The 51025-nt window shown below is 59.9% G+C and carries 75 protein-coding genes and 2 tRNA genes (2 of these 77 cut by a window edge); 15 read left to right on the forward strand and 62 right to left on the reverse strand.

Translation table 11 applies throughout. The features are described 5' to 3' along the window. The 6 genes from astA to HB376_RS01965 all read right to left on the reverse strand — a co-directional run. Positions 1-622, reverse strand: partial view of an arginine N-succinyltransferase gene (gene astA / locus HB376_RS01940; protein WP_213761721.1) — the 5' portion only. It extends 416 nt beyond the left edge of the window; only the first 622 of its 1038 coding nucleotides appear in the window; it begins with the start codon at positions 620-622; the stop codon falls past the left edge of the window. Beyond that, complete coding sequence (aruF, locus tag HB376_RS01945) at positions 619-1674, reverse strand: arginine/ornithine succinyltransferase subunit alpha (protein WP_213761722.1); 1056 nt, start codon at positions 1672-1674, stop codon at positions 619-621. The genes astA and aruF overlap by 4 nt, the downstream gene beginning before the upstream one ends. A 55-nt stretch (positions 1675-1729) precedes the next feature. Then, positions 1730-2941: an aspartate aminotransferase family protein gene (locus HB376_RS01950; RefSeq protein WP_213761723.1), complete on the reverse strand. Its 1212-nt coding sequence runs from the start codon at positions 2939-2941 to the stop codon at positions 1730-1732. A gap of 232 nt (positions 2942-3173) precedes the next feature. Beyond that, positions 3174-3917, reverse strand: a complete 744-nt coding sequence (locus HB376_RS01955; RefSeq protein ID WP_346730425.1) for an ATP-binding cassette domain-containing protein — start codon at positions 3915-3917, stop codon at positions 3174-3176. 216 nt (positions 3918-4133) lie between these two features. Then, positions 4134-4562 (reverse strand): hypothetical protein, encoded by a 429-nt coding sequence (locus tag HB376_RS01960; protein ID WP_255631105.1) that lies wholly within the window; start codon positions 4560-4562, stop codon positions 4134-4136. Between the two features lie 32 nt (positions 4563-4594). Next, the gene (locus HB376_RS01965) at positions 4595-5806 is read right to left on the reverse strand and encodes an EAL domain-containing protein (RefSeq protein ID WP_346730417.1); all 1212 of its coding nucleotides are present in this window, start codon (positions 5804-5806) and stop codon (positions 4595-4597) included. A gap of 455 nt (positions 5807-6261) precedes the next feature. On the opposite strand from HB376_RS01965, the gene HB376_RS01970 reads away from it, so the two are divergent. The 4 genes from HB376_RS01970 to rpsU all read left to right on the forward strand — a co-directional run bounded on the left by HB376_RS01970 (position 6262) and on the right by rpsU (position 8304). Beyond that, positions 6262-6807 (forward strand): GNAT family N-acetyltransferase, encoded by a 546-nt coding sequence (locus HB376_RS01970; protein WP_213761724.1) that lies wholly within the window; start codon positions 6262-6264, stop codon positions 6805-6807. 117 nt (positions 6808-6924) lie between these two features. Then, a complete protein-coding gene (locus HB376_RS01975) occupies positions 6925-7527 on the forward strand; it encodes a YigZ family protein (protein WP_213761725.1) in 603 nt (200 codons plus the stop codon). Further along, positions 7524-7871 (forward strand): 2Fe-2S iron-sulfur cluster-binding protein, encoded by a 348-nt coding sequence (locus HB376_RS01980; protein ID WP_213761726.1) that lies wholly within the window; start codon positions 7524-7526, stop codon positions 7869-7871. Before HB376_RS01975 ends, HB376_RS01980 begins: the two co-directional genes overlap by 4 nt. Before the next feature lie 220 nt (positions 7872-8091). Beyond that, positions 8092-8304, forward strand: a complete 213-nt coding sequence (rpsU, locus tag HB376_RS01985; RefSeq protein WP_006999077.1) for a 30S ribosomal protein S21 — start codon at positions 8092-8094, stop codon at positions 8302-8304. Positions 8305-8857: 553 nt separating this feature from the next. Here the strand turns inward: rpsU and HB376_RS01990 are convergent. Beyond that, positions 8858-8934, reverse strand: a tRNA-Met gene (locus tag HB376_RS01990). 78 nt (positions 8935-9012) lie between these two features. Further along, positions 9013-10545 (reverse strand): oligopeptide:H+ symporter, encoded by a 1533-nt coding sequence (locus HB376_RS01995; protein WP_213761727.1) that lies wholly within the window; start codon positions 10543-10545, stop codon positions 9013-9015. Positions 10546-10951: 406 nt separating this feature from the next. Between HB376_RS01995 and HB376_RS02000 the strand changes: the two genes are divergently transcribed. Continuing rightward, the gene (locus tag HB376_RS02000; RefSeq protein WP_213761728.1) at positions 10952-11683 is read left to right on the forward strand and encodes an SDR family oxidoreductase; all 732 of its coding nucleotides are present in this window, start codon (positions 10952-10954) and stop codon (positions 11681-11683) included. On the opposite strand, the gene HB376_RS02005 is transcribed toward HB376_RS02000, so the two are convergent. The 16 genes from HB376_RS02005 to HB376_RS02075 form a co-directional block, all read right to left on the reverse strand. Continuing rightward, positions 11623-12381, reverse strand: a complete 759-nt coding sequence (locus tag HB376_RS02005; protein WP_346730418.1) for a ribonuclease HI family protein — start codon at positions 12379-12381, stop codon at positions 11623-11625. The genes HB376_RS02000 and HB376_RS02005 overlap by 61 nt on opposite strands. Before the next feature lie 99 nt (positions 12382-12480). Then, positions 12481-13707: a c-type cytochrome biogenesis protein CcmI gene (gene ccmI / locus HB376_RS02010; RefSeq protein ID WP_213761729.1), complete on the reverse strand. Its 1227-nt coding sequence runs from the start codon at positions 13705-13707 to the stop codon at positions 12481-12483. Further along, positions 13704-14297: a cytochrome c-type biogenesis protein gene (locus HB376_RS02015; protein WP_346730419.1), complete on the reverse strand. Its 594-nt coding sequence runs from the start codon at positions 14295-14297 to the stop codon at positions 13704-13706. Before HB376_RS02015 ends, ccmI begins: the two co-directional genes overlap by 4 nt. Beyond that, complete coding sequence (locus HB376_RS02020; protein WP_213761730.1) at positions 14290-14829, reverse strand: DsbE family thiol:disulfide interchange protein; 540 nt, start codon at positions 14827-14829, stop codon at positions 14290-14292. The genes HB376_RS02015 and HB376_RS02020 overlap by 8 nt, the downstream gene beginning before the upstream one ends. Further along, positions 14826-16883, reverse strand: coding sequence for a heme lyase CcmF/NrfE family subunit (locus HB376_RS02025; protein ID WP_213761731.1), 2058 nt, complete (start codon positions 16881-16883; stop codon positions 14826-14828). The genes HB376_RS02020 and HB376_RS02025 overlap by 4 nt, the downstream gene beginning before the upstream one ends. Beyond that, complete coding sequence (gene ccmE, locus HB376_RS02030; protein WP_346730420.1) at positions 16880-17350, reverse strand: cytochrome c maturation protein CcmE; 471 nt, start codon at positions 17348-17350, stop codon at positions 16880-16882. The genes HB376_RS02025 and ccmE overlap by 4 nt, the downstream gene beginning before the upstream one ends. Beyond that, positions 17347-17538, reverse strand: a complete 192-nt coding sequence (locus HB376_RS40715; protein WP_255631106.1) for a heme exporter protein CcmD — start codon at positions 17536-17538, stop codon at positions 17347-17349. The genes ccmE and HB376_RS40715 overlap by 4 nt, the downstream gene beginning before the upstream one ends. Continuing rightward, entirely contained in the window at positions 17535-18254 is a 720-nt protein-coding gene (ccmC, locus tag HB376_RS02035) for a heme ABC transporter permease CcmC (RefSeq protein ID WP_213761733.1), read from the reverse strand. The genes HB376_RS40715 and ccmC overlap by 4 nt, the downstream gene beginning before the upstream one ends. Before the next feature lie 13 nt (positions 18255-18267). Further along, a complete protein-coding gene (gene ccmB, locus HB376_RS02040; RefSeq protein ID WP_213761734.1) occupies positions 18268-18936 on the reverse strand; it encodes a heme exporter protein CcmB in 669 nt (222 codons plus the stop codon). After that, on the reverse strand, positions 18924-19619 hold the full coding sequence (gene ccmA, locus HB376_RS02045; RefSeq protein ID WP_213761735.1) for a cytochrome c biogenesis heme-transporting ATPase CcmA: 696 nt from the start codon (positions 19617-19619) through the stop codon (positions 18924-18926). The genes ccmB and ccmA overlap by 13 nt, the downstream gene beginning before the upstream one ends. 10 nt (positions 19620-19629) lie before the next feature. Next, a complete protein-coding gene (locus tag HB376_RS02050; protein ID WP_213761736.1) occupies positions 19630-20244 on the reverse strand; it encodes a NapC/NirT family cytochrome c in 615 nt (204 codons plus the stop codon). Positions 20245-20253: 9 nt separating this feature from the next. Continuing rightward, positions 20254-20751 (reverse strand): nitrate reductase cytochrome c-type subunit, encoded by a 498-nt coding sequence (locus HB376_RS02055; RefSeq protein WP_213761737.1) that lies wholly within the window; start codon positions 20749-20751, stop codon positions 20254-20256. 10 nt (positions 20752-20761) lie between these two features. Further along, positions 20762-23266 (reverse strand): periplasmic nitrate reductase subunit alpha, encoded by a 2505-nt coding sequence (gene napA / locus HB376_RS02060; protein ID WP_213761738.1) that lies wholly within the window; start codon positions 23264-23266, stop codon positions 20762-20764. Further along, the gene (locus HB376_RS02065; protein ID WP_213761739.1) at positions 23238-23573 is read right to left on the reverse strand and encodes a chaperone NapD; all 336 of its coding nucleotides are present in this window, start codon (positions 23571-23573) and stop codon (positions 23238-23240) included. Before HB376_RS02065 ends, napA begins: the two co-directional genes overlap by 29 nt. A 53-nt stretch (positions 23574-23626) precedes the next feature. Next, complete coding sequence (locus HB376_RS02070) at positions 23627-23785, reverse strand: periplasmic nitrate reductase, NapE protein (RefSeq protein WP_031359061.1); 159 nt, start codon at positions 23783-23785, stop codon at positions 23627-23629. Between the two features lie 409 nt (positions 23786-24194). Continuing rightward, positions 24195-24899 (reverse strand): glutathione S-transferase N-terminal domain-containing protein, encoded by a 705-nt coding sequence (locus tag HB376_RS02075; protein WP_213761740.1) that lies wholly within the window; start codon positions 24897-24899, stop codon positions 24195-24197. A 250-nt stretch (positions 24900-25149) separates the two neighbouring features. Between HB376_RS02075 and HB376_RS02080 the strand changes: the two genes are divergently transcribed. Further along, entirely contained in the window at positions 25150-27324 is a 2175-nt protein-coding gene (locus HB376_RS02080) for a malate synthase G (RefSeq protein ID WP_213761741.1), read from the forward strand. Positions 27325-27430: 106 nt separating this feature from the next. Beyond that, positions 27431-27520 (forward strand) — tRNA-Ser (locus HB376_RS02085). A 68-nt stretch (positions 27521-27588) separates the two neighbouring features. Here the strand turns inward: HB376_RS02085 and HB376_RS02090 are convergent. From HB376_RS02090 to HB376_RS02120, 7 genes are all read right to left on the reverse strand, one after another. Continuing rightward, complete coding sequence (locus tag HB376_RS02090; protein WP_213761742.1) at positions 27589-28764, reverse strand: tyrosine-type recombinase/integrase; 1176 nt, start codon at positions 28762-28764, stop codon at positions 27589-27591. A gap of 219 nt (positions 28765-28983) precedes the next feature. After that, the gene (locus tag HB376_RS02095) at positions 28984-29295 is read right to left on the reverse strand and encodes a hypothetical protein (RefSeq protein WP_213761743.1); all 312 of its coding nucleotides are present in this window, start codon (positions 29293-29295) and stop codon (positions 28984-28986) included. After that, complete coding sequence (locus HB376_RS02100; RefSeq protein ID WP_213761744.1) at positions 29292-29585, reverse strand: hypothetical protein; 294 nt, start codon at positions 29583-29585, stop codon at positions 29292-29294. Before HB376_RS02100 ends, HB376_RS02095 begins: the two co-directional genes overlap by 4 nt. Next, on the reverse strand, positions 29582-30208 hold the full coding sequence (locus HB376_RS02105; protein ID WP_213761745.1) for a hypothetical protein: 627 nt from the start codon (positions 30206-30208) through the stop codon (positions 29582-29584). The genes HB376_RS02100 and HB376_RS02105 overlap by 4 nt, the downstream gene beginning before the upstream one ends. Then, on the reverse strand, positions 30205-30414 hold the full coding sequence (locus tag HB376_RS02110) for a hypothetical protein (protein ID WP_213761746.1): 210 nt from the start codon (positions 30412-30414) through the stop codon (positions 30205-30207). Before HB376_RS02110 ends, HB376_RS02105 begins: the two co-directional genes overlap by 4 nt. Then, on the reverse strand, positions 30411-30770 hold the full coding sequence (locus tag HB376_RS02115) for a hypothetical protein (RefSeq protein ID WP_213761747.1): 360 nt from the start codon (positions 30768-30770) through the stop codon (positions 30411-30413). Before HB376_RS02115 ends, HB376_RS02110 begins: the two co-directional genes overlap by 4 nt. After that, entirely contained in the window at positions 30767-31174 is a 408-nt protein-coding gene (locus tag HB376_RS02120) for an ASCH domain-containing protein (RefSeq protein WP_213761748.1), read from the reverse strand. The genes HB376_RS02115 and HB376_RS02120 overlap by 4 nt, the downstream gene beginning before the upstream one ends. A 31-nt stretch (positions 31175-31205) precedes the next feature. Between HB376_RS02120 and HB376_RS02125 the strand changes: the two genes are divergently transcribed. Further along, on the forward strand, positions 31206-31721 hold the full coding sequence (locus HB376_RS02125) for a hypothetical protein (protein ID WP_213761749.1): 516 nt from the start codon (positions 31206-31208) through the stop codon (positions 31719-31721). 8 nt (positions 31722-31729) lie between these two features. Here the strand turns inward: HB376_RS02125 and HB376_RS02130 are convergent, their stop codons facing one another. The 15 genes from HB376_RS02130 to HB376_RS02200 all read right to left on the reverse strand — a co-directional run bounded on the left by HB376_RS02130 (position 31730) and on the right by HB376_RS02200 (position 40217). Next, positions 31730-32734, reverse strand: a complete 1005-nt coding sequence (locus HB376_RS02130) for a phage Gp37/Gp68 family protein (RefSeq protein ID WP_213761750.1) — start codon at positions 32732-32734, stop codon at positions 31730-31732. Between the two features lie 226 nt (positions 32735-32960). Next, positions 32961-33734, reverse strand: coding sequence for a hypothetical protein (locus HB376_RS02135; protein WP_213761751.1), 774 nt, complete (start codon positions 33732-33734; stop codon positions 32961-32963). Further along, positions 33731-34072 carry a DUF4031 domain-containing protein gene (locus tag HB376_RS02140; protein WP_213761752.1) on the reverse strand — a complete coding sequence of 114 codons (342 nt, stop codon included), beginning with the start codon at positions 34070-34072 and terminating at the stop codon, positions 33731-33733. Before HB376_RS02140 ends, HB376_RS02135 begins: the two co-directional genes overlap by 4 nt. Then, positions 34069-34305, reverse strand: coding sequence for a hypothetical protein (locus HB376_RS02145; RefSeq protein ID WP_213761753.1), 237 nt, complete (start codon positions 34303-34305; stop codon positions 34069-34071). Before HB376_RS02145 ends, HB376_RS02140 begins: the two co-directional genes overlap by 4 nt. Further along, a complete protein-coding gene (locus HB376_RS02150; RefSeq protein WP_213761754.1) occupies positions 34305-34736 on the reverse strand; it encodes a hypothetical protein in 432 nt (143 codons plus the stop codon). Before HB376_RS02150 ends, HB376_RS02145 begins: the two co-directional genes overlap by 1 nt. Then, positions 34733-34972, reverse strand: coding sequence for a hypothetical protein (locus HB376_RS02155; protein WP_213761755.1), 240 nt, complete (start codon positions 34970-34972; stop codon positions 34733-34735). Before HB376_RS02155 ends, HB376_RS02150 begins: the two co-directional genes overlap by 4 nt. After that, positions 34969-35187 (reverse strand): hypothetical protein, encoded by a 219-nt coding sequence (locus HB376_RS02160; protein ID WP_213761756.1) that lies wholly within the window; start codon positions 35185-35187, stop codon positions 34969-34971. Before HB376_RS02160 ends, HB376_RS02155 begins: the two co-directional genes overlap by 4 nt. Beyond that, a complete protein-coding gene (locus HB376_RS02165) occupies positions 35184-35945 on the reverse strand; it encodes a hypothetical protein (RefSeq protein WP_213761757.1) in 762 nt (253 codons plus the stop codon). The genes HB376_RS02160 and HB376_RS02165 overlap by 4 nt, the downstream gene beginning before the upstream one ends. Continuing rightward, on the reverse strand, positions 35945-37126 hold the full coding sequence (locus tag HB376_RS02170) for an RNA-directed DNA polymerase (RefSeq protein ID WP_213761758.1): 1182 nt from the start codon (positions 37124-37126) through the stop codon (positions 35945-35947). Before HB376_RS02170 ends, HB376_RS02165 begins: the two co-directional genes overlap by 1 nt. Before the next feature lie 198 nt (positions 37127-37324). Continuing rightward, a complete protein-coding gene (locus tag HB376_RS02175; RefSeq protein ID WP_213761759.1) occupies positions 37325-37705 on the reverse strand; it encodes a four helix bundle protein in 381 nt (126 codons plus the stop codon). Positions 37706-37719: 14 nt separating this feature from the next. After that, positions 37720-38226 (reverse strand): hypothetical protein, encoded by a 507-nt coding sequence (locus HB376_RS02180; RefSeq protein ID WP_213761760.1) that lies wholly within the window; start codon positions 38224-38226, stop codon positions 37720-37722. Positions 38227-38279: 53 nt separating this feature from the next. Then, positions 38280-38777: a hypothetical protein gene (locus HB376_RS02185; protein ID WP_213761761.1), complete on the reverse strand. Its 498-nt coding sequence runs from the start codon at positions 38775-38777 to the stop codon at positions 38280-38282. Positions 38778-38863: 86 nt separating this feature from the next. After that, positions 38864-39532: a hypothetical protein gene (locus HB376_RS02190; RefSeq protein ID WP_213761762.1), complete on the reverse strand. Its 669-nt coding sequence runs from the start codon at positions 39530-39532 to the stop codon at positions 38864-38866. A gap of 90 nt (positions 39533-39622) precedes the next feature. Next, on the reverse strand, positions 39623-39826 hold the full coding sequence (locus tag HB376_RS02195) for a hypothetical protein (RefSeq protein ID WP_213761763.1): 204 nt from the start codon (positions 39824-39826) through the stop codon (positions 39623-39625). 1 nt (position 39827) lies between these two features. Then, on the reverse strand, positions 39828-40217 hold the full coding sequence (locus HB376_RS02200; protein WP_213761764.1) for a hypothetical protein: 390 nt from the start codon (positions 40215-40217) through the stop codon (positions 39828-39830). Here HB376_RS02200 and HB376_RS02205 point away from each other — a divergent pair. After that, complete coding sequence (locus HB376_RS02205) at positions 40216-40449, forward strand: hypothetical protein (RefSeq protein WP_213761765.1); 234 nt, start codon at positions 40216-40218, stop codon at positions 40447-40449. The genes HB376_RS02200 and HB376_RS02205 overlap by 2 nt on opposite strands. A 95-nt stretch (positions 40450-40544) precedes the next feature. Here the strand turns inward: HB376_RS02205 and HB376_RS02210 are convergent, their stop codons facing one another. From HB376_RS02210 to HB376_RS02270, 13 genes are all read right to left on the reverse strand, one after another. After that, entirely contained in the window at positions 40545-41060 is a 516-nt protein-coding gene (locus HB376_RS02210) for a hypothetical protein (protein WP_213761766.1), read from the reverse strand. A 154-nt stretch (positions 41061-41214) separates the two neighbouring features. Beyond that, positions 41215-43323: a ParB N-terminal domain-containing protein gene (locus HB376_RS02215; protein ID WP_213761767.1), complete on the reverse strand. Its 2109-nt coding sequence runs from the start codon at positions 43321-43323 to the stop codon at positions 41215-41217. Between the two features lie 34 nt (positions 43324-43357). Further along, the gene (locus HB376_RS02220) at positions 43358-44035 is read right to left on the reverse strand and encodes a hypothetical protein (RefSeq protein ID WP_213761768.1); all 678 of its coding nucleotides are present in this window, start codon (positions 44033-44035) and stop codon (positions 43358-43360) included. 17 nt (positions 44036-44052) lie between these two features. Next, on the reverse strand, positions 44053-44478 hold the full coding sequence (locus HB376_RS02225) for a hypothetical protein (RefSeq protein WP_213761769.1): 426 nt from the start codon (positions 44476-44478) through the stop codon (positions 44053-44055). A gap of 55 nt (positions 44479-44533) precedes the next feature. Continuing rightward, on the reverse strand, positions 44534-45115 hold the full coding sequence (locus HB376_RS02230) for a hypothetical protein (RefSeq protein WP_213761770.1): 582 nt from the start codon (positions 45113-45115) through the stop codon (positions 44534-44536). Next, on the reverse strand, positions 45112-45288 hold the full coding sequence (locus HB376_RS02235; RefSeq protein ID WP_213761771.1) for a hypothetical protein: 177 nt from the start codon (positions 45286-45288) through the stop codon (positions 45112-45114). Before HB376_RS02235 ends, HB376_RS02230 begins: the two co-directional genes overlap by 4 nt. 5 nt (positions 45289-45293) lie before the next feature. Beyond that, the gene (locus tag HB376_RS02240; protein ID WP_213761772.1) at positions 45294-45548 is read right to left on the reverse strand and encodes a hypothetical protein; all 255 of its coding nucleotides are present in this window, start codon (positions 45546-45548) and stop codon (positions 45294-45296) included. A 3-nt stretch (positions 45549-45551) separates the two neighbouring features. After that, on the reverse strand, positions 45552-45812 hold the full coding sequence (locus tag HB376_RS02245) for a hypothetical protein (RefSeq protein WP_213761773.1): 261 nt from the start codon (positions 45810-45812) through the stop codon (positions 45552-45554). 1 nt (position 45813) lies between these two features. Continuing rightward, positions 45814-46311, reverse strand: a complete 498-nt coding sequence (locus HB376_RS41665; RefSeq protein WP_346730421.1) for a hypothetical protein — start codon at positions 46309-46311, stop codon at positions 45814-45816. 51 nt (positions 46312-46362) lie between these two features. After that, the gene (locus HB376_RS02255) at positions 46363-46686 is read right to left on the reverse strand and encodes a hypothetical protein (protein WP_213761774.1); all 324 of its coding nucleotides are present in this window, start codon (positions 46684-46686) and stop codon (positions 46363-46365) included. A gap of 1 nt (position 46687) precedes the next feature. Then, on the reverse strand, positions 46688-46828 hold the full coding sequence (locus HB376_RS02260; RefSeq protein WP_213761775.1) for a hypothetical protein: 141 nt from the start codon (positions 46826-46828) through the stop codon (positions 46688-46690). 8 nt (positions 46829-46836) lie between these two features. Then, the gene (locus tag HB376_RS02265) at positions 46837-47073 is read right to left on the reverse strand and encodes a hypothetical protein (RefSeq protein ID WP_213761910.1); all 237 of its coding nucleotides are present in this window, start codon (positions 47071-47073) and stop codon (positions 46837-46839) included. 136 nt (positions 47074-47209) lie between these two features. Further along, positions 47210-47596, reverse strand: coding sequence for an Arc family DNA-binding protein (locus HB376_RS02270; RefSeq protein WP_213761776.1), 387 nt, complete (start codon positions 47594-47596; stop codon positions 47210-47212). Positions 47597-47727: 131 nt separating this feature from the next. Between HB376_RS02270 and HB376_RS02275 the strand changes: the two genes are divergently transcribed. Together HB376_RS02275 and HB376_RS02280 are read left to right on the forward strand one after the other, a co-directional pair. Further along, positions 47728-47910 (forward strand): Arc family DNA-binding protein, encoded by a 183-nt coding sequence (locus tag HB376_RS02275; protein WP_213761777.1) that lies wholly within the window; start codon positions 47728-47730, stop codon positions 47908-47910. A 128-nt stretch (positions 47911-48038) separates the two neighbouring features. Then, positions 48039-48329 carry a hypothetical protein gene (locus HB376_RS02280; RefSeq protein WP_213761778.1) on the forward strand — a complete coding sequence of 97 codons (291 nt, stop codon included), beginning with the start codon at positions 48039-48041 and terminating at the stop codon, positions 48327-48329. Between the two features lie 5 nt (positions 48330-48334). Here HB376_RS02280 and HB376_RS02285 read toward each other — a convergent pair whose 3' ends face one another. Further along, complete coding sequence (locus HB376_RS02285) at positions 48335-48802, reverse strand: helix-turn-helix domain-containing protein (RefSeq protein ID WP_213761779.1); 468 nt, start codon at positions 48800-48802, stop codon at positions 48335-48337. Between the two features lie 139 nt (positions 48803-48941). Between HB376_RS02285 and HB376_RS02290 the strand changes: the two genes are divergently transcribed. Then, positions 48942-49196 (forward strand): hypothetical protein, encoded by a 255-nt coding sequence (locus HB376_RS02290; RefSeq protein ID WP_213761780.1) that lies wholly within the window; start codon positions 48942-48944, stop codon positions 49194-49196. Positions 49197-49363: 167 nt separating this feature from the next. On the opposite strand, the gene HB376_RS02295 is transcribed toward HB376_RS02290, so the two are convergent. Next, the gene (locus tag HB376_RS02295) at positions 49364-49681 is read right to left on the reverse strand and encodes a hypothetical protein (RefSeq protein WP_213761781.1); all 318 of its coding nucleotides are present in this window, start codon (positions 49679-49681) and stop codon (positions 49364-49366) included. Positions 49682-49775: 94 nt separating this feature from the next. On the opposite strand from HB376_RS02295, the gene HB376_RS02300 reads away from it, so the two are divergent. From HB376_RS02300 to HB376_RS02310, 3 genes are all read left to right on the forward strand, one after another. Then, positions 49776-50060 (forward strand): hypothetical protein, encoded by a 285-nt coding sequence (locus HB376_RS02300; RefSeq protein WP_213761782.1) that lies wholly within the window; start codon positions 49776-49778, stop codon positions 50058-50060. 75 nt (positions 50061-50135) lie between these two features. After that, positions 50136-50561, forward strand: coding sequence for a hypothetical protein (locus tag HB376_RS02305; RefSeq protein ID WP_213761783.1), 426 nt, complete (start codon positions 50136-50138; stop codon positions 50559-50561). Next, on the forward strand, positions 50558-50746 hold the full coding sequence (locus HB376_RS02310) for a hypothetical protein (RefSeq protein ID WP_213761784.1): 189 nt from the start codon (positions 50558-50560) through the stop codon (positions 50744-50746). The genes HB376_RS02305 and HB376_RS02310 overlap by 4 nt, the downstream gene beginning before the upstream one ends. Position 50747: 1 nt before the next feature. Here the strand turns inward: HB376_RS02310 and HB376_RS02315 are convergent, their stop codons facing one another. Next, positions 50748-51025, reverse strand: partial view of a DUF4145 domain-containing protein gene (locus HB376_RS02315; RefSeq protein WP_213761785.1) — the 3' end only. It continues 301 nt past the right edge of the window; the window shows 278 of its 579 coding nt (coding positions 302-579); its start codon lies off the right edge, out of view; its stop codon occupies positions 50748-50750.

Raw genomic sequence — 51025 nt, forward strand, 5'->3', positions numbered from 1 at the left:
GCATCAACTCGGCGAGGAACGACTTCTTGCCGTGCGAGCTGAGATAGTCGGCGGCGTTGAAATCGATCTGGTAGAAATGCGATCCAACCGCCTGCCAGAACGGCGACGCGCCGCTTTCATCGAAGTGGCCGCGCAGTTCAGCGCACAGACGCTCCGGGAAGCGCTCGCGAAATTGCGCAATAAACATGAAACGCGAACGCGATAGCAAACCACCCACGCCTGCCGTGCGATATCGCGGACTCAGGAATAGCGAGCAGACTTCCGCGTAACCGGTGAGATCGTGCGAGATGTTGAGCAGCGACATCTTGGTCCACACACCCAGATCGCGGCTGGCATGCACGACCGTCGACACACGATAGTTATAAAACGGCTGCTCCAGCCCGACTTCCGTTTCAATACCGCAGACGCCGGCAATATCGCCGGTAGCCGTGTCTTCCATCGCGAACAGGTAACCTGCTTCGAAGGCTTCAGCTTCATCGGCGAGCGTACGTCGTGCACGTTCAACGCGCGCGGTCAGCGCGTCGCGATCCGGCTTGAACGTGGTGAGTCCCGGTCCGGTCTCGTGCGCGAGCGCGACGAGCGCGTCGACATCTCCAGGCTGCACGCAGCGGACAACGATCATTGCAATTCTCCCGAAGCCTGATGAAGCGGCACACAGCGCACCGTATCGGAATCTTTCACGCTTAAAACCTTGCACAGTTCCGCAGACAGCGGCGCACCGGTCGCGCGCGAGGACGGCAGATTGACTAAAGCGCAACGAAACGCGTGCGCGCCGCCGGCTGCAATCAGGTACGGCGTGCCCGACGTGCCCGCATCATCTTGTGCGGTCCGCACGGCGCGAACTTCGTTCGCCAGCACGGACGCGCTGCGTTCCACCGCGACGGTCAGAACCGGGCCGGCATCGAAGATATCGACGAAACGGTCCGGCTCGAATCCTTCTTCAAGGTGGATGTCATACGCGAGCAATGCGCCGTCGTCCGGCTCCCCCAACACTCTTTGCGCTTCGGGCGGCAACAGCGGCACGTAGAGTGGATAACTCGGCATCACTTCCGCGATAAACGTACGGCTGCGGCCGCCCGACTCCAGTTCGACCTGCTCAAAATCGCGGCCAAAGAACTTGCGCCCGACCGCCTCCCAGAACGGCGATACACCGGCTTCATCTGTCACGCCGAGCATCAGCGAGAATACGTCGTCGGAGAAACGCTTGCGGTTCGCGGCCACGTACATCATGCGAGCGCGAGAGAGCAGATGCGCGGCGGCATCGTGCGTGGCTTCGCGCACCGATGGGTCAACATAGAAACCCGTCAGACGGCTCTTGCCCGTGAGTTCATGCGACATGGTGAGCGCGTGGATCTTGCGGTTCACCTTGAGTTCGCGCGAAGCGTGGATCAACGCGTCATTGCGGAACGCATAGAACGGTTCCGAATAGCCCGCCGATGCCACGATGCTCGACGTACCGAGCAACGCGCCGGTCGTGGTCTCTTCGAGCACGAACAGATAAAACTCCTCGCCCGGAAACTCGACTTCCGCGCGAAACGAATCTTCAGAAAGCGCAACGCGCGTTTCCAGAACGCGGCGGTCGCGCGGCAACGAATGCAGCACCGGATGCGCGGCATTCGCCATCCGTTCGAGCGCGTCGAGATCGGCGAGTCTTGCGGGGCGGACGATTAACATCGGCGGTTCCGTTGTTTGAGAGAATAGGCTGAAGCCCGGACCGAAGTCCGCACGTTCAATGCGCCACGTCGGCGATAGCCTTTTCGATGCGCGCGAAGCCCTCGTCGAGATCGGCTATGGGCATGATCAGCGACGGCGCGAAACGCAGCACGTTCGGCCCGGCGATCAGCATGATCACGCCGTGTTTCGCAGCAGCGTTGAGCACGTCCTTCGCGCGGTCCTTGTAGGCATCGGCGAGTTCGGCGCCGATCAAGAGACCCTTGCCACGAATCTCTTTGAACACGGAGAAACACTCATCGATGCGCTTCAGATGCGCCTTGATCGCAGCGCTGCGTTGCTGCACGCCTTCGAGCACGGCAGGGTCGCTGATCAATTCGACCACCTTGTCCGCGATAGCCGCGCCGAGCGGATTGCCGCCGTACGTCGTACCGTGCACGCCGACCTTGAAATGCGCGGCGATCTTGTCCGTGGTCAGCATTGCGCCGATCGGGAAACCGTTGCCGAGCGCCTTCGCGGTCGTCAGGATGTCCGGCGTCACGCCATAGCCCATGTACGCGTAGAACGAGCCGGTACGGCCCACGCCCGTTTGTACCTCATCAAAAATCAGCAGTGCGCCGTGCTGGTCGCAGGCTTCGCGAAGACCCTGGAGGAACGCGGGATCGGCGGGCAGCACGCCGCCTTCGCCCTGCACCGGCTCGACGATCACCGCGCAGGTTTGCGGACCAATCGCGGCGCGGGCGGCAGCCAGGTCGTTATAGGGAAGATGCGTGATGCCTTGCGGCGTCGGGCCGAAGCCCTCGGCGTATTTCGGCTGGCCGCCCACGCTGACGGTGAACAGCGTCCGGCCGTGGAACGACTGCGTGAACGAGATGATTTCAACTTTCTGCGGACCGGTGTTGTCGATAGCGTAACGGCGCGCGAGTTTCAGCGCGGCTTCGTTCGCTTCGGCGCCGGAGTTGGCGAAAAACGCACGGTCGGCGAAGGTGAGATTGGTCAGGCGAGTGGCAAGACGCAGCACCGGTTCATTGGTGTAGCCATTACCGATGTGCCAGAGCTTCTGGCCTTGATCGTGGAGCACTTTCAGCAGTTCGGGATGCGCGTGACCCAGCGCCGTCACCGCAATACCGCCAGCGAAATCGATATAGTCACGGCCTTCCGTGTCCCATATACGCGAACCAAGTCCGCGATCCGGCACGAAATTCGCCGGAGAGAAAAGAGGCACCATCACTTCGTCGAACGTACCGCGCGTTACATTGAGATCCGTCATGAACCGCTCCTTTGCTTGTTCGGTATTCAGCTTACACATCGTTTCCAGATGGTAGGCGCGCGCGGGCGTCGCGTCTTGCGGGAACGCGACAAGGTTTCATGGTATTCGAGGGGATTGACGCTTGTAAGTCAGCCGAAAGACATAGGTGTGCGGCCGGCCGCGCCACATTGAACGCGGAGCGATCGCACCGATCGCCCCACCAAATCCCGCCGCCGCGCCAACGCGTTCAGCGCTACTTGAGACTGCCCGACAGGAATTGCTTCAGCCGTTCGCTCCTCGGCGTGCTCAGCACTTCAGCCGGCGCACCCTCTTCTTCCGTGCGGCCCTGATGCAGAAACATCACATGATTCGATACATTGCGCGCAAAGCCCATCTCATGCGTCACGACGATCATCGTACGGCCTTCTTCAGCCAGTTTCTGCATCACTTTCAGCACTTCGCCCACCAGCTCGGGATCGAGCGCCGATGTGGGTTCATCGAAGAGCATCACGTCGGGATGCATGGCAAGCGCCCGGGCAATAGCCACCCGCTGCTGCTGCCCGCCCGACAAATGCGACGGATATTGCTTCTCCACCTTGGGCGCCAGCCCGACCTTCTCCAGGCATTCGCGCGCCCGTTCGCTCGCTTCCTTCTTCGATAACCCCAGCACGTGCATGGGCGCTTCCATGACGTTTTCAATCGACGTCATATGCGCCCACAAGTTGAAATGCTGGAACACCATCGCGAGCTTCGTGCGCACGCGCTGCAACTGCTTGTGGTCCGCGACTTCGAGATTGCCCATGCGGTCGGGTTTCGTGCGCACCGGTTCGCCGTCGACGATGATCTCGCCCGCGTTCGGCCGTTCGAGGAAGTTGATGCAGCGCAGAAAAGTACTTTTGCCCGAGCCGCTCGAACCGATGATGCTGATCACATCGCCGGCGTTGGCTGCGAGCGACACGCCCTTGAGCACCTCGTTTTCGCCGAAACGTTTGTGGATATCGCGGGCGACGAGTTTGACCGCGGTGTTTTGCGCGACGGCCGATGCAGCATTTTGTGCGAATGAGTCCAACGCATTCTCCCCGGAAGATGGGTCTGACGGGTCTCGTGGTCTGATACCCCGCCCTATGTCGATCATGGCTGCGGATTCTACCGAAAGCCGCCGGCGGACAGGCATAGGGACAAACGCCCTCGCCTGACGGCCGGTGGTCATGGGTCAGTCCTTCGCGGCAGGCGCTGGCGTCACGGCGCGTACTTGCTGCGCCACGCGGCCATTGGCCATCGCGATCTCGGGGCTGGTTTGCAGCATCGGCAGATATTGGGCGTCGAAAGCGGCGTTGCGGTCCTTCGCGCCGAACATGGCCGTGACCGCGTGCGCCATGTCGATACGGCCATCGGGCGTGGCGTCTGTGTCGTCCAGTACGTCGTCAAGCGCAGCAATCAGCGTGGACAACGGGCCAAGCCATTTGTAAGCGCTGCCGTTGATCACGATCTGCAGGAATTCACCGGGCGACACCGCGCCGAATTCGGCTTCGTGGCGGGTGCGCAATTCGTCGAGGATGCTACGGTGCAGCGCCAGCAGCGGATGGCGCACGTCCTTGAGAAACGTGGTCGCGGCCGGGTCGGTCATCCTGATGATGGTCATGGTCATTGCCCGAAGTGGAAAATGAGGCAAGCCTACACCGTCGCCAGACCACGCCCTACATAGCGAATAAAATCCGGCGCGGTCAGCGGCGCGGAAAAAAGCCAGCCTTGGCCAAATTGGGCGCCGCGCGTACGCAGATAAGACGCCTGCTCCTCGCGCTCGATCCCCTCGGCGACCACCTGGACATGCAGCGTCAGCGCCATGTCGATAATGTGCGACGCCACGCTGCTGGACGCCGCGTCCTGACCGACGGTATCGACGAAAGACTTGTCGATCTTCAGCGCGTCCACCTGAAAATTCTGCAGATGCGAGAGGCTGGAATAACCCGTCCCGAAGTCGTCGATATACACCGGATGCCCGGCGTCGCGGAACGCCTGAATCACTTCCTTGGCGGCTTCGGCGTCGAGAAAACAGCGCTCGGTCGCCTCGATCCTGATCTGCCGCGGCGCGATGTTCGCGGCCGCAAGCGCGGGCGTCAGGCGCTCCAGGAACCGCCGCGAAGTCAGGTCCGGCGCGCTCAGGTTGATCGACACGTAGAGCTCTTTGTAGCGCTGCAGGAACTCGCCGAGTTCGAGCAGGACCGTATCGAATACCTGGTCCGTGATGGCCTGGATCAGGCCGCGATGTTCCGCGAGCGGAATGAAGTGATCGGGGCGCACGATGCGATTCTGGTGCTTCCAGCGCACCAGCGCTTCAGCGCCAATACACCGCCGCGTCGCGAGATCGACGATCGGCTGGTACGCCACGATGAACTGATGCCGGCGCACGGCGTCACTAAGCTGGCCGAGCGGCGAGAGACGGCGCACCATGAAGAGGCCGAGCCACGCGGAGAGCGTCAGGCCGCCCGCGACGCCTGCGAGCAGCCAGGTCCAGGGCAGCGCGCGCAGGCGTTCAGTGAAAGTCGCGTCCGATGTGTTCGCCGCGTTTGCGGGGCTTGCTACCTCGTAACCGCGGCGGAACGCATTGGGATTCGGCGGCATCGCCGTTGCAGCGAATACGGGCACCGGGAACGGGGCAAACACCCGCGAAGATGTCACCACCGACGGCTTGGCGATCAGGCGGATCGCGCCAGTGTCGACCAGGCGCACAACGTAATTCTCGAGCGCAGCGGCTTCCCGGGCTGCAGCGACGCGTTCATCCACGCCGGGCGCAAACAGGACGCACAACACCCCCGGCAGCAACGCCGCTATCAGCACGATGCCAGCCAGGAACGCTACGCGCCCGCTGTGTTTGAACGTGTTCATCGTGCGCTTTTCATGTAGCGACGCCTTTGCGCTGAATACGCGCTGCATAATTGTTTCTAATGGGGCACCTGATGACATGTGTGTCATGCGCGTTTTTCGTCAAGGCTGGGTGGCTCGCGCCGTTATCACCGTGAGTCATGGTCCGGGGTGTTCATGCCGCAAGTCGTGTCCGCTTGGCTTGCGGCCGTATTCCTGTTTCCTTGCATCGTCCCGGCAAACGGCCCAGTTTAGCGGCGTGGTACACCGGGCTTCAATGCTTCGCGGCCCACGAAATGCCTGCTTTGGTGGGCTGGCGCACGCCGGCTCGATGCTTTTGCGGCACGAGTGCGCAGACGTCTGGCAGTTGGCGGATAAGTCCTATAGTCGTGAGAAAATAGGATCTCCGGATGATGACCTCGCTCACCGGCCGATTACCACGATCAACACAATCAACACCCAGACCACGGAGGCACTCGATGGCATTGCACGAAGCCAGCGCTCTCACGATCCGCGACGCGAACGCCGCCGATTTCGACACAATCGCCCGCATTTACGCCCACTACGTGCTGCATGCCCTGGCGACCTTCGAGGAAACGCCACCGGCTGCCGATGAAATGCGCGCCCGGCACGCATCAATCATTGGTGCGGGCCTGCCTTATCTCGTGGCTGAAATGGACGGCGCGGTGGTGGGTTACACGTATGCGACGGCGTATCGGCCCAGATCGGCATATAGGCACACGATTGAGGATTCGGTTTATATCGCCGATGGCTTCGGTGGGCGTGGCCTCGGTCTCGCCCTGCTGACGGCGCTGATCGAACGTTGCGACGCGGGGCCGTGGCGCCAACTCATCGCGGTGATCGGCAACAGCGGCAACGCCGGGTCGATCGCGTTGCATGCGCGCCTTGGATTCGAGCACGTCGGCGTGTTGCGCAAGGTGGGCTACAAACACGGCCAATGGGTCGATACGGTGCTTATGCAGCGGCCCCTCGGCGAAGACAAGGCTTTGATTCCGCAGACATAAATAAGCCACGCCGGTCGGTGCACCCGGTTCATCGCCGGATAGTTCGCCGCGGTGCCGCTTTCACCCTACCATTGCATTGCGACCTTCCGGTCGCCTCTCTTACACCCTGAGCTTTAGTTGCCCACTTACACTCTCGCCGCCGCTGTCAGTGCCGAAATCGACATTCGCAAAAGCCGCTTTATCGCGCTGGCGATTCCTGTCGCCGATCGCGCCGCCGCGATGCTCGAACTCGATGCGCTGCGCGTCCAGCATCCCGGCGCCACGCATGTCTGCTGGGCGCTGCTGGCGGGTGGTGAATCCGGCATGTCGGACGATGGCGAGCCTTCCGGCACAGCCGGCCGGCCAATACTCGAAGTGCTGCGCCACCATGAAGTGGATGGCGTGCTGGCCGCCGTCGTGCGCTACTACGGCGGTATCAAGCTCGGCGCGGGCGGCCTGGTCCGCGCGTACACGGACGCAATTGCAACCGCGATGCAACTGGCCGAACGCATAGAACGCGTGGCGCTCGGCCTGCTGCAAGTGGAGGTGGATTACGCCGATGAAGCGCGCGTGCGGCGCTGGGTCGAACAGGAGGGCCATGCGCTCGATGAACCCGGCTACGGCATGACCGTATGCCTGTCGATCCAGATGCCGCTCGCCGTGCGCGACCAGGCCGCCGATGTTATCCGCGACCTGACCCACGGTCGCGCGGTCATTACCAAAGTGCCATCAGCATCATGAGCACCGCCGGCCACCCAGGCTCTTTCACGATTACGCTGCGGCCGTCGGGTCGAAGCTTTGCGTCGACCGGGGAGACCACGATCCTGGAGGCCGCCGAGCTCGCCGGGCTACGCCTGTCGAGTTCGTGCCGCAACGGCACGTGCCGCGCGTGCCTGTGCCATGTGGTCAATGGCAGTGTGCGTTATCGGATCGACTGGCCGGGTCTGAGTGCGGACGAAAAAGCCAGTGGCTGGATTCTGCCGTGCGTGGCGCTGCCCACGTCCGATCTGATTATCGATCAAGTGGATTTTCTGGACATTCCAAATCTCGCCGATACAAAACCACGTCGCGGCCGGGGCTTCTGAGCGCTTGAATCGGGCTCGGCGCGTGTGTGCGCAAACCGCCGACGGCCCAAAGCTTGAACCCGGGTAATCCGGGATTGTTGTCTTTTATCAAAGACATACGATGACATTCCCGAGCGGCGAAGCGCGTCCCATTGTTCAGCCGCCCGTAATCGATGCGCCGAAAAGTGTACAATTGCGTTTCGCCCGATTTTCTGGCAGGGCCAGACCAACTGAGATATCAATGACTAAAGTATTGTTGAAAGAGAACGAGCCTTTCGACGTCGCCATGCGCCGCTTCCGCCGCACCGTCGAACGTACCGGCCTGATTCAGGAACTGAAGTCGCGTATGGCTTATGAAAAGCCGACCACCGAGCGCAAGCGCAAGAAAGCTGCTGCTGTTGCTCGCCTGCGCAAGCAGATCCGTCGCGCACAGCTGCCCAAGAAATTCTATTGATGTTGTTGCACGTCTGAACGGCGGCTTGCAGGTCGATCAAATTCGATCGAAGCGCCGAGTAACCGGGGACTTGTTCGATAGGTCCCGGGGTATATGCCGGATCAATGCCGGACTTCGACACGGCCCAAGCGCCCAGGCCCGGCGGCCAATGTGTGGCTCGATCCGCGCGAATCAACCTCGTGAAGCACTTCGCCCATAGAGGTGAACCCGGGCGAGGCTAAGGCTGCAGCCGCATCAAGCACCGTTCGTTGAAAGCGCACTCGCTGAATCGATCATGACGGCTTGCCCGCATGAATAGATCGCGTGGAAATATAAAACGCGCTCCGTGCTTCGCTGCGCTACTTCCGTTGAACGGTGAATCAGTCTCAAGGCGTCGAGCACTGCGTCGACCTTGCCCACGCATCCAGAATTCAAAAGCCTGCACAATTCCTATTGTGTGGGCTTTTTGCGCTTGACGATCACTTTACCACTCGTCATCGAAGCGCTTTCCAACCATGCAGCAAGCCGTAAACGCATAAAGCCCGGATAGACCGGGCTTTATGCGTTGAATCTCTGGTTGCGGGGGTAGGATTTGAACCTACGACCTTCGGGTTATGAGCCCGACGAGCTGCCAGACTGCTCCACCCCGCGAAAAAGATTATAGCGCCAAGGGTATGTCAGGTCAAACCGAATCGAAGAATATTGCTATCGAATACCAATGCGTTGAAGTTACTGCAGCGATGCCGGCTTCGGCCGAGGGTACGGATCAGTTCCACGGCGTACCGCTTCCACACAACGCCGATGTTCTCGCGACAAGCGATTCAACAGTGGCAGCAGAATGATTGCCACCGCCGCCCCACCCGCCGCGAGCCAGCCGAGTCCGAAAAAGAGCTTCGTATAAAGCGGCAGCGATTGCAGCGAACTCAGGTCATTGGAAGGCATGCGCGCGAAGTTGGCGACCACGCTGCCCAAATACTGCGACACCCCCGTTGCGACGTAATAGGCTCCCATCATGAAGCCGCTCATGCGTGCGGGTACATAGTGGGCGATCATCGCGAGGCCCAGCCCGGACACCAGCAGTTCGCCAAGCGAATAGAGCCCGTAGCCGCCAACCATGAACCACGACGACACACGGCCATCGACGGCATAACGGCCGCTGAACGCGAACACGAAAAAGCCCAGCGCGACCACCATGAAACCGACCGCGTACTTTGCGGCGATGGGGATATCGTGACCGCTATTCGCGAGCCGCGTATAGGCGATCGCGAGGAACGGACTTAGCAGCATGATCCAGAGCGGATTCAACGCCTGGAATTGCGCCGCGCTCCATGAGAACAAGGTCACGTTGAAGAGCGTGAACGACGCGTCCACGTTGCGCAGCGCGAACAAGGTCAGCGAGGTGGACATCTGCTGATAAAAAATAAAGAACAGGATGACCTGCAGCGTGAGGATCAACGCAGCGAGCAGACCGGCGCGTTCGCTTCGATCGCATTTCAAAAGCATCCAGCCGAAGATCACGAGCACGGCAACGCCTGCTGCGTATACGCAGATCGCCGCCACGTGTTCGTTCTGCAGCACGAATACCGTCGCGAGGCCCAAGGCCACGCTACCCACCGCGACCGCTGCAAAGCGGCCCCACATCATGGGTTCATCGTCAGGAGCAGAACCGATGTGCCCAACCGTACGCCGCATCAGCATGAAGTTGATCAAGCCGAGCACCATGCCCGCGAAACACACGGCGAAGGCGGTGTGCCAACCCCAGTGATCCTTGATCCACGGCGTTGCGAGCATCGAAATGGTCGAGCCGATATTGACGGCCATGTAGTAGATGGTGAACGCGCTGTCGAGGCGCGCGTCATCGCCTTCGTAAATGCGCCGCACGAGATTCGCCGCGTTCGCCTTGAAGAGGCCGTTGCCGACCACGATCACACCCAGCGCCGCGTACAGGTACCCCAATGACTCGACCGGAATGGAAAGCATCAGATAACCCGATGCCAAAACGCACGCGCCGAAGATCATCGTGCGCCGCGCACCCAGCACCTTGTCGCCAATCCAGCCGCCAATTGCCGGCGCCGAGAACACGAGCGCGGTGAACGCGCCCCATGTGAGGTTCGCGTGGGAATCGGCGAAACCGAGCTTGTCGATCATGAACAGCACGAGTAACGCAGCCATGCCGTAATAACCGAAACGTTCCCACATCTCGATGAGGAAAACAGTCGTGAACGAGCGCGTCTGAGACGCGCCGGACGGATGTGGAGTCATGGGTAAATCTCAATAGGGTTGGACGGCGCCCCCTGCCCCTGAACCGTTCGCGACACACACGCCTGACAGGCGATATGAAAAAACGCGGTTGATTCATTAATACAGGAGTCCGATACATGGGAAGTCGCGATTATCCCAACACTTTATAGAAATGTGTGGCAAAGGCTTGCATATACAGCGTTCAGTTTTTTGAGACTGACGCAGCGGTTGAAAATCGGATGACACGATGGAGGTGTTTTCGATGTTACTGGTTGATTAGCGTCAATTGTTCTTCGAATTGAACAAGTTTCTTGTATCTTCAATTATTTCGTATAACGATCTATTTGGTCGGTAAATTGCTGGTTCGCGGCCTTTTGTAAACTCGTGGTAACTTTGCGTCTTCAATCCACTATCAGGTTGCGTCGACATGAACACTATCAAGGCGATTCTCACCGGTCACACACGCGGTCTCGGTGCGGCGCTGGCCGGCCTCATGCTGTCACGCGGCATCGCGGTACTCGGGGTATCGCGCACGCGCAGCAACACGTCCGCTTCACCCCTCTTGCAGGAGGTCGAACTCGATCTCGCGAATCCCGCCGCGCTCGGCGAATGGCTTGGGACTGAAACGCTCGCCCGGTTTGTCGATGGCGCGCATACCGTCCTGCTGATCAACAATGCCGGCATGTTGCAGCCGGTGGGGGCAATTGAGGCGCAAGACGTGAGCGCGATCGGGCGATCGGTGAGCCTGAATGTTGCCGCGCCATTGATGTTGTCGGCGGCAGTGGCAGCAGCAAGCCCGGCGGCTTTTGATCGACGTATCGTGCATATATCGAGCGGCGCGGCCCGCAATGCGTATCCCGGCTGGAGCATCTATTGCGCGACGAAGGCAGCGCTCGATCATCACGCGCGCGCCGTCGCGCTGGATAACAACCGGGCGTTGAGAATGTGCAGCGTGGCACCGGGTGTGGTCGATACCGACATGCAAGCCGAGATCCGCGGCACCGGTCTGGAGCACTTTCCGCTGCGAGAAAAATTCGAGGAACTCAAACGCAGCGGCCAGCTTTCGACCCCGGCCGACGCTGCGCGAAAAGTCCTCGACTACGCGTTGAGCGATACGTTCGGCGACACGCCTGTGGTGGACGTACGCGATCTGTCGTGAGTATCTGCACGGGTGTACGCATGAGTATCGCTGCGAACTGCGTGCTGCGAGAGCGCGTCGGCGGCGGCGTTGCGGGCGCGGGGAATCCACTGAAGGCGGACATCGGCGAGTTGCGCGATCAGACCGCGCGCCTGCACCGCGTAGGTGCTTAGCGCGGGCGCACTGCTGGCTTCGTCGCGAAGCACGTCTTCAATGACGACCTGACTGTCGCCATGAATCACAAGCCTGGCCGGCGCCGGCTTTCGTGATACCGCGGCTTCGAGCACCGCGATCAGTGCAAGATATTCTGCCTCGCAACTGTCGCCGTGACCGGCCCGCGCGCTGATTTTCACGACGTCGCCGTCCGGGCCCTCCAGCACACCGCCAATGCCGATCTTGCCAGGATTCGGATGCGCCGAACCGTCGAACCACGCGTGCCAGGCGAGGGCATCACGGACAGCGGGTCGCACTTTTTTGGCCGCGCGCGCGGCTGCACGTTCTTGCTCACGATCGTGTCGCGCCTGTTCTGTCGCGGCCTTTTCCCGACGGCGTGCGCTCACGAGCTCCGCAAGTGTCTGCGTGCCGGCAGATTTTTCCAGCGTCTGCGCCAAGGCGGCGTGAGCGGAGAGCGAAGTGAGCTTCGACAAGCGCACGCTCGTCGCGCGCTCCTTCTTGTAGGCAATTAGCAATAGCTCTTCGAACTCGAACATGCCCGGCATTAAGGTAATCGAATGAGGTGACCAAATGCCGAGCTTAACAAGTTTTTGCAGCGGGTCGAAAATCGGAGCGCTGGCAAAGTGGCGGTTGATATGAAGCGCCTATGGCGATGGCGCCGCGATCACCACGCTGGCGTGTCGATTCTCCAATCCCTTGGCGTCGCCTCGTCCGGTCAAGTAGTTCTCTCCCGATGCAGAAACAATCCGCGCTTCCACCACAACCTGCGGGTGCGCCGACAATGTGTCGGTTGCGTTGATGGCAAGCGAGTCATCGAGAACGATCGTGATGGGAAGTTCACCCGCAGCCAGCCGACGCTCGCCGAGCAATATGTTCGTCGGCACCACCGCGCTCGCCGTGTTCGTCGGCGCCGAAGCCGGTGCGTCGCTCGAGCGAGCCGTCACGATGACCGCTGCATCGGGCGCGACGTGCGCGCCATCGGCCAGTCGAATATCCACGGTAACCGCGCTCAAGCCCACCGCCTCATCAACATTCTTACGCACCCGGACGGCCTCGGGCGAATCCGGCTTTAACGTCGCGATCAGCCTTCGCCAATACACGATCGCGCTGGCATAACTCCGCGCGTCGAACGCCGCCGATGCCGCCAACGCAAGCGCTTTCGGATCGGCGGAATCGATGGCGAGCGCCGCCGCGATCTCCTCCGATGCTCGCCCGGCGAGCCGGCCATCGTCCGCGCTGGCGATGGCATCGGCGAAATCGGCCCGCAGCGGTGCGTCGCCCGGTTCGAGCGCCACCGCCTTCGCATAGGCCGCGACCGCGTCCGTCGGCCGCTCAAGCACGGTGTACGAGCGCGCGAGCGTGGCCCAGGCGGCGGCATCGCGAGGATCTGGCGCATGATCGCGCAGACGAAACGCGAGCCGCGAAACCATCATCTCCACCGACATCGACGACATGTCGTGCGAGAGGCCCAGCGAGTCGTCCAGCGACGTGTCCAGCTTGAGCGCGGCCGGTTCACCGAGCTTCAGATACAGCAGGCACGCGGCGCTCGGGAACAGCGCAATCAGCACGGCACAGGTTGCGGCGCGTGTAGCCGTACCCGACGTGGAACTGCGTGCGAGCGAAGGCGAACCAGCGGTATCGGCGAGTACGCGCTGTTCTATATCGTTGCGCACGCTTGCATGCTGGTCTGGCGATAACGCGCCCGAGCGCAGATCCGCGTCGGCATCGGCCAATTCCAGCCGATACAGCGACACGCTCAGCTCGCGAGCCCTCGGTGCATTGGTTGCATTTTCCCGCTGCATCAACGGCACGACCGCGCACAGGATAGCCGCTATCAACATCACGGCGGCGATGATCCAGAAGGTAATCATAGCCGGTCACCCAGCAGATGTCTGGCGCGTTGCTGCTGCAGGTCAGTGAGCGGCGGCGGGGTCATCTTCCGGCGTTGCAAAACGATGCCTGCGAACACTCCGAGACCAAGCGTAAGGAGGACGAACGGGCCGATCCAGAGAACCCACGTCAGCGTTTTGAACGGCGGATCGTAGAGAACAAAATCTCCGTAACGCGTCACCATGTAGTCGCGAATCTGCGCATCGGTTGCGCCCTGCTGGACTTGCTCGTGAATGATCATGCGCAGGTCGGCGGCGAGATCGGCGGTGGAATCCGCGATGGTTTCGTTCTGGCATACGAGACAGCGAAAGCTCGATTCAAGGTCGCGGACGCGGGCGGCAAGTTCCGGGGCGGCGCTCGCAGTCAAGGTGATTCCTGCGCTCGTCCCGGCATCGGCTTGCGTTCGAACGTTACTGTTGCTTTGAACCTGTGCGTCAACGTCAGCGGGGAAGTGGGCGGCTCCCTGAGTGCTGACATCGGCGTCGGCGATCATCACGACGCCGGAGTTGGCGGCTGCGCTTGCCACGCCAATCACCAACACGCAGCACAACCCGACCACGATGCTATTCATCGCTGCCCTCGCCTTGAAGGCTTCGCACAAGCGGCAGGATTTGCGTGTCGAGTGCGGCTTGCGTCAGTGGTCCCGAGCGTTTGAAGCGGATCACACCATGCCGGTCGACCACAAACGTTTCAGGCACGCCATACACGCCATAGTCAATTCCTGTCTGTCCCGAGCGGTCCATCATCGATGCTATATACGGGTTGCCCGCCTGCCTGAGCCACTGTCGCGCGGCGTCCGGATCATCCTTGTAATCGAGCCCATAGATCGGCACGATATTCTTGCCGGCGAGCGCGACGAGTGCCGCATGTTCATCGCGGCACGACTCGCACCATGAGGCCCACACGTTCATCACCCATACCTGCCCGCGCAACGCTTCGGGAGACAGTTGCCGGTCGGCGGCATCGAGACGCGGCAGGTCGAACGTGGGCGCTTCCTTGCCGATGAATGTTGACGGCAAGCGTCTCGGATCGTTCGATAGCGACGCCGCCAACACCGCGCTCAGGCACGCGAAGAGAATCAGCGGGAGCAGGAAGCGTTTCACGATTTCGTCTCCTTTACGTTCGCGATGTTCGCTACATTCGTTACTTTAGCCGCCGCGATAGCCGCCTGAGTTCGAATCCGCACATGCGGCGCACCCGCCACAGCCTGCCGCCGCTCACGCACGGCCAGCCGATACCGCCGATCGCTTGCCGCCAGCACACCGCCGAACGCCATCAACAAACACCCCGCCCAGATCCAGTCGACGAAGGGTTTGATCTGCACGCGCACGGTCCACGCGGTGTCGCTGTTATCGGCTGCATCGCCGAGTGCGACGTAGAGATCGCGGAACACGCCGCGGTCGACGGCGGCTTCGGTCATCGTCGTTTTCTGCACGACGAAGAAGCGTTTCTCCGGATGCATCACCGCGATCACGCGGCCTTCGCGGCTCGCCACTATGTTCGCCCGCAGTGCGCGATAGTTCGGGCCGTCGACCGGTTTCGTGCCATCGAAGCGAAAGGTGTAGCCGCCGGCCTCGATCGATTGCCCGATATCGAGCCGTGCATCGCCGGCTGTTTCATAGCCTTTGACCAGTGTCACCCCAGCGATAAAAACGCCGATGCCGAAGTGCGCAATCAGCATGCCGTAGAACCCGCGCGGCACATGAAAGAATCGCAGGATCCAGAATCCTCGTTGTTCCGCGATACGTCCGGCCAGCGCAGTGAGCACGGACGTTGCGCACCACACGGCCAGCAGCATGCCCAGCGCAACCATCGGTTTCCATCCGCCTGCGAGCCATGGCAACGCAATCGCCGACGCCACGCTGACCAACGCCGCCCAGCACAAACGCACGAGAATATCGGGCAGGCGCGCGGACTTCCACCTCGCAATTGGTCCGATGCCCATGAGGAATATGGCGGGTGTCATCAACGGCACGAATACCGCGTCGAAATACGGCGCACCGACGGAAATCTTTCCGAGCCCGAGCACATCGAGCACGAGCGGATACAACGTGCCGAGGAACACTGAAGCGGCCGCGACCATCAGCAAGACGTTGTTCGACAACAGCAACGATTCACGCGATATCGCGGCAAATCCTGGGCCCAGTCCGATCTTTGGCGCTCGCCATGCGAACAATATCAACGCGCCGCCGGTCACTATCGACAGGAACATGAGGATGAAAATGCCGCGCGTGGGATCGGAGGCGAATGCGTGCACCGACGTAATGACGCCCGAACGCACAAGGAACGTGCCGAGCAAGCTCAGCGAAAACGCGCAGATGGCGAGCAACACGGTCCACGCGCGAAAACTGCCGCGTTTGTCAGTGACGGCAAGCGAGTGCATCAGCGCCGTACCGACGAGCCACGGCATGAACGACGCGTTCTCCACGGGGTCCCAGAACCACCATCCGCCCCATCCGAGTTCGTAGTACGCCCAGCCGCTGCCGAGCATGATGCCCAGCGTGAGGAAGGTCCACGCGGCCGTGGTCCACGGTCGCGACCAGCGCGCCCAGGCGGCATCGAGTTCGCCCGACAACAGCGCCGAGACGGCAAACGAGAACGCTACCGCGAAGCCGACATACCCCATGTAAAGAATGGGTGGATGCGAGACCATGCCCGGGTCTTGCAGCAACGGGTTGAGATCGCGGCCATCCATTGCTGGTGGCAAAAGACGCGTGAACGGATTCGAAGTCCACAGCATGAACAGCAGGAAACCCACGTTGATCCAGCTCATCACGCCGAGCACACGCGCGACCATGGGTAGGGGAAGCTGCTTGCTGAATACGGATACCGCCGCCATCCACCACGTGAGCAGCAAGGTCCAGAGCAACAGCGAACCTTCATGGCCGCCCCAGACCGCCGCGAAGCGGTAGATGACCGGCAGCATCGAATTGGAATTCGACGCGACATACGCCACCGAGAAATCATTGCCTATAAATGAAACCGCCAGGCAACCGAACGCCATCGTGACAAATCCGCATTGGCCACGTGCAAGCGTCCACGCGCTTCGCGTCCAGCCGGGGACCCCACGGGCCGCGCCGACAAGCGGCAACACGCCGGCTGTGATCGCGAGCACCAACGCGACGATCAGTGCGAACTGGCCAAGTTCCGGGATCATTGTGGTGCCCCAGCGGGAACAAGCGCCGTGTCCGATACCCGCATGGAACGCGCGCGCTTGATGGCTTCAGCGGCGTCCGGCGGCATGTATTTCTCGTCGTGTTTGGCCAGCACCTGATCCGCCAGGAACACACCGTCCGGCAACAATCTGCCCTGCGCCACCACGCCCTTGCCTTCGCGAAACAGGTCGGGCAGCGGCCCGCTGTAAACCACTGGAATGTCCCGGGCCGTATCGGTGATCATGAAACGCACGGTTAGCCCGCTGGCATCACGTTCGACCGATCCACGCTCCACGAGGCCACCCACTCGCAGTCGTGCTGCGTGTTTCACGCTGCCCGAGACGAGTTGCGAGGGCGTAACGAAGAACATCACGTTGGCGTTGAACGCATTCAACACAAGCGCCGCAGCGCCGCCGAGCGCCACAAGCCCGGCGGCGACACCGCACGCGCGCCGCGTGCGCCCTTTCACGGTTTCTCCGTCAACGTGTTGCCGCGTGTGTGCGGATGGGCAACATGTCCACGCCTGCGCTGCCGCCTGTTCGAACCGACCGTTATCGCGATCTCGATGGCGAGCACGAGGAAGGTGATGTCGAACGCGACCCACAGGTACCAGAGATCGCCATCGCCACCGGTCAAGCTGTTCACGATGTTCATCATGCTGCCTCTCGTTCATCGATAATCCGCCGCACCCGCACGAGCACCATGGCAATCGCGTAACACCAGAACGCCAGCGTCATTACAACGAGGCCGGCGAGCATTGAGCTGTCCATCGATACCCCGCTGCCGAATGAAAGCGATGCCCCCTGATGCAGCGTGTACCACCACTGCACCGAAAAATAGATGACGGGCACATTGACCACGCCGGCGAGCGCGAGCACGGCGCAGGCACGATCGGCGCGACGGGTGTCGTCGATGGCGCCATGCAGCGACATGAAGCCCAGGTACAAGAACAGCAGAATCAGTTCGGACGTAAGCCGGGCGTCCCAGACCCACCACGCCCCCCACGTCGGACGGCCCCACAGTGCGCCGGTCACCAGCGCGAGGGCGGTGAAAATCGCGCCGGACGGGGCGATTGCGCGGGCCATCATCGCGGAAAGGCGTGCGTTGAGTATCAGGCCGAGCGCCGCGTAAGCGGCCATCACGACATAGAGCAGCATGGACATCCACGCCGCCGGCACATGCACGAACATGATGCGATAAACGTCGCCCTGCACGGCATCCGTGGGCGCGATGAACAACGCGATCTGGATGCCCGGCATCGCGAGTAATAGCCCGGCAATAGCGAAGCCGGGAATCATCTTCCCCGCCAGCCGGTGAAACGGTCTCGGCGATGCGTAACGCAACCAGCCAGTCAGCGCGATAGATGAGTTCATGGTCGATACGCCCTCATTCCGCCGAGATTCTCAGCGCCGCGACGGTTGCGACCGGGCACAGCGCGAGTGCCGCCAGCAGGCTCGCGCCGAGCAGCGAAAAATTGGCCGTCGACCATGCGCCGGCGCGTGATGGATCGGCCGCGTTGGCACCGAAGATCAGCACCGGCGTTTCGAGTGGAAGCACCAATACCGCGAGCAGCATGCCGCCGCCCCGCACGCCGAGCGTCAACGCTGCGCCCATCGAACCGATGAGGCTCAGAACAGGCGTTCCGAGCAACAACGCTGCCGTGAGGCGGCAGACGCTATCGAAGGACAAACCGTATTGAAGCGCCAGAACGGGCGCAAGCAACACGAGCGCGAAGCCGCTCGTGAGCCAGTGCGCGCCGATCTTCGCCACGACAATCGTCATTAGCGAACGCGGCGAAAGCAGCATCTGGTCGAGCGCGCCATCGGCGAAATCAGGGCCGAATAGACGCCCTAGCGAAAGCATTGCGGCGAACAGCGCGGTCACCCACAACACGCCAGGCGCGATAGCTTGCAATAGCGCTGGATCAGCTCCGACCGCGAGCGGAAACAGGCTCGCCGCGATGACGAAAAACAGCAGGCAGCCGAGCGCGGCGGTGCGTCGCCGCCACGTCAGGGCCAGTTCGCGCTGCACGATGCGCGCCGTCAGTCGGAACATCGGCCGCACGGTTCGAAATAGAGATTGCGGGTGGCCGAAGGCGCGGTGGTGATGAGCTTATGCGTGGTCATCAATACGATGCCGCCTCGCTCCAGATGTCCCGCGATGCAGCGTTCGAGCACACCGGACGATTCTTCGTCCAGCGCTGCCGCCGGTTCGTCGAGCAACCACAGCGGCTTGTGTTCCAGCAACAGCCGCGAGATAGCGAGCCGGCGCTTTTGTCCCGCAGACAAGCCGCGCACAATCGCGTGCCGGTAGCGGTCGAGCCCCACGCTCTCGAGCGCTTTCTCCTGGACCTCTACCCGCTCTTCGGCCACTTCGCCCAGCACCGAGCTGAAGGTCAGGTTCTCGGCAGCAGTCAGATCGTCGCTGATGCCGTTCAGATGCCCGAGATACGCAAGCGACTGACGCCACACTTCCGGACGCGCCTGCGCATCCTTGCCGCGCCATCGCACCGTGCCCTCGCTCGGTTGCAACAGACCCGCGAGCACGCGCAGCAGCGTGGTCTTGCCGCTGCCATTCGGGCCGTGGATCTGCAGCACCTGGCCGGCGTCAACGTCGAATCCGACGTCGCTAAAGAGCCTTTGCCCACCGCGGTCGAAGGCCAGTTTGTCGACAGACAAAAGTGCATCGCCCGATCTTGCCGAAGAGAATTCCGACGGGATAAACGTGTTCTGCTTCATCGTAGACCTCTCAATGTGAACGCGCTTCGCGCAGCTGTTGATCTCGCATTGCCTGAGTCATGTCCGGCAATTCGTGTGCAATACCCTTGTGACAATCGATACACGTCTTCTCGCCCGTGCCGAGAAAGCGCTGATGCGCGCTCTGTGCCCGCGGGCTCTGGCGCGTGAAATCCATCGACTCGAACGAGTGGCAATTGCGGCACTCCAGCGAGTCGTTCGCTTTCATGCGGCGCCACTCGTGTTCAGCGAGTTCGAGCCGCCTCTCCTGGAACTTCTCGCGCGTGTTGACCGTGCCAAATACCTTCGCCCACACTTCCTTCGATGCCTGCATCTTTCTCGCGATCTTGTCCGTCCAGTTGTGCGGCACATGGCAGTTGGAACAGATCGCCCGCACGCCGCTACGGTTGCTGTAATGAATCGTGCTCTTCAGTTCAGCGAAGGTGTTGTCGTGCATCTCATGGCAACTGGTGCAGAACGCTTCAGTGCTCGTCACTTCCAGCGCCGTGTTGAACGCACCCCAGAACACCACGCCCGCGATAAACCCGCCCAGCGTCAGGAAGCCGAGGCTGTAGTAGGTGCTCGGGCGGTTGATCGTCTGCCAGTAGCGCTTTATCAGGCCGAACATCGCACGCTCCTACTTCTTCCCGGCCGCGTTCGGCCCAGCAGGCCCGGGCGCGACGCGCACATCTTCCGCATCCGTGAACGTGTTGCCGACAAGCGGCTTCGTATCGGCTTGCGGGACATGACACTGCGTGCAGAAATAGCGCCGCGGCGAGAGGCTTCCGAGCGTGACGTTGTCTCGGGTGAGGTAATGCGATACGCCGATAGGCACGGCTCCACTCTCGGCCGCGCGGCTCCTCGCATGGCACGCGAGGCAACGGTTGGCGTTCTTGTCGAGTTGATAACCGTCGATCTTGTGCGGGATCGTCGGCGGCTGCTGTGCATAGGCGCGGCCACGGATGACATCCTTATTTTCGATAGGTGCAATCAACGGCGGTTTCGCCTCTTCATCGATCGGCGTCGTACCGCGCATGGCGTCGTGAAACGGTTCGGCAGGAATCACCGGCTGGGTCGACGCCGCCTGGGAAAAAACACAAAGACTTGCTGCAACCACCACGGTCCACGCTCGCATGGCAGTCTCCTCAGACTCGAACAATCTTGACCGCGCACTTCTTGTAGTCGGTCTGCAGCGAGATCGGGTCGGTGGCGTCGAGCGTCACTTTGTTGATCAACTGGCTCGCGTCGAACCACGGTACGAACACCAGACCGCGCGGCGGTTTGTCACGACCGCGCGTCTCGATCCGCGTACGGATAAAACCGCGTCGCGACATCACCTTGACTTCATCTCCGCGTCGAAAGCCGAGCGCTTTTGCATCGTCGGGATGCATGAAACATACGGCGTTGGGGAATGCCCGATACAACTCCGGCACGCGGCGCGTCATTGATCCGGAATGCCAGTGTTCGAGCACGCGTCCCGTTGCGAGCCAAAACGGAAAATCCTTGTCCGGCGCTTCGGCCGGCGGTTCGTACGGCAGCGCATAGATCACTGCCCGGCCGTCCTTGTTGCCGTAGAACTGATACCCCGTGCCGGCTTTCACGTAAGGGTCCGATCCCTCCCTGTAACGCCAGCGCGTCTCCTTGCCATCGACTACCGGCCAACGCAAACCGCGCGCTTCGTGATAAGCATCGAAGGGGGCGAGATCGTGACCATGCCCACGACCGAAGGTCGCGTATTCTTCGAAGAGCCCCTTCTGCACATAAAAACCAAAGGCCTTCGCTTCATCGTTCTTATAGTTCGGATTGCTATCTTTACTCGAAAATTTATCGACCTGGCCGTTGCGGTAGAGCACGTCGTAGAGCGTCTTGCCCTTGAGTTCCGGCTTCTTTGCGATCAACTCCGGCGGCCAGACCTCCTCGACCTTGAAGTGCTTCGAGAACTCCATCAACTGCCATAAATCGGAGCGGGCGCCATCAGGTGCTTCCACCAGTTGATGCCAGAATTGCGTCCGGCGTTCGGCATTGCCATACGCGCCTTCTTTCTCCACCCACATTGCCGCGGGCAGGATCAGGTCGGCGGACACGGCCGTCGCGGTCGGGTATACGTCCGACACCACAATAAAATTCTCAGGGTTCCTATATCCGGGCAACGTCTCTTCGTTCAGGTTCGCGCCTGCCTGGACGTTGTTATTGCACATGACCCAATACGCGTTCAGCTTGCCGTCCTTCAGCATGCGGTTTTGCAGCACCGCGTGATAGCCGGGCTTTTCTGGAATTGTGCCTGCGGGCAACCGCCAGATCTGCTCCGCGTGCGCCCTGTGTTCCGGGTTCGTCACCACCATGTCCGCCGGCAGCCGATGTGAGAACGTCCCCACTTCCCGTGCCGTGCCGCATGCCGACGGTTGCCCGGTCAGCGAGAACGGGCTATTGCCCGGCGTTGCGATCTTGCCCGTCAGCAAGTGAAGGTTGTAGATCATGTTGTTCGCCCACGTGCCGCGCGTGTGCTGGTTGAAACCCATGGTCCAGAACGACACCACCTTGATATTCGGATTGGCGTAAAGCTCGGCGAGCTGATCGAGCTTGGCCTTGGGCACGCCCGACAACTTCGTCACGTAATCCGCGTCGTACTTCGAGACGAAGCGCGCGAATGCGTCGAAGTCCATGGGCTTCGAACCATTCGGATCGCCCGCGTTTTTAGCGGCTTTCTGCAATGGATGATCGGGACGCAGGCCATAGCCAATATCCGTATTGCCTTCCTTGAACGTCACGTGCTTCGAGACAAAGTCCTTGTTCACGCGATTCGTCTTGATGATCACGTTCGCGATGTAATTCATGATCGCGAGGTCGGACTGGGGCGTAAAAATCACCCTATAGTCCGCGAGATCAAAGCTGCGATGCTCGAACGTCGACAGCACAGCGACCGTTGTCTTCGGGACGCTCAGCTTGCGGTCCGTCACACGGGTCCAGAGGATCGGATGCATCTCCGACATGTTCGATCCCCAGAGCACGAACGCGTCGGCTTGCTCGATGTCGTCATAGCAGCCCATAGGCTCGTCCATGCCGAAGGTGCGCATGAAACCAGTCACCGCCGACGCCATGCAATGCCGCGCGTTCGGATCGAGATTGTTGCTGCGAAACCCCGCCTTCATGAGTTTCACCGCGGCATAGCCTTCGAACACCGTCCACTGGCCCGACCCGAACATGCCGACTGCTGTCGGCCCCTTCGCTTTCAGCACGCGCTTGAATTGCTCGGCCATCGTGCTGAATGCCTGGTCCCACGAGACCGGCGTGAACTCACCGTCCTTCGCATACTTGCCGTCCTTCATGCGCAGCAGCGGCGTGGTCAGGCGGTCCTCGCCGTACATGATCTTCGAGAGGAAATAACCTTTTACGCAGTTCAGGCCGCGATTCACTTCGGCCAGCGGATCGCCCTGGGTCGCGACTACCCTGCCGGCTTTTACGCCTACGCTCACACCGCAGCCTGTCCCGCAAAAGCGGCATGGCGCCTTCGACCAGGTCACGTCGGCATCGGCGACAGCAGCGAGGCTCTTGTTCACGCCAGCGGAAAGCGCTGGCAGCGCGACGCCGGCCGCCGATGCAGCGGTCGCCGCCGCCGTCTGCTTAATAAAGCTTCGACGCGTCAGGCTCATCGCGAATCTCCTGGTCGAGCGCTTCAATATCCTCGTGATGTTGATAAACAAGCGACGCCGAATAAACACCCGGAAGCGCATGGATGGCATTCAGTTGATCGACGATGTCAACAGAGCGGCGCGCCTCCAGCGTCACGATTATTTTTCCCTCTGGACTGGTTACGTGAATCTCGGACCCGGGGATAAGTGAAATAGCCTGCTTGATCTTTTCAAGATTCGATTGACTTGCATGCACGACAATTCCCGCAATATGCGCCTCGGGAATTGAAACGAGTTCAGCGAATGCATTTTTCAGGCGTGCAGACATGAATCGACTCCTGTCGCTTTCAATTACATGAAACGAATTAATCCGCGCTTTAGTCAGTGAGGCGGACCGCCGATCAGCATTTGATAGAACCACACGCTGAAGCCATAAATGGCAACAAACATGATGGTCAATACAGGAACCATGATAATGGTCAGAAAGAGGAAGCTACGGAGCTCTTCCGTCTTTCGAAGGCGAGTTTCGGTTTCCGTCATGATTATGAAATACGAGAGGCCGTGCGATTAAAATCCGGTTTTTCGAGATGCTGTGGAGATGATTGTTGGCGTACGCGGGGAAAGCGTCAAGGGATTTATTGTTTTACGGACATACGAGAAACGATCGATTGTTTCATTTAAAAATAATTATTAAAAACGGACAGCTTTATATCGCTGATTACTAAACCAACTTAAACTCTATTTAGTTAAAACCCGGATTTTGGAAATTTGAATAAAATCTATTATTTTTTTGATAACTTGATTAAAGATCGACGCTCGCGACGGGTGAACAAACATTCGGCCGGAAGAGAAACGTGGCCCGATATGGCGTTGGTCAATGTCCAGATAAACGAAGCCGGCGCGTGGCCGCCTTCGTCGAGAATACACTTCAGCCGGCTCGCAAGCCTCTTCACCCCCGCTTCGGAATATTCAGCCCTCTTGCCACCGCCGGCCTGGCGACGAACGCATCGAGGGCGCGCCTGACATTCGGGAAGTTTTCGATACCGACCAGCTCGCCTGCCTCGTAAAAGCCGATCAGGTTTCGTATCCACGGAAAGCTTGCCATATCGGCGATCGTGTACGTGTGGCCCATGATCCATTCACGCCCGCCCAGGCGTTGCTCAAGTACCCCAAGCAGGCGCTTCGACTCGGCCACGTAGCGCTCACGCGGGCGCTTGTCTTCGTAGTCCTTGCCGGCGAATTTGTTGAAGAAACCGAGCTGGCCGAACATCGGGCCAATGCCGCCCATCTGGAACATGACCCATTGGATCGTCTCATAGCGGCCGGCCGCGTCCTGCGGGATGAACTGGCCGGTCTTGTCGGCGAGATAGATCAGGATCGCGCCCGACTCGAACAACGGCAGCGGCTTGCCATCCGGGCCATTGGGATCAAGGATTGCGGGGATCTTGTTGTTCGGATTCAGCGATAAAAACGCGGGCGACATCTGGTCGTTGGTCTCGAAGCTCACCAGATGCGGCTCGTACGGCAGCCCGGTCTCCTCCAGCATGATCGAGACCTTGACGCCATTCGGTGTCGGCAGCGAATAAAGCTGAATCCGGTCGGGATGCTGCGCAGGCCATTTTGCCGTGATGGGGAAAGCGGACAAATCGGTCATGGATATCCTTTAGACAAAAGCGTGGAAGGTGCGGCATAACGCCTGGCCGGAGCGGTTTATTGGTCTGTTTCGGCGCACAGGACGACAAATATAGTCACTCCCGCGGATCTTGTCTTTACGCGCTGCGGCTGTGTGTCGAGGTGATCGCCTACGCCGGAACCGATCGAAACAATCAAGAAGCGTTAACATGGCAATACATTGCTGCAAAGCGGCGAACGCGGACAGAATACAAACCGAGCTGGAGTTACCCATGAGTCAAATGATCAAGCGAAACGGATTGCAGGTTGCAGCCGAGCTTAGCCAGTATGTCGATGACGAAGCGCTGTCGGGAATCGGTATAGAGAGCGAAGCGTTCTGGAAAGGACTCGATGCCCTCGTTCACGACCTCGCCCCGAAGAACCGTGCGCTGCTCGCCGAGCGTGACCGGTTGCAGACGGAACTGGATCAGTGGCACAAGGCGAATCCGGGACCGGTGCGCGATTTGAAAGCGTATCGTGCATTTCTGGAAGGCATCGGCTACATCGTGCCGGCGAGCGCTGCTGTGCAGGCCACGACCGAAAACGTCGATACGGAAATCGCCGAACAAGCCGGGCCGCAACTCGTCGTGCCGCTGTCGAACCAGCGTTACGCACTCAACGCCGCAAATGCGCGCTGGGGCAGCCTGTACGACGCGCTCTACGGCACCGACGCAATCCCCGACACCGACGGCGCCGAACGCACAGCGCAATTCAACCCGGCTCGCGGTGCAGCGGTAATTGCCCGCGCTCGCGCGTTCCTCGATGAAGCCGCGCCGCTCGCAAACGGTTCTCACGTCGATGCCACCTCGTATCGCGTAGAGGGCGGCAAGCTTGTCATCGCGCTGAAAAGCGGTTCATCGGCGTTGAAATCACCCGATCAGTTCATCGGTTTCCAGGGCGACGCGGGCTCGCCGTCCGCCGTGCTGCTCAAGCATCACGGCCTGCACTTCGAGATCCAGATCGACGCGACCGACTCTATCGGCAAGACCGATGCCGCGCATGTGAAGGACGTGCTGATGGAGGCCGCGGTCTCGACGATTATCGATTGCGAGGATTCGGTGGCCGCCGTCGATGCCGCCGATAAAGTCCAGCTCTACCGCAACTGGACCGGCCTGATGAAAGGCGATCTGGCGGAGGAAGTCACCAAGAACGGCAAGACCTTCACGCGCCGTCTGAACGCCGATCGCGAATACACCGCACCCGATGGCTCGACGGTGAAGCTGCATGGCCGCTCGCTGCTGTTCATCCGTAACGTCGGGCATCTGATGACGAATCCGGCTATTGTCGATCGCGACGGGCACGAGATTCCCGAGGGCATTCTCGACGCCGTGATGACGTCGCTCGGTGCAATGCACGACCTGCAAAACAAGCTCAATTCGCGCACGGGATCGATTTATATCGTCAAGCCGAAGATGCACGGCCCGGCGGAAGTCGCTTTCTCCGATGAGCTGTTCGGCCGCGTGGAGGACCTGCTCGGCCTGCCGCGCTACACGGTCAAGATGGGCATCATGGACGAGGAACGGCGTACGAGCGTCAACCTGCAGGCGTGCATTGCGGTGGCTTCGGCGCGGGTGGCGTTCATCAACACGGGCTTCCTCGACCGCACCGGCGACGAGATGCACAGCGCGATGGAAGCCGGTCCGATGATGCGCAAGGGCGACATGAAATCGTCGGCGTGGATCACGGCTTATGAGCGCAATAACGTGCTCGCGGGACTGAGCTCGGGGTTACGTGGGCGCGCGCAAATCGGTAAAGGCATGTGGGCCATGCCCGACCTGATGCACGCGATGCTCGAGCAGAAGATCGCTCATCCGAAAGCGGGCGCGAACACGGCATGGGTGCCCTCGCCGACCGCCGCGACGCTGCATGCGCTGCATTACCATCAGGTCGATGTGCAAGCCGTGCAGAAGGAGCTGGAGAAGACCCGTTACAGCGGCGCCCGCGATGAATTGCTCGATGGGCTGCTGACGATTCCCGTCGTCGAAAAGGCGCAATGGTCGGATGAGGAAATTCGGCAGGAGATCGAGAACAACGCGCAGGGGATTCTGGGTTACGTGGTGCGGTGGATCGACCAGGGCGTGGGATGTTCGAAGGTGCCGGATATCCACGATATCGGGCTGATGGAAGACCGCGCAACGCTACGGATTTCGAGCCAGCATATTGCCAACTGGCTGCATCACGGCGTGGTGTCGGAGGCGCTGGTCAGCGAGACGTTCGAGCGCATGGCGAAGGTGGTTGATCAGCAGAATGCCGGCGACCCGCATTATCAGCCGATGGCCGGTCACTTTGATACGTCACTGGCTTTCAAGGCGGCCAAGGCGCTGGTTTTTGAGGGGCGTGCGCAACCTAGCGGGTATACGGAGCCTTTGCTGCATAAGTTCCGGCTGGAGGTTAAGCAGCGGGGGTGAGTGACCGGTGGCGAGTCGCGTCGCCGCCGGATTTCAACCTCGATAACCTCTTCTCCACAAGGGGGCTGGCACAGACGCGCGAGTTTGCTATAATCCGCGACTTGCTGGAGAGATGGATGAGCGGTTTAAGTCGCACGCCTGGAAAGCGTGTTTAGGGTCAAACCTAACCGGGGTTCGAATCCCCGTCTCTCCGCCAGAATACGCAATGAAATCAAGTGGTTAGGTTTTGTGGTTGGCTAAAAATTGTCCTGCATTCACCCATGTTTACCCAGCTTTGGGCAGCTTTTCGACAGCATGGTTTGTAGAGAACTTCTCCACCGCCTTATCCCCCGCTTCGACATCAGCACTGGGCATCCAACGCGCGTAGATCTTCGCCGTAACGACCCAAGAGCTGTGACCCATCTGCTTCGCTACCCACATCGGCGGTTCACCGGCTGAGAGCATCATCGACGCGTATGTATGGCGCGTCTGATAGGGTTTTCGGTAAGCCACCTTCGCTTTCGTGATTGCTCGGATCCATGCTGTGCGCACCGGGTTTTTCCCGCTCCAGGGAAGCTTGGTACGGGGATTCAGGAAGATGTATTCATTCGCGAGCAACGTCAACGGCTTCTGAGCCTCAAGTGCCTCGAGCGCCGGCGCCAGCAGCTTCACTATGCGGCGCCCTGCCTTGGTCTTCGTGTCCTCTGGCTCCTTCGCAGTCGTGGTCCAGGATCTTGAAATCCGGATTTCACTTCGATGCCAATCGATATCAGTCCAGCGCACCGCAGTAAATTCCGACGTGCGCAGTCCAGTCCAAAACGCGAACTTAAACATATTGCGCTCCGCGAGCTCACCGCAGTTGGCGAGCAGCAGCTCGCGCTCTTCCGCAGAGAACGGATCTACGTCGTCATCTTCCTTCGGGGCTTGTGGAATCGTGTAGGTCCAACCGAACAGCGGATTAATGGCAATCAGCTCATCATTGACCGCGTCGTCCAGTGCAGCTCTTAAAACGCTCTGCCGATTTGAGAGCGTTTTATTCACGCATGTCATTTTGTCGAGCTCGTCGCGTATTAACTTTCGCTTGAGGTCAGACAGGGTTCCTTTCCCGAGTGCTTTAACCCACATGTTAATCGTCATCCGATAACCGTCGTACGTGCTGGCCTTTACGTGTTTCCGTTTCCGATCAAGCCAGTCTTCCAAATACGTGCCGACGGTTTCGACGTCACCGGGTTGCTTCGCAAACTTGGCGGCGCGGGTCGAATTCGGGAAAGTCTCGTGATACACGAAACTGCCGTCATAAATCGCCTGCAATACCGCCTCGCGAAAGCGCGTGGCTTTCTTTATGTTGGCAGGCGTGGGCTCCCACCGGATCCGTTCGCGGCATCGTTCCTTCTGGTAATAGAAGGAGATCTCGATCGTTGTCGCGCTGGCGGCTTTGACACCGGATCCGTCTCGACCCATTTTTCATACTCCTCGATATTGATTAGGATGTGACGATCCGGAGCCTTTCTCCATATGGATGCGGGCCATTTTTCGTCCTGTATTTTTCTTCGCACCGCTGCTTCCGTATAACCTGATTCAGAAGCGAACTTGCCTATGGTTACCCACCGGATCATTTGACCCCCAGATAGTGTCTAGACACTCGAAGGAAGGCGTCTATGTGCTGCGCCACGTTGTCAGTCACCATGCACTCCCAAGTCCATCCAATTTGAAAAGCGTTTCGCGAGCCATGCCGGTGAAAAAATCACCGCACGCCGGCGCGCGAACGAGCGCCCCAACGACATAGACCAGACTCACGCGCTGAGTCTTGATAGTCCAAGCCGCGAGCGCGACCGGTGTCTCCGGACGCGGCTCATACGGTTCGACGGCCGCGTATTCAACTTTCTCCATCACCGGCTCTGCCGGCGCCGGCGGCGCGTGCGCGGGGTCCACGGATATTGCGGCCGCCTCGGCGTGGCTCAGTTCGTCGGCAAACATGTCAAATTGGCTCACCACTGACCTCCTAGCCCGTTTAGCTTCAGCAGCACATACGGAGCGTTCTGGAGGATGCAGTGAACCCGGTGGGTATCACCCGCAGCTCGCAGGCGCGTCAGATCCCGTGCGTGAGCAATGATGTGGATCCGTTGCGTTTCGCGGGTCCACGCATCCAACTCTGGTTTGACGCGGAGCTCGAGTGGCACCGGTTCGAGGTCGACCGCCGGTGGATAGGTGGGCTCGGGAGGAAGCGGCAAACTGACCGCAACAGTCGGCAGATCCTCCCCGAACATATCGAATTGCGTCATCCCAGTTCCTTCTCAGCCGCGACCATCGCGGCATTCAGATCTGCCATCGCCTGGTGCGTGCCACCTTTGTCCGGATGGGCGGTGCTGGCGCCGCGCTTGTAGGCCAACCTGATTACTTCGAGATCGAGCTCGAGCGGCCCGACGCCTAGCACCTCTCGCCAATGCCGCTGACTGCCAGGCGCAGGCAACGCAGTGAATCCCGTGAAGGCGCGATCAAGGATCTGCGCCCCGCCATGCCGTTCGATAGCGCGCATGGCGTCGAGCGTCGCTGCGATCGCGGCCAGGTTGTCGGCGACCTTCAAGTATTGATCGACAGCCATCACCTTTCGTTGACCCTTCCGCGTTTCCCAGTACACAGCCGCGCCCGGGTCGTCAGGCGCTTTCTGGTCGGAGCGTGGGAGCCCGTCGAGCCGGGTTTTCAGGTTCGTCGAAATCACGATGTCCTCGCGGCCGATGCCGAATCGGCCGAGTTCATCCAGCACGCGTTCGACGCCGTCGGCTACAGTCAGATCCTGGGCCATCGTCCGAGAATTGCGGCGCGTGCTGAAGCGGCCAGGGATTCGCGAGTAGTAGGACGTGCGCGGCCATCCTTCTGGCCACTGAAGCGGGTAGGCGGCGATCATTCGCTGTATTCCTTCAAATCATTGAGACACACGAGCATCAGGCCAATATCGCCACTGGCCAGCGCACGAGTGGAGCGGTCGAGCGAGGCCTTGATCATCATTGCGCCGAACGCGCCGGCGGGACCGATCTGCTGGTAATGCCCGAGAATTTCCGTCACCCGTGCAATCTCGTCCGGCAACGCGTCGCCAAGAGTTTTCGTCGTCATTTACTGAATTCCCAGTTCGCAGTAAGCGGGGATAGCTGCTTCCCCGCTGCTTCGTCGATGGACGTGACTGCTATCGCCCATCCGGCGCAAAGTGCAGTCGGCGAGCCATCCTCCGCGCAATCGTGGTGACAATAGAACGGCGTTCCCTCGACGGTCGCCTTCAGCGCATCCATAGTGGTGATGACGCATCCGTTCGGGAACGAGCCGGCACGAAACGCGCAACTGGCGCAACGCTCGGCGTGATCCGGGAACTCGGCGAGGACGGCCGGCGCCGCTGCATCGTGCAGTCGAGCCAGCACAGTTCCGAGCAGACGACCTTCGGGTGATGGCGTGTTCCTAATTAGATCGTCGCTCACTTGACCTCTCCTGCGGTATGCAACTGGCGCAACTGCTCCGCGACGTCCGCGTCCACGTTGAAGAATCCGAGCTTGCCCTTGCATGGCACAAACGGGAGAGGCTTGGCGTCGATCAACGTGAAGCCGTATGGGCCGAAGAACCATTCGGAGTCACTGGCGGTGACGCAGCCAGTGATGGTGGCCACGCCCACGATGCCGCCGAGCATCGTCTCGCGCTCCGGATAGTTGCCGAAGCGCGCGTCGTAGATCTCCGCGTCGGCGCGATGGTCCCGTTTCGGATAGGTGAGACCCGCGTGGATCAGCACGCGCCCGCGGAAGTTCGTGGCCCAGTCGCGGTTTTCGATGTCCTTATGACCGTTCACGATCAACCAAGCGTAGGGTTGGCGGACAGAAAGTGCCTTCATGCTACGATCCTTCGAAAATGGGGAGATCATCATGAACGTCACCAATGAAGACGAGTTGGAAAGAAAGAGAGCAGAGCATCGGGAGATGTCCGAGGTCGGCTATTTGCTCCAGAAGTGTTTCGATCTCTTCAAATGCGGGATATTCGAAAATGTTAAGCAGTCGCCGCTTCTTGAACCAGCTGTCACTCAGTTGTTGATCTGGATGAACGATCTGCTGCAACGCGCTGACGACAGGGGCAGCAGGATCACGTTCGCTGACGAGATGGTTCCTGACACAGGGGACATCACCGATTTGATCAGCAAGATGCGAAATGCGGCTTGCCACATGAAGAGCAAGAACACTGTGTTGGATTTTGGTTCGATTCGTTTTGGCGTACTGTTTGGACGAGTGCCGAATGCCATTCAATACAACAATGAAATCGCCTTGAGCAGCGATTACGAAGACGACGTCGCTGTGTATTTCGGCAAATATAGGGTCTACCTGAGACGTCAGGCTTATCGAGCACTTAACGAGCTCGTAGGCATTTACGGAATTAAAATTCGATAATTGGCGCATCATAATTCCTCCGGAAAGCCGTCATGCGTCGCGCCGTCGAGCTCGCGGCCGGCGGCGCGCTTACCGACGCGGACCATGAGCGTCCTTCCATCGAGACGCACGTTGCCAGCCGCCGCCAGCCGCTCGCCGTCGTCGAATGGCGGCAAATAGCCCTGGGACATCAGCGCGAACTCTCCGGACGGCAATACGCCTGCCGTGTCGCGCAGGCCGGCGCGTTCGCCCCAGTCTTCGTCAGTCCACTCGCCCCATTGCTTAAACAGGAACGGCACGCCTGCGTCCGCGCACTGGTCGCGCAGCGATCGCACCCAACTCGGATGCATCGGCCGAGCGTCGGTGCCGGATTCGCCGCCGACGATCACCCAGTCGATCGCGGGTAAATCTGGCATGGAATTGCCGTCGTCGTCCTCGCATTCCTGGGTTCCGCTCAGCGGGTATATCTCGCCGTGTCCACCAATGTCGATCACATTCAGGTCGACCGGCCCGAGCAACGGTTCCATCGATAGGAAGCGGACGGCTGCCGGCGTGTCGAGCAGCTTGGGGATATCGCGGTCCGCTTCTTCCTGATTGATGATCGTCGCGCCGAGCCAGACATTCGGCATCGGCTCGGCCGGCCACATGGCACTCGCGTTACCGATGCGCTTGGTCAGGATCAGCCAATCGAGATTCGGCGTCTCGGCGATCAGTTCGACCAGGTCGACGCGCCATGCCGGATCCACTGCGTTATCGAACACGTCGGCGATGCTCGCGCAAAAGACGCGCTGGCGGCGACCGTGCGTGCCGAAGAACTCGGTGTGCGCGGTGTTCCATGCGATCGGCTTGCGCCAGTTCGCTGGCGACGTGCGGCGGCGCGGCGCGCCTGGTCCCCAGTTCGGCGCCGTGCCACCGCCAAAGCGCGAGTTCCGTGCCTCTGCATAGCAGTGGTCGCAACCAGGCCCGACCCTCTGGCAGCCTTCCCACGGGTTGAAGGTGTGGTCGGTCCACTCGATTTTGCTGTTTTCGCTCATGCTAAGATTCCTACAGACGTAATCTTCGGGAGGTCAAAAATGGGCAAGCCGGACGTGGATACTCCAGATGCAGAGGTCACGGCGCGCTGTAGAAGGCAGATCGTTTGGGCCACGATCGCGGCGGTCGTTTTGGTCGCTGTTTTATGGCGAACCGCTGTGTCCCGCGGCTGGGCACCATTTTGAATTCCTGATGATCGGTCGACCACCGTGATCTTGCTGTTCTCGCTCACTGGATGACCTCATCGATCGGGGCAGCATCTTTGGCGGGGAAAAGTGCGATCGCCTCATCACACTGCTTAACGATCCGATCGGCATGCTCGCGCAAAGCCTGTACGCCGCCGTAGGTCTTGAGGACGCCAGAGGTCATTACTGCTTTCACGGCTTTCCCGATTTCCTCGCTATTGCACCAACTTGTGATCTGAATCCCGCTCACGCGCTCGACCTCGTCAATCCGTGCCTTCAGTTCAGTGGTGTGTGATGTGCGTGATTCGATCTCACGCGCAATACGCTTTTCGTCACCATCCCGGATTCGTTTGATCTCGACGTCGACGGCCGCGCCGACGAGCCCCGCGTCGACCTCACTCGCGCGTCGCAGCATCGCCGCGACGAAATCGCGTGTGACAGGCTGGGACGTCAGCTTCGGCGCAGCGATAACCTGGCGGATCTTTCCACCAGGCTGGATCTCATAGTGTCCCCACGTGGGAGGGAGTTCGCCGGGAGCGATGACTGCCGGCGGGCAGACTATCCACCAGCGATCGCAGTAACGCTGAACGGGTGCTGATTTTTCTGGGTTCTTCAGCTCGCGCAGCCAGTCGCCGCGTGAGACCTTGATTTCAAAGCCGTTAATCTCCAGGCCGCGTGACGGATAGAGATTGATGGCGACGGCGTCGGCCCAGCGGTTGTGCCGTCCACCGGTCGCGTCGCCGACTTCGAAAAAGAGTGCCCATTCGGGCCCGGAAAACCGGGCGCGCAAAGCAGCACTGACGTCGTGGGTCTTCATCCAAGCTCCTTCGGCGCGCGTCGCGCAGCCATGAATTCCTTCATCCAGTCTTCGGCTTCGGCAGGCGCACCCAGCTCGCCAGTGATCCGCCGGCGCATGTTCATGGCTCCAGCTTGGCGCCATGTGATTTCGATGGCGCCGGCCGCGACTGCGAGCGCGCGCTTACTCAGCGCGATGTCGTAATGGCTGCCGCTGGTCTTCTCCGGGCTTTGCCACCACTTCATTGCCACGCCGATTCGCCAGGCCATCGCATGCAGTTCGTCGTCCGTGTCGGCCAGCATGTGGCACATCACCATTCGGCCGTAGGTGGCGCGCATATCGTCCACGTAGACGGTCATGAAGGCTTCCGGATCTCGACGACTGCCGGTTTACACAGATCGCCTGACGCACCCGCCAACCAGCCACGCAGGTATTCGTCACCCGCCACCGTGCGCAGCAGCATGAACGCTGTTGTCATGACGCCTGTCAGGAAGGCGCTCGCTTCCTCGCGAGCCATCGTCGGGACACCTGCCGCCTCCAGCAGATCTACGGCCTTGTCCATCAGTTCGTTCTCTCTGGCTTCGGTCACCATCACACACCACCCTTTGGACCGAGCGCTGCCGCGATCGCCAGCATGTCCGGCCAAACGACGCTTTGAGTCGGGCGGAAGTCTGGCGCAGCCATGATCATTTGCGCCAATAGCAGATCGATCGCGCCGCGCGCTCGCTCGAGCAGCCGAAACAGATCGGCATGCGCAGCGCGTGCGGCCGCGAGCTCGTCGAGCAGCTCGAGCGCGACCTCAGCGGGGAACGACTCCAGGTAGGTCGCCACGCCGGCACCGAACAACAGATCTGCGTGGCCATCCCGCTGAGTCGTAGGTTCGATGACGGAGACATGCTTGCCGCGCTGATCGGAGAACACGCGACGCCAGCTGTTGGACGTCCATACCGACCAGCGGCCGCGCGGCGCCGCACTGGCGACCGCGCGCAACGCATCGATATCGAGCTTGGCCTTCTCGCTCATGCTGGGCTCCCAGCGCGTACCGGCGCGCAATGGGAAACGCATACGCAGCCGCTTTTTCCTTCGAGCCAAACAACCGCAGTGTGGCCACTGAGGATCGACGCCTCGGTGCGGGTGCGATATACGACGGGCGTGCTGAGCCCGATCACCTCGGAATACTCAACGGTTTCGCCTACCTGCACGCGCGCGTTGAACTCGTAGACCTCTTTGTACGGATCGGGACGTTTCGGGCGTTTCATGCTGAATGCACCTCGCAATAGTCGGGACCGCCCAGCGACGTGCAGCTGCAGGCCGGCGAGCCTGCGGGCTTCCACGTGGTTTCCAGGCCAATCCCATTCATGTCAATCACGCCGTTCGTGCCGATGGCGTGGTCATAGCCGGCGGCGCGCAGCTTCGCCGAGATCTCTTGATATGCGGGCGCCGACACCTCGAGCGTGGCGATGGTTCGCGTCATGGCCTCTCCCGCGATGCGTGTCGGATCAGGGTCATGAACATGTTGTATTGAGCGGTGACCATACAGCCGCCAGCGATATCGGCAATTTGATCTACGGACAGCCCGCTCGCGGCTTGCGCATTGGCTGGCGGTGTAGCGAAGAAAGTCTTTGCCTCGGCTTCCGTAACCAGGTGACGTTCCATGTACATCTGGACCGCAATGTCGCTTACCGGCGCGCTAGCAGCTCGGTCGAGCCGTTCTATTTCTGCAAGGATCAGTGCGCCGGCCTTGACGAGATTTCGACGCGAGTCTGTGGGTTTGCGCCAAGTTACGGCCCACGGCCACACCGCATCTGCATGCTGGAACATGTTGTAACGCTTCGACGGTGCATTCCCGGACGGCTCTGGGAGCACTGCGGCCGCGGTGTGGATTGCGTAATACGATGCCGCGAGCGCCATCTCGAAATTGGAATGCTCGTCGTCGTGATCCGGCGTCAAGCCTTCAACGGTCGTTTGCCGAACTCGTTCCGCTAGCACATCACGCGCTGCATCCGTCGTCGCGGCTTGCGATGCGCCGAGCAACATGCGCCCGGCCTTGATGAACGATTCACTAATACGATCGTCGCTAGGCAAGCACGCGTTTTTCCTGAACTCTTTAAAAACCCGCGCGATGAGGTCTATATTGGTCGCAGTGGTGGATGCCATTCTGAGTTCGGACACGCCCGCGCCCGCGCTGTTGCTGCCACCACCGGCAGGCGCATCGCGTTTAGATATGTGCATTACTTACTCCCACGATAGGTTTTGGTGAGGTCAAAATTGACGGCATGGTTGCGGCGACGCACAGCGTTCGCAACATGCGCTCGATCGTGATGGCCGCTCGGTGCCTGACCGAGCAGTCCGAAGTAACTATTCGAAACTGAAATGAAGTCAGCCTCACAAGTCGTTGTCACCCGACGAATGGCCTCCTTTACCGTTCGGCGGCGCGTGGAGCGGCTCCACGGCCTGATCACCTGGCCGACAAAATCAACACCGCGATCGATTGGCTGCAGGATCGTTTTCTTTGGATTCAGCCGGACGCCGAGGCGCGCAGGAAGAAAGGCGTCGATGTCAGATAGGACTGTGTTCAGCCAGTCCGGCGATTCGTGGAGAAACAGAAAATCATCGACGTAGCGAATGTAATGACGCGCGCGGAGCTGATGCTTAACGTGCTGATCGAACACATCGAGCAGAACGTTCGCCCCGAACTGGCTCGGCAGATTGCCGATCGGCAGACCGAAATCCGAAGGCTGTTCCATCAGTCGCTTATGCAGCGGCACGCGCGCCATCAACCGGCGGTCGCCGCGGAACTCGAAGTCGGTGCGCGGGTCGTGCATCAGCACGAGCTCCGTCAGCGCACGCCAGAATGGCTCGCGGATTCGTGATAGCAGCAGCTCGAGCACAATCTTCTTGTCGATGCTGACGAAAAAATTAGCGAGATCGCATTTCAGGTAATACGCGGGACATGACCAGTTCCGGGTCACCGAACGGATCTTCGCCTCGAGGCGCCGCGCTGCATACAGCGTGCCGCGGCCCTTGATGCAGGCGCAAGAGTCAGCGATGAACGCGTTTTCGAATCGCGCGTGGATCCGGTTGTACAAAAGGTGATGCACGATCCGGTCGCGGAAGCTAGCGGCCCAGACCTCGCGAATCTTTGGGCGATCGACGCAAAAGCAGATCGAGGTTCCTGGACGCCACACGCCGGCGTTTAATTCATCGAACAAATCGATCAAGTTCGGTTCTCGCTCCTGTTCAAAGAGGAGAGCCGAATAGGTGTTGAGTTTGTGCCGCCTACAGTCAAAGTAGGCGTGCACGAGCTCTCGGAAAGAAAAGTCAGCATGGCCATCGAAGCGTCCAGCGAATCGATCTGCGGACGGCGACAGCGCCGAACTCGTTGTCCTTGTGGTTCCAGTTCTGGTTGCCATTGTCGAAGTTCTGGACGTACGCGTTGCTCGGGTTGTCCGGATGCTGCGCCGATTCGTGCTATCTACGTCGCCCCGCTGAAGGCTTGCGCCGATCAGCGGGGTAACTGCGCGGGACCATCTTGAACACCGCCAGGTGGTTTCCGTTATGCGCATGTCGGTGGGCTTATGGCCCAGCGGCACGACCAGATAGATGCTCTGTCACGGTCGCCGTGACGGCCGTGAAACGGGCTGCTGTGCGGAATAAATTCTCCATCCCATTGCCTGCTTGCCAAGATCGCTCGCGAGCTCGATTGCATCGGCATACGCCGGCATAGAGATCAGGCGAAGGTCAACGCAAACTCCCAGATCGACTTCGACGTCAGTAAGCTCGTCGAGTACCAGGTCGAGGTGAGGAACCTTGTCATTGCCGCTTGCCTGATTCGCGTGCCGAATATGTTTCAGGATCGTGCGCGAATGCCCGATCAGCAGCGCGCCATCAACGGATCGATGGTTACGCGGCATATGGGCAACAAGCCGGCTGGCGAGCGTCGTAAGCTCTTTGGCCGTCTTGTAGATCTTCAGGGTGGTATGGAGGGCCATGCTGCAAAAATGATTCAATAACTCAAGGATTTACTGCGGACGGCGACAGCGCCGAACTCGTTGAACTTGTGGGACCAGTACTGGTAGCCATAGTCGAAGAACTGGACGCACGCGTAGCTCGGGAAGTCCGGAAGCTGCGTTGACGACCATGCGCCCCAACCATCAAGCGCCTCAAGGATCTTGTCGCCCATCGTGACGAAAAGGTGGGTGAGCTCGAAGACGGAGGGCAAGAAAAAATCCTTGTGCCCGTCGGTATCGAGCGCTGTGAAATGCTTCGCAATTTCGTTGTCCGGATCGGACCTGAGAATGGCGAGAGTATTTGCGGCGCCGTCAAACAGACTGGTTGCATCGACCACGCTCTCTACCTTTCCCCAGCGTTTTCGCTGAAGCATGTGGGCGATATCGACGATCAGAATCCGGGGCTCGGAGCCGTCGCGCGGCGTGAAAATTCCGCCGTTGTGGCCACCTTCGCCTTCCCAATAGGTGCCGACCCGCGGCATGTTTTTGATCAAAGTGTTCATGGGCTACCTGATGAAATGAGTTGTCGAACTAAATAATCAAATAATCGAATGACTCAGAAAACTCTGCGGACGGCGACAGCGCCGAACTCGTAGTCCTTGCGGTTCCAGTCCTGGCCGCCATCGCCGAAGCCCTGGACGTACGCGCAGCTCGGGCCGTCCGGATGCTGCTCGCAAATCCACGCACCCCATGTGCCGAGAAACTCGTGAATCTGATCGCCCAGACTTGCATAGAGCAACGCGCTTTCGAGGCGCGACGGCCAGTGCCAGTCCGTAAAGCCACCGACCCGCAGATCACGAATACGGTTTGCAATTTCGTTATCCGGATCGGCCTTGAGGAGTGCCTGCATGTTGCTCACGCCGTCCCACCGGCTCGATACGGATGACATAGCTTCGGTCGGCCCGAACTTCGCAGGCTTGATCTTCGCTTCCGGCACGAGGGTCACGACGAGGCCATATTGCGATGCTCCATCCCAAGGCGCTGCGACGCCGGCGTACGTTCCTCCCTGCTCATCCCATACGGAACGTACTGGTGGCGCACTTAACGTCGACACGCGCGCGGACTCCAAACTCAGGGAAGGAGCGTCAATCGATACGCCTGCGGAGCTGATTGAAATGAGAATGCGATCGTGAGCGCCCATTACGCAGCCTCCTGTGTGACGAGCGCGGAATAATCGAATGGACAAAGGATCAAGCTGCGGACGGCGACAGCGCCGAACTCGCTGCCCTTGCGGACCCAGTCCCGGTAGCCACCGTCGAAGCTCTGGACGTACGCGAAGCTCGGGTAGCCCGGATGCTGCGTAGCGGACCACATACCGATCGGATCGAATGCCTCGGCGTTGCCAGGCAGAAATAACGGCAGCACGGTCCGCGCTGGAAAATCAGCGGTATAGACGTTTGCCGGTGGCCAACTGCTCGGATTGGCGCCGCAGTTTCCCTGCCAGTTTTTGTCAGCCGTGGGTTTCGCCGTACGATAAACACGCTCGAGCTGCTGAAGCGCCGGCAGACGCCAATCATCGTGTCCACCGATGCGCAGATCCATCGCCCACTGCGCGAGCTTGCTGCCAGCTCTCGCCATTGCCTCGGTGCCAAGTGCTCCGTCGATGAAATCACAAGCGCTATCGACAGGCTCATAGCTGTCACTCCAGACGATCCGGGCATGATGACCGCCTTCAACCTTCGATGCAGATATCTGCGCCTTCAAAAGCCCACCGTGCACGTACAGGCCGTTAAAGAAACCGCCTTCAAAGCGATCGCCCACGGAGGGCAGACCGGTGATGACCGCATTAAATTCGGCAATTGCATTCATTTTGGTTCCTTTCAAAGGTGAAGCCGGTCAAGAAATGTCCTAAAAAGAAGCCGCACGTACTGGCCGGCCGGAAAACGTTGCGCGCGGGGTCTAGCGCAACGCCTGAGAGCTTGTGCTGCTGCCACTCTGTGCAATCAGAAGGCGGTCTATCACGACGGCCACATGCTGATTCCGATCGCCGGCCAGCATCTCGACCAACGCATCGCACAGCTCGTGTGTCAGCGTGTCGTTCGGCGTGGCCGCGGACGCATACCCACGCGCCTTATGGAGGAATCGGATGCGTGCCGGTGTCATTTCAGTTACCTGAGACGCGGGGCTCGTCGGACCCGGTGCGACCAGCATAGTCGATGCTGTAATTCACGGGCTGGTTGAAGCGGTGATCCATCGTGGCAAGATCTTCGACGCCCTTGCATGCGGCCGGATCCAATTTCATCATCACGGCGCGCTGGCGATCGCTGTTCAAGCACTGCATGTGCTGGCTGACGTCGAGCAGCTTGGCGGCGGTTTCGTTCGCTGCTTTCATACCCTTTTCGTCAATACCGGTCTGCGTCGCGATGAGGCGGTATGCCGACGCGGTCTGTTCGGTCTGGCGAGTGTCCTTGCGCCAATCGCAGCGCTCTCCGTGCACGACGTATGAACCAGCCGCACCAAAGTTGATGATCGATCCGCCGATGGTGCCGAGCATGTCGCAGTTGTCCTGTGCCGCGCTGTTCGACGGGTTTGGCACGAAAACGGATGGCGCCGCGTCGAGATGCGTCGTGCTGTCACCGGCCGAGTTGAATGTGATGCCCTGTGAGTTTCCAGCGTTGTTCGCGCCGGCCTGGCTCGCCGTCGTCGCGGTACTGCCCGCATTCGCAGTCGTGTCGGCACGAGCGACCGCGGACATGAAAATCGCTGTCGCAAAGAAAATCGCGTAGTATTTGAGTTGCATGGTCGTACCCCGTCGTATGGCCGTGTGTCGATCGAGACGCCCGAGGCCTTCCCGCCTCGGGCGTTTCCCTTTTATGGACGATTAATAGAAGTTCGAACCGTTGGCTTCGATAGCGCCGTTCGCTTCGAACGCGCCGTTTGCGCCCACCGCTTGCGTCGCGAACGTGCCGGCCGACACCGCGTTGTTCGTAACCGAACCGAAGACCTGGTTGCCGGTGATGATCGAACCGTCAGCTGCCGTGACCGGCACGTTGCCCCACGTCGATCCGCTGCCCTTGCTCACGCTCGATTGGTCGGTAAAGCTGGATGTCGTAACGCCAGTCGGTGAAACGATGAGCGAGCCGCCGGCGACGCCCGCGGTCTTGCCGGATGCTGCTTCCTGGAAGCCGCCTGTGCCGAGTACTTCGCCGGCAGTGACAGCCGAGCCGCTCGAAATTGACGATGCGCCGACGTTGCCGCTACCTTGGAACGTGTTCACTTGCGCGCCGATCTGGCCTTCCACCGAACCGCTTTGCTGGATCTGGTTGCCGTGGGCCATTGCTGCCGACGCTGCGAGTGCCATAACTGCTGCTGCGATTGCGTTGCGTGCTACTTTCATTGAAGCTTCCCCTTCATGTTTACGTGAGTCGGTCACGCTACCGTGCTACGAAATCAGTGAAAAAACGGTGCTGCTGCGAGGACGAAGAACGCGAACCCGGACACCGCGCATAGGGCACGATTAAAGAGATCGAGAGCGCGCTCGTCGGTATCGGTCATGTCCGCACACCGGTCGGGAACGGCCACGCAGCGGCAGGATCAAGGCCGTTGCCTTTCTTCAGCGTGGGGTGTGCTCGGTCGAACGACGCTTTGCCGGGCGGCACGTCGGCCGGCTTGCTAGCCACCGTTGGCGCGGGTTTCTTGGCTGTGACTTTCTTCGCCGACGCGGGCACTTTCTTCGCCGCGGGTGTCTTCTTCGCGGCCGGCGCCTTCAGCGCTGGCTTAGGCTTCGGCAGATCTTTCGGGCGCAGAGGCGTGGGCAGCCAGCCGCTGTCGGCAAGCAGCGCTTCGGCTTTCGTGCCGAGATCACCCTTCTTCAGTTTGTCCATCTCTTTGATCGCGAGCTCCCCGACGCCAGACTCAGCCAATGCGCCGGTCACGATGTCCTTACGCACCTGGCCGAGATAACTCTTGACCGTCGGTTGCCACCAGTCGGCCATATTCAAGCCAAGTGTCTGTTCGACTTGCTCAAGCTGGCGCGAATGCTCATTGCCGGCTGTGACGTTGATGCAGACCGCCGTGCAGTAGGCGAGCACTTCAACGACAAACGTGAGGTCCTGCTGGCCGAGCCAGGCGAAGAGCGTCGTCGGATCCTCCGGGAGTAACTTTTTCAGTTGCTCACGCCGCGCCTTCAGCTCGGTCGACGCCTTACTGCCTTCAAGATCATCGGCAGTCGTGTGCAGAGTCGATATCTGGTCGGTCGGCAAGATGTGGACTCCGCCCGAGCCGTAGTAGCCGGAGTAAAAAACCTTAGCGGAAAGCGTTGAGCAAAGTAAATCCAGCGCCACACGCGGTGCGTCGAGCAGATGCGCCGACATAGCAGCTGATCGATTTGCAGTGAGCTTGCGCAAGAGCGCTTCGCTATGGATCGGCCGGTCGTCGACGGGCTCCTCGCCAGCGGCGATCGCCTTCGCTTTCTCTGCTGCCTTCACCTGCTTCGGATCGGCCGGCGGAATCATGCCGCGATGAATCTCAAGCGCGCCGCTGCGGTCGAGCCCGATCAGCACACCGGCCTTCTTCATTTGCCGGTCGGACCACGTCTCGCACAGCGATTGAATTGCGGCGACGCGTGCTTGCTTCGCTGCGATCTCCTGCTCAATCTGCTCGATTTCGCCATCAGTCAATTCAACTGATTCGTCATCGGGATCCAACTTCTCATTCAGCGTGCCCAACTCAGCTTCGAGATTGGAGATCTCAGCCTTCTCCGCGTCAGTGAGTGTCCGCACTGTGGGTTTGCTACGGCCGTACGGCTGCGTGACGCTCCAGGTCATTTCCGATACGATCTTCGCGAACGCCCAGCCGTCGGCGCGGTACTGCTCGGCGATTTGCTCCAGCTTCTTCTGGCCGAGCGATTCGAGCAGTGCAGCGTCGCTGATGTAGCCGCTATTCGGTCCGCCGAAGAGGTCACGCACGACTGCGCCGCCGGCGGCCTCATATGCGTCGAGTCCGACGAATTGACCCATGCGGCTCGCCGACGCGCTTGTCTTGTCCTTCATCAACCGCTCACGAAGGCCGTACGCGTTACGCTGGAAGGTAGGCGCATCATTCCACGCCTTTTCCTGCTGCTTGTGCGAGTCGGCCAGCGTGAAGACCTGGAGCACTTCAAGGGTCATCGCACCTTTGCGATACAGATCCACCAGCTTCGGGGAGACCTTGGCTAACTGCAGGCGGCGGCGTACGACGAGAGGCGTCACCCCAAATTGCGCGGCAATGTCCTCGATCGGCGAACCCGCGTTGACCATCGTCTTGAACGCATCGAACTCATCGGCCGGGTGCATCGACGCGCGACCACTGTTTTCGGCGACGCTCGCAGGCAGCGCGTGTTCATCGGTAGTGACCAGGTAGAACACAGGATGATCAGCTGGCACTTTGCCCCGTTGCTCGAGCAGCTTGAACGCGCGATACCGCCGGCCGCCGCCCACGACGCCGTGCTCACCGTCTTCCGGCACGACGATCATGTTTTGCAGCTGGCCCTGCGAGTGCAGCAAAGCGGCGAGCTCGGAGATGTCGCCCGTATCTCCGAATCGCGCATTGCGCGGGGAGATATGCAACTGGTTGAGCGGCAGCGAGATGATGCGGCCTTCGATTTTTTGTGCTTTCGGCATGTTCTATCCTGATGGTCTGGCTTTTCGTCGCGCTTTAGCTGTGCTTCGGGCCTGAGGTCTCGACAAGTTCGAGGAACATCTGCAGCACGCCCATCTGCAGCGCACTGAGTTCAACGGTCGAGCCTCCGCTGCGAACTTGCATCGCGCCGTCGGGCCACACGGCTACCGAGAAATTGGAAACCGACATGGTCGCGATCGGCAGATATTTCGGCTTCTCGTCATCGTCGTGTTTGTCGAGCTCTCGAGCGATAGTCGGCTCGATCGCCGGCGCGCTGGGCGCAGGCGCAGCCTTCTGCTCTTTCGGCGCGCCGGCTCTGACACGCTTTGTCGGGCGCGATGCCGGCTCAACGCCGACAGAGAACAAATTGCCCAGCCTGGTGATGCGACCATCGGTTAGCGCGGACTTCAGATACGCCACGATGTCACTCTGATCGATGCCGAGTGCGGTGGCCAGCGCCGTGCGTTTGGCCGTTCGATCGGGGCATGTCGCCAGGAACGCAAGCGCCTGGTCGACTTTCGTCCCTGTCCGAACTACCGGTTCGGCTGCGAGGTGGACGATCTCCGCAGCCAGCGAACCCGGCTTCAAGATCGGCGCGGCAGGAAATCCCGTGGACGGCGACGACGGCGCCGTCGGCTCTTCTACGAGGTCAGGCGCCGCGCTGATCGCCGTCGGGAAGAGATTGTTTGCATGCGCTGCAGTCGTGATGTCCATGGCGTCCGGATCCCGAATCAGTGAGTGGTGTGCGGCTGAACTTCTGCCGAGCTGAAGACGGCGGCAAGGATCCGCGAGAGTGCTGCACTGCTATAGCCGATGGCGGCGCGTTCGATCCGGGCGTCGCGTTCGCGGGCCAACTGCAAAGCGTCAAGCCACAAGGCGTCATGCTTGGGCGATTCCAGCCAAACCGAAACCCAACAGCCAGCGCCGTACGCCGCATCAAACTTTTCCACCGCGCTCAAGCGCGTGCGACTGACGACTTCGGCGGTGTCATGATTTGCGTCGCTCACGTGGACCGTTGCCATCGCATAGCGGCAATACGGGAGCGTCCACCCATCGAACATCGTCGTAGCCAGGCGCAACCCGTCTTCGCCGAGCGCCACGATGCGATGCAGGACATCGGTTGGTCGCGAGTCGTCAAAAATGAAAATGGTCTTCATGAATTCTCTCCTGCAGGTCGTGGCGCGTCGCGCCGAGGATTGTTAAAACAGCCGCTTAGACGTAGTCAGCCAATGCCGCATGCTTCGGGAAGTACTTGGTCGCTCGCTTGACCTTCATATCGAGCTTCATCACTGCAACCTCACCATCTGCGCGGGCGAGCTCATAGAGCGGCGGCGTCGCGGCCTGGAACGAGTCCATCACCTCTTGACGATTCGCCCGCCGACCGCCGGCGTACCAGAACGTCTGTTCAGGTTCGCCGATGTGAAACACGGTGGTGCTGCCGACATGCCCGAGCGAGTAACCACGCGTCACCCAGACCAACGTCACGAACGCACGGGAAAGCGCCGCCGCGGAAAATCTGGCGCAATCGATATGCGCCGGCGGCTCGGTAGCTGTGCGCATGACGGCCATTACTGGATCGAGCAAAAATGCCTTGTATTGCCCGATTAACTCGCCACACAGCGAACACCAGCGTTGATCGTGGCAAGCCGCGAGCTTGCGTGGATCCACCACGCTGAAGTTCGGTTCGCCGTCAGTCCAGGCGCACACGAAGGGCACCGGATATCCCTCATGGTTCACTGGCAAATTACGCATGCGCGGCGGAACGGTCGGAAGACCGGGTCGATATGTTTTCATTGAAGATCCTCGAAAAGGCCACGAAGCGAGCGTGCGGCCTGGAATGCACGATCGGCCGCGGAATCAACTTCCTCGCCGGTATCGACGTTGCGACTCATGCCGAAGTAGCAGAACGTGCGTGCGACGATCACCGACAAAATGAAAAACAAGGCGAGCCAGCAGTACAGATTCATGACGTTCACTCCACGGTAACGAGCTGGACCGCACTAGCCGAAGCAGCCGACTCGACGATGGCCATCGAGTCTCGGACGTTCTGAAGCATTTCACCGATGACCTGGCGCGCAGCTCCGAAGGGAACGAGATGGCTGGCGGCGCGCAGCGCGTTCTCGGCGCCACGCAAAACAAGGTGCTGCCCAATCAGTTCCGGACCATTCATTTCGGCGACCAGAGCGGCGAACTTCTCCAGGTCACGCAGGTTTTCGATGACAGCCATGGTTCATTCCTCGTCGAAATCGTTGGCGGCGCGCCGCTTGATATCGACGCACTGATCGTCGAAACCAAACGCGCCCTGCAAACCCGTAGCCGGACGCGGCGCGGAAAACCGACGTGCCCGCGGGTTCGGATTTATCTGTGCCCGCACGGCCGCCTGGACGACGGCGCGCGCTGCAGGGTTCAGATCCTTCGGCTCTGCGAAACCAAGTGCGCGGCACGCAAGCGCCAGCATTTCGTCGGGGAGGCGAACGGGCGTCGGGCGCATTTCAGATTTCCCCGTTTCTGACAGCGAGAAGCGCGTCCGCGCAGAGATAGGCTGCCCGCGCAGCAACCTCTACATAGGTCTCATCGGCATTAGCGTTTTCTTGCGGAGAAACTGTGGGATCTCCGGAATGAAACGGCCACGGGTCCTGTGAATCTCGATTCATGATCGACTTGAATGCTTCGATCGCGAAATGATCGCGAAGAGCGATCTGCGATGGCGCAGACTTCTTCTTGGATATCGACCCTGCCGGAGAAATCTTGGCGTCGCCCTGGTCGTCGTCTTTCTGCTCACGGGTTCCAAGAGCAAGGACAACGCGAAGCTCACCAACATTCCAGCGCGTGGAGCCACCGATCTTGCGTGGTTTTGGGAGAGCGCCGCTCTTGCTCCGGTCCCATACGGTGGATACGTTGCAACCGCATAGAGCAGCCACGGTTTTATCATCGACCATAGCCGCATCAGGCATCTCGTCAAAGCTAGAGAGCGCTTTTTTCGTATCCATTACAGAGCCTTTAGATAGCGGTGAGTCGATGAGTAAATATTCGGGCGCATATCAAGCTCCAGTCCGGGCGATCACGGCGGCGCGTTCGTTGGCACGTGTTACGCCCTCGCCGTCAACGTGGTCGCGCGCATTGAGGCGTCCCCAATCGAGCTTTTGGTCGGGTGTCATCAAGTTCAATGCATTGCGGATGATCAGGTGCGCAGCACGCAACTCCCCGAGCAAATCAAGCGCGCAGGAAGCGACGCGGGCGTTCTCACGCGCCTCCGCTTCAGGGACCAGAGCTGCTGGCTCGAAAATGCTCGCGCAGGTGCTGCCTTGCATAACGCGACCTTCGGAAGTGAAGGTCCACGGACCCGATGTATGAGATGTCGTCATGTCAGCACCACACCACATCGCTGTAATCCACAGTGCGCTCGTAACCGAACGACCCGTACTGCAGGTAGGCATGGATCAGCACGATGAGAACGATGTGATTCCCCTTGCCGAGGTCACGCACGTAATCGGTGTAGAAGGACATGGTAGTTCTCACAGGCAGTGAGTGAACGAGCAACCAACGTCACCAGCGGCGGCGCGATCCTGGTACTGCATGTAGCCGATGACCAGCAAATAGGCGAAGCACACACCCAGGACGGCCAGGAGATTGCGGACGACTCGAAACGCGCGCTTGGCGAAGCGCACGCCGCGACGGATGCGCGGCTGAACCGGTGCACCTGTATGCGTATACGGTGCGGCGTTCGTCACTGCGTTTCGTTGGTCGGCCATCTCGCGTGCTCCCGTGGTCTGTGTTGTTTGCTGCGTTGGATTGAATTTAAGCAGACTCAACTTTGAACGTCAAGAACAATTTGAGTGCACTCAACTTTAAAGGCACAAAAAAGCCAGCGATCACTGGCGGCCTTCTTTACTTTGGCTTCTTGGCGCCGATCCAGACCGCAGTCTCCGCCGGCAACCTCTCTCGCGCTTCATCAAGGAGCGTCCCTATTTTTGAAAGAGGAATTCCGTCCGAAATATCTACGACGAGAACCGCCGGTGCCTTTCGGCCGAGGCCTGCAGCTAGCGTGCGCACGACCTCTTCCTCGAAGGTGGTTGACGAGGCCCGCGCACGTGCTTCGATGGCATCGCGCAGGCTCGCTGGCAACACGAAGTTACGTCCTGTGAACGTGGACGACAGGCGCGCGACGATCTCGCCGTTGAGCGACCGGTGAGAAGCGTCTGCCTCGAGTTCCAGTTGATGATGAAGGTCCCCGGGGAGGCGCAGTGTGATTCTTGATTGTTTGTCGGCATCCATGGCCCCAAGGCTACACCATTCTAGTGTCAAAATAGTATTTGACACCACCATGGTGCCTCTCTACGATCACTCGAACAAGACACCAAAATGGTGTCATTTAGAGCCATTGAAGCGCAGCGAGGAATCATAGAATGGAAACCACTGAACGCGGAAAGGCTTTCAACCTTCGCATACCGCCGGAACTGCGGGTATGGCTGGAGGAGGAAGCCAGGAGCAACATGCGGAGCTTGAATAACGAGATTGTTTTCAAACTCAGTCAGGCGAAATTGCATGCCGAGTGTGATGGAAAGAGTCCCGGACAACCGCCGATCTAGCCGATCGACATATAGGGATGTTTACCGTTCATCATCGGCCGAAAACGGAGTACCTTGATGCGCTCAGTATGCAGAATTTACCGCTTGCCAAAGTAGTAAGCGGAGATAACGAGCCCATAGGAATTTGAATGAATGACTCTTTCACGTCGGAGCCGCCGGAAGACAGCCGAGCGACTGTTTTTGTCGGGCCGATGAAGAAAAAGGAGAGCTCCGGCCGAGCTCCGTCCTTGTATATCGTCAGCAGCGATCCGCCACGCAAACGCAAACTGAAGGCGATTCGTGTCTCATCTCACGTGACAATCGCTGTCAATGTTGATGGGTATATGGAGTTCGATTCCAACTTTGCCCCCGAAGATGCGGACCGCATGGTCGACGCCCTGCTCGTGATGTTGGTCAAAGCCCGTCGCGCTGCATCGTAGCTCGATCAAAGAGCTTTTTTGCGCCTGCGCGGTTTCGACTGCCTTTCCTCGAACTGGGCTTCTGCGTCGCGTTGCGCGGCGGCGAGGTCTGGTGTCGCCCCGCGATTCGACTGGCCGACAGTCGCTGCGAAAATCACGCTGAAGGCGCGAAGGGTCTCTTTGGGAACAGCTTTTTCGTGATCAGCATGCGCGATCAATCCGACCAGCTTTACTGCCTCTCGGCTAAGGCTGTCATCGCGGACAGGCGCCGTCGTGGGTGCACCGTCGCGCGGACCAGCGCCGTGCAAAGTTGTACCGGCCGCCCGCATCGGCCCTTCTTCATTCCATAGCCACTCCACCCGGACCTTCAGATATTTCGCCAATCCGAACAGCGAAGCCGCTTTCAACTGCTCGGTGGTCCCCTGAAGCCAGAGCGTCACCGCCGATGACGAAACACCCGCCGCTTTAGCCAGGTCCTTTTGCAAGATCTTCATGCCTAACTCGTCACCGCGTATCGCGGCAGCGTGATTTAGGCGATCTACGAACGTGGGCAGGGTTTTCATTTGAGTTAGCTTAAATGCTTTCATTTGAGTACACTTGATTTGCAGGTTTGAGTGTGCTTAAATTGGGCGAATGAAACCTGATCAGCGTGACCCTATCGCGTGCCAAATCATCGACGGCCTGGACGGAACAGGCGCGGTGGCCGAGCTGTGCGAGATCGATCCTGGTGCCGTTTCCCAATGGCGCAAAAAAGGGATCCCGAAGTCGCGCGTGAAATTTCTTCGGCTCGCTCGACCTGATTTCGACTGGTCGCGTGTTCCCGAAAGCTATCCGACCCGCGACCAGGTCGCCATCGAGAGCCAGGTAATGGCAGAAGGGAGCGTGTAGATGCTTACTGCTTCTGTTATCTGCTCCCGCGCGTCCGCCGGTGCTCCAGCTATTCGTGTGGGGAGCGCCTGAGATGACGCATGGTGAGCACGCCGATTCAGACGCCGGGCTGGCGACCCTCGAGGCAGAGGTCGGCTTGCTCGCGCAAGCCGACGTTGAAGAAATGCTTACTTCACGCCGCCGTGAAGCACACGCGCTGGATCGAATTCTTGCGCGATCACCTCGAAAGAGGCCCGGTACTCCTCTGTTGAATCGGCAGAAAACAGGGCTTCGTTTTGGAAGTGAGTCAGTCGCTGATAGGTCAGCTCGGCTAAATGCCCTGCTTCTGGCGATGCGGCGATGACGGTTTTCAATGTCAATGCGAGCACATCGTGTCGCGCCAGCAATGCTTCGAAACTGCTGCGCAGGGTCTTTTCGCGCTCTTCGAATTTCGCTTCGAGCGCGCGTAGCCGTTTGTCGAAGGTCGGTTCCGGCTTCTTTTCCATGAGGGTTCCTCTTTGTTTTGAAAGGGTGCGTGTGGAAGCCACCAATTCTAAACGGGGTGCGAACCCTCACCCTTTCTGCGTGGAGATCGCATAGATGTCCACGCTTACTGAAATCCTGTTTGCAGACCTCGCTGACGCGCTCCACCGATATCCGGAGCTCGGCGGCGAGGTCATGGCGTTTCTGTTCGACCAGAGCATGGATATGCGTCCCGGCCTGGTTGAAGTACTGGCTGACGTGAAGCCGAAGGAAAGCGATGAGGCGCATTTGATCCTCACCGCTCAACTCCGGCCGACAGAGATGTTCAAGCAATTCGTGCGAGCTATATCGCACGGTTTCGTGCCGGAGATGGCGCTGCAACGCGCTGCTGACGGCGACTGAATTTTCGGGGATTTGCATGGGTTCCATGCAAAAAATTTTGATCGCTGACCAACCGGTGTAGCAACAGGTGTATCGATGACATTTCACTATGAGGCCCCAATCAAGGGCCGCCACGAAGCGGGGTCTCTCCCGCCACCAGCATCGCCTAGCGCGGCGGCAAGCGTTCCCGCGCCGCCGCCAATGCGATTTCTTCCTCGGCATCTGATCGAGTCGTGCAAGACGTACCGCGAGGCCTGTGTGCTCGCCTGGCAGCACCGGGCGTTCACCGGGCTGACCGAGACGTACCTCGCCTCGACGTGCGATCTCTATCAGCAACATGTCTCGGAGTACTTCCGGCCGGATGAGCGCGATGAAAAGGGACGGCGGCGGCGCGAGCTGCCCGCCCACAAGATCGGCGCGGTCCAGGCGCAACTCGGCAATGGAGCGATCGGGCAATGGCTCGCCCGCGACATGGGCGTGCGCCTGGTCGAAGAATTCTTCGCAGTGGAGCAAAGCCGGTGAGAGAACGCGACGCCAAGACGATAGCGGCAGAGGCACTGCAACAAGCACGTGCCCGCGCAGGAGACAGCGAGGAAGCCGTCAAGGTTGAGTTCGTCAACATGATGCATCGCGACCCCCAGTTGCACGAAGCCCTCACGATTCTGGGCGTTGCCCGGTTGTGGGAATCACAGAATTTGCGGCACTAAATTATTCGGCTGCACGTACCGGAAGCATCCCAGGGAGGGTGAATTGATACATCAAAAACAACTTGGTGAAGATAGCGAGGCTGTCTATTTCATCGTCTTCAACGATTGGTGTCTCGTGACTCGCCTCGTTGCCCAAGTTACGAATTCGATGGGCGAAATCTCGAAGATTCTTAGTAAGCAGCCCCGTCTCGGTCAGCTTTTCGATTCGGGCATACAGAGAACCTTTGAGATCGGGGTCAACTTCCTTCAACGCGGATTCGAGTGCGCGGCGATAAGCGT

Origin of the sequence: Caballeronia sp. dw_19 (genome assembly GCF_018449515.1) — a bacterium.
Classification (GTDB): Bacteria; Pseudomonadota; Gammaproteobacteria; order Burkholderiales; family Burkholderiaceae; genus Caballeronia.

Coding starts and splice junctions, on each gene's coding strand:
- HB376_RS02090 (WP_213761742.1), bottom strand. CDS start 28,764: ATGGGTCGAGACGGATCCGGTGTCAAAGCCGCCAGCGCGACAACGATC.
- HB376_RS01965 (WP_346730417.1), bottom strand. CDS start 5,806: ATGAACACGTTCAAACACAGCGGGCGCGTAGCGTTCCTGGCTGGCATC.
- HB376_RS02100 (WP_213761744.1), bottom strand. CDS start 29,585: ATGACGCAATTCGATATGTTCGGGGAGGATCTGCCGACTGTTGCGGTC.
- HB376_RS01995 (WP_213761727.1), bottom strand. CDS start 10,545: ATGACTCCACATCCGTCCGGCGCGTCTCAGACGCGCTCGTTCACGACT.
- HB376_RS02200 (WP_213761764.1), bottom strand. CDS start 40,217: ATGCTCGGCACCATCGGCGGATCGATCATCAACTTTGGTGCGGCTGGT.
- HB376_RS02050 (WP_213761736.1), bottom strand. CDS start 20,244: ATGTTCGGCCTGATAAAGCGCTACTGGCAGACGATCAACCGCCCGAGC.
- HB376_RS02155 (WP_213761755.1), bottom strand. CDS start 34,972: ATGAAACGCCCGAAACGTCCCGATCCGTACAAAGAGGTCTACGAGTTC.
- HB376_RS02265 (WP_213761910.1), bottom strand. CDS start 47,073: ATGGCCGACCAACGAAACGCAGTGACGAACGCCGCACCGTATACGCAT.
- HB376_RS02070 (WP_031359061.1), bottom strand. CDS start 23,785: ATGACGGAAACCGAAACTCGCCTTCGAAAGACGGAAGAGCTCCGTAGC.
- HB376_RS02000 (WP_213761728.1), top strand. CDS start 10,952: ATGAACACTATCAAGGCGATTCTCACCGGTCACACACGCGGTCTCGGT.
- HB376_RS02135 (WP_213761751.1), bottom strand. CDS start 33,734: ATGAAGACCCACGACGTCAGTGCTGCTTTGCGCGCCCGGTTTTCCGGG.
- HB376_RS02240 (WP_213761772.1), bottom strand. CDS start 45,548: ATGGCTGTCATCGAAAACCTGCGTGACCTGGAGAAGTTCGCCGCTCTG.
- HB376_RS02145 (WP_213761753.1), bottom strand. CDS start 34,305: ATGGTGACCGAAGCCAGAGAGAACGAACTGATGGACAAGGCCGTAGAT.
- HB376_RS02205 (WP_213761765.1), top strand. CDS start 40,216: ATGTCGCAGTTGTCCTGTGCCGCGCTGTTCGACGGGTTTGGCACGAAA.
- HB376_RS02170 (WP_213761758.1), bottom strand. CDS start 37,126: ATGGCAACCAGAACTGGAACCACAAGGACAACGAGTTCGGCGCTGTCG.
- HB376_RS02080 (WP_213761741.1), top strand. CDS start 25,150: ATGAGTCAAATGATCAAGCGAAACGGATTGCAGGTTGCAGCCGAGCTT.
- HB376_RS02295 (WP_213761781.1), bottom strand. CDS start 49,681: ATGGAAAAGAAGCCGGAACCGACCTTCGACAAACGGCTACGCGCGCTC.
- ccmB (WP_213761734.1), bottom strand. CDS start 18,936: ATGTTCCGACTGACGGCGCGCATCGTGCAGCGCGAACTGGCCCTGACG.
- HB376_RS02235 (WP_213761771.1), bottom strand. CDS start 45,288: ATGAATCTGTACTGCTGGCTCGCCTTGTTTTTCATTTTGTCGGTGATC.
- HB376_RS02110 (WP_213761746.1), bottom strand. CDS start 30,414: ATGACGACGAAAACTCTTGGCGACGCGTTGCCGGACGAGATTGCACGG.
- HB376_RS02290 (WP_213761780.1), top strand. CDS start 48,942: ATGAAACCTGATCAGCGTGACCCTATCGCGTGCCAAATCATCGACGGC.
- HB376_RS02055 (WP_213761737.1), bottom strand. CDS start 20,751: ATGCGAGCGTGGACCGTGGTGGTTGCAGCAAGTCTTTGTGTTTTTTCC.
- HB376_RS02230 (WP_213761770.1), bottom strand. CDS start 45,115: ATGAAAACATATCGACCCGGTCTTCCGACCGTTCCGCCGCGCATGCGT.
- HB376_RS02270 (WP_213761776.1), bottom strand. CDS start 47,596: ATGGATGCCGACAAACAATCAAGAATCACACTGCGCCTCCCCGGGGAC.
- HB376_RS01960 (WP_255631105.1), bottom strand. CDS start 4,562: ATGACCATCATCAGGATGACCGACCCGGCCGCGACCACGTTTCTCAAG.
- ccmC (WP_213761733.1), bottom strand. CDS start 18,254: ATGAACTCATCTATCGCGCTGACTGGCTGGTTGCGTTACGCATCGCCG.
- HB376_RS02180 (WP_213761760.1), bottom strand. CDS start 38,226: ATGAACACTTTGATCAAAAACATGCCGCGGGTCGGCACCTATTGGGAA.
- HB376_RS02075 (WP_213761740.1), bottom strand. CDS start 24,899: ATGACCGATTTGTCCGCTTTCCCCATCACGGCAAAATGGCCTGCGCAG.
- HB376_RS02285 (WP_213761779.1), bottom strand. CDS start 48,802: ATGAAGATCTTGCAAAAGGACCTGGCTAAAGCGGCGGGTGTTTCGTCA.
- HB376_RS02210 (WP_213761766.1), bottom strand. CDS start 41,060: ATGAAAGTAGCACGCAACGCAATCGCAGCAGCAGTTATGGCACTCGCA.
- HB376_RS02120 (WP_213761748.1), bottom strand. CDS start 31,174: ATGAAGGCACTTTCTGTCCGCCAACCCTACGCTTGGTTGATCGTGAAC.
- HB376_RS02105 (WP_213761745.1), bottom strand. CDS start 30,208: ATGATCGCCGCCTACCCGCTTCAGTGGCCAGAAGGATGGCCGCGCACG.
- HB376_RS02195 (WP_213761763.1), bottom strand. CDS start 39,826: ATGACACCGGCACGCATCCGATTCCTCCATAAGGCGCGTGGGTATGCG.
- HB376_RS02255 (WP_213761774.1), bottom strand. CDS start 46,686: ATGACGACATCTCATACATCGGGTCCGTGGACCTTCACTTCCGAAGGT.
- HB376_RS02065 (WP_213761739.1), bottom strand. CDS start 23,573: ATGTCTGCACGCCTGAAAAATGCATTCGCTGAACTCGTTTCAATTCCC.
- HB376_RS40715 (WP_255631106.1), bottom strand. CDS start 17,538: ATGATGAACATCGTGAACAGCTTGACCGGTGGCGATGGCGATCTCTGG.
- HB376_RS01980 (WP_213761726.1), top strand. CDS start 7,524: ATGAGCACCGCCGGCCACCCAGGCTCTTTCACGATTACGCTGCGGCCG.
- HB376_RS02165 (WP_213761757.1), bottom strand. CDS start 35,945: ATGCACATATCTAAACGCGATGCGCCTGCCGGTGGTGGCAGCAACAGC.
- HB376_RS02220 (WP_213761768.1), bottom strand. CDS start 44,035: ATGGACATCACGACTGCAGCGCATGCAAACAATCTCTTCCCGACGGCG.
- HB376_RS02015 (WP_346730419.1), bottom strand. CDS start 14,297: ATGAATAGCATCGTGGTCGGGTTGTGCTGCGTGTTGGTGATTGGCGTG.
- HB376_RS01970 (WP_213761724.1), top strand. CDS start 6,262: ATGGCATTGCACGAAGCCAGCGCTCTCACGATCCGCGACGCGAACGCC.
- HB376_RS01950 (WP_213761723.1), bottom strand. CDS start 2,941: ATGACGGATCTCAATGTAACGCGCGGTACGTTCGACGAAGTGATGGTG.
- rpsU (WP_006999077.1), top strand. CDS start 8,092: ATGACTAAAGTATTGTTGAAAGAGAACGAGCCTTTCGACGTCGCCATG.
- HB376_RS02225 (WP_213761769.1), bottom strand. CDS start 44,478: ATGAAGACCATTTTCATTTTTGACGACTCGCGACCAACCGATGTCCTG.
- HB376_RS02245 (WP_213761773.1), bottom strand. CDS start 45,812: ATGCGCCCGACGCCCGTTCGCCTCCCCGACGAAATGCTGGCGCTTGCG.
- HB376_RS02005 (WP_346730418.1), bottom strand. CDS start 12,381: ATGCCGGGCATGTTCGAGTTCGAAGAGCTATTGCTAATTGCCTACAAG.
- HB376_RS02305 (WP_213761783.1), top strand. CDS start 50,136: ATGACATTTCACTATGAGGCCCCAATCAAGGGCCGCCACGAAGCGGGG.
- HB376_RS02130 (WP_213761750.1), bottom strand. CDS start 32,734: ATGAGCGAAAACAGCAAAATCGAGTGGACCGACCACACCTTCAACCCG.
- HB376_RS41665 (WP_346730421.1), bottom strand. CDS start 46,311: ATGGATACGAAAAAAGCGCTCTCTAGCTTTGACGAGATGCCTGATGCG.
- ccmA (WP_213761735.1), bottom strand. CDS start 19,619: ATGAAGCAGAACACGTTTATCCCGTCGGAATTCTCTTCGGCAAGATCG.
- HB376_RS02150 (WP_213761754.1), bottom strand. CDS start 34,736: ATGAGCGAGAAGGCCAAGCTCGATATCGATGCGTTGCGCGCGGTCGCC.
- HB376_RS02260 (WP_213761775.1), bottom strand. CDS start 46,828: ATGTCCTTCTACACCGATTACGTGCGTGACCTCGGCAAGGGGAATCAC.
- HB376_RS02175 (WP_213761759.1), bottom strand. CDS start 37,705: ATGGCCCTCCATACCACCCTGAAGATCTACAAGACGGCCAAAGAGCTT.
- aruF (WP_213761722.1), bottom strand. CDS start 1,674: ATGTTAATCGTCCGCCCCGCAAGACTCGCCGATCTCGACGCGCTCGAA.
- napA (WP_213761738.1), bottom strand. CDS start 23,266: ATGAGCCTGACGCGTCGAAGCTTTATTAAGCAGACGGCGGCGGCGACC.
- HB376_RS02280 (WP_213761778.1), top strand. CDS start 48,039: ATGAATGACTCTTTCACGTCGGAGCCGCCGGAAGACAGCCGAGCGACT.
- HB376_RS02125 (WP_213761749.1), top strand. CDS start 31,206: ATGAACGTCACCAATGAAGACGAGTTGGAAAGAAAGAGAGCAGAGCAT.
- ccmI (WP_213761729.1), bottom strand. CDS start 13,707: ATGATTACCTTCTGGATCATCGCCGCCGTGATGTTGATAGCGGCTATC.
- HB376_RS02140 (WP_213761752.1), bottom strand. CDS start 34,072: ATGACCGTCTACGTGGACGATATGCGCGCCACCTACGGCCGAATGGTG.
- HB376_RS02190 (WP_213761762.1), bottom strand. CDS start 39,532: ATGAATGCAATTGCCGAATTTAATGCGGTCATCACCGGTCTGCCCTCC.
- HB376_RS02300 (WP_213761782.1), top strand. CDS start 49,776: ATGTCCACGCTTACTGAAATCCTGTTTGCAGACCTCGCTGACGCGCTC.
- HB376_RS02215 (WP_213761767.1), bottom strand. CDS start 43,323: ATGCCGAAAGCACAAAAAATCGAAGGCCGCATCATCTCGCTGCCGCTC.
- HB376_RS02160 (WP_213761756.1), bottom strand. CDS start 35,187: ATGACGCGAACCATCGCCACGCTCGAGGTGTCGGCGCCCGCATATCAA.
- HB376_RS02275 (WP_213761777.1), top strand. CDS start 47,728: ATGGAAACCACTGAACGCGGAAAGGCTTTCAACCTTCGCATACCGCCG.
- HB376_RS02025 (WP_213761731.1), bottom strand. CDS start 16,883: ATGATCCCGGAACTTGGCCAGTTCGCACTGATCGTCGCGTTGGTGCTC.